The 57,671-nt window shown below is 49.6% G+C and carries 40 protein-coding genes and 1 pseudogene (1 of these 41 running past the window's edge); 33 read left to right on the forward strand and 8 right to left on the reverse strand.

What is annotated here, in order from left to right; translation table 11 throughout:
* Positions 1-348 precede the first annotated feature (348 nt).
* The 8 genes from HFP08_RS09010 to HFP08_RS09045 all read left to right on the forward strand — a co-directional run bounded on the left by HFP08_RS09010 (position 349) and on the right by HFP08_RS09045 (position 11,794).
* Entirely contained in the window at positions 349-792 is a 444-nt protein-coding gene (locus HFP08_RS09010) for a hypothetical protein (RefSeq protein WP_168120270.1), read from the forward strand.
* A gap of 279 nt (positions 793-1,071) precedes the next feature.
* Positions 1,072-2,856: a sensor histidine kinase gene (locus tag HFP08_RS09015; protein WP_168120271.1), complete on the forward strand. Its 1,785-nt coding sequence runs from the start codon at positions 1,072-1,074 to the stop codon at positions 2,854-2,856.
* Positions 2,831-4,459 carry a response regulator gene (locus HFP08_RS09020; protein WP_168120272.1) on the forward strand — a complete coding sequence of 543 codons (1,629 nt, stop codon included), beginning with the start codon at positions 2,831-2,833 and terminating at the stop codon, positions 4,457-4,459. Before HFP08_RS09015 ends, HFP08_RS09020 begins: the two co-directional genes overlap by 26 nt.
* Before the next feature lie 105 nt (positions 4,460-4,564).
* The gene (locus tag HFP08_RS09025; RefSeq protein WP_168120273.1) at positions 4,565-6,298 is read left to right on the forward strand and encodes an extracellular solute-binding protein; all 1,734 of its coding nucleotides are present in this window, start codon (positions 4,565-4,567) and stop codon (positions 6,296-6,298) included.
* Positions 6,299-6,376: 78 nt separating this feature from the next.
* The gene (locus tag HFP08_RS09030; protein WP_168120274.1) at positions 6,377-7,282 is read left to right on the forward strand and encodes an ABC transporter permease; all 906 of its coding nucleotides are present in this window, start codon (positions 6,377-6,379) and stop codon (positions 7,280-7,282) included.
* Positions 7,283-7,297: 15 nt separating this feature from the next.
* On the forward strand, positions 7,298-8,179 hold the full coding sequence (locus HFP08_RS09035) for a carbohydrate ABC transporter permease (RefSeq protein ID WP_168120275.1): 882 nt from the start codon (positions 7,298-7,300) through the stop codon (positions 8,177-8,179).
* 50 nt (positions 8,180-8,229) lie between these two features.
* Entirely contained in the window at positions 8,230-10,509 is a 2,280-nt protein-coding gene (locus HFP08_RS09040) for a hypothetical protein (protein WP_168120276.1), read from the forward strand.
* Positions 10,499-11,794, forward strand: coding sequence for an alpha-amylase family protein (locus HFP08_RS09045; protein WP_168120277.1), 1,296 nt, complete (start codon positions 10,499-10,501; stop codon positions 11,792-11,794). The genes HFP08_RS09040 and HFP08_RS09045 overlap by 11 nt, the downstream gene beginning before the upstream one ends.
* Positions 11,795-11,851: 57 nt before the next feature.
* Here HFP08_RS09045 and HFP08_RS09050 read toward each other — a convergent pair whose 3' ends face one another.
* Positions 11,852-12,655, reverse strand: coding sequence for a helix-turn-helix domain-containing protein (locus tag HFP08_RS09050; RefSeq protein WP_168120278.1), 804 nt, complete (start codon positions 12,653-12,655; stop codon positions 11,852-11,854).
* Positions 12,656-12,799: 144 nt separating this feature from the next.
* Between HFP08_RS09050 and HFP08_RS09055 the strand changes: the two genes are divergently transcribed.
* The 9 genes from HFP08_RS09055 to guaA all read left to right on the forward strand — a co-directional run bounded on the left by HFP08_RS09055 (position 12,800) and on the right by guaA (position 26,923).
* Positions 12,800-14,257, forward strand: a complete 1,458-nt coding sequence (locus tag HFP08_RS09055) for an L-fucose/L-arabinose isomerase family protein (protein WP_206109212.1) — start codon at positions 12,800-12,802, stop codon at positions 14,255-14,257.
* Between the two features lie 23 nt (positions 14,258-14,280).
* Complete coding sequence (locus HFP08_RS09060; RefSeq protein ID WP_168120280.1) at positions 14,281-16,788, forward strand: hypothetical protein; 2,508 nt, start codon at positions 14,281-14,283, stop codon at positions 16,786-16,788.
* Positions 16,785-17,906, forward strand: a complete 1,122-nt coding sequence (locus HFP08_RS09065) for an SGNH/GDSL hydrolase family protein (protein ID WP_168120281.1) — start codon at positions 16,785-16,787, stop codon at positions 17,904-17,906. The genes HFP08_RS09060 and HFP08_RS09065 overlap by 4 nt, the downstream gene beginning before the upstream one ends.
* 99 nt (positions 17,907-18,005) lie before the next feature.
* On the forward strand, positions 18,006-19,739 hold the full coding sequence (locus tag HFP08_RS09070) for an extracellular solute-binding protein (RefSeq protein WP_168120282.1): 1,734 nt from the start codon (positions 18,006-18,008) through the stop codon (positions 19,737-19,739).
* 80 nt (positions 19,740-19,819) lie between these two features.
* Positions 19,820-20,719, forward strand: a complete 900-nt coding sequence (locus HFP08_RS09075; protein ID WP_168120283.1) for an ABC transporter permease — start codon at positions 19,820-19,822, stop codon at positions 20,717-20,719.
* 13 nt (positions 20,720-20,732) lie between these two features.
* Positions 20,733-21,617, forward strand: coding sequence for a carbohydrate ABC transporter permease (locus HFP08_RS09080; RefSeq protein ID WP_168120284.1), 885 nt, complete (start codon positions 20,733-20,735; stop codon positions 21,615-21,617).
* Positions 21,618-21,662: 45 nt separating this feature from the next.
* A complete protein-coding gene (locus HFP08_RS09085; protein WP_168120285.1) occupies positions 21,663-23,465 on the forward strand; it encodes a sensor histidine kinase in 1,803 nt (600 codons plus the stop codon).
* Between the two features lie 36 nt (positions 23,466-23,501).
* The gene (locus HFP08_RS09090; RefSeq protein WP_168120286.1) at positions 23,502-25,178 is read left to right on the forward strand and encodes a response regulator; all 1,677 of its coding nucleotides are present in this window, start codon (positions 23,502-23,504) and stop codon (positions 25,176-25,178) included.
* 206 nt (positions 25,179-25,384) lie between these two features.
* Positions 25,385-26,923, forward strand: coding sequence for a glutamine-hydrolyzing GMP synthase (gene guaA, locus HFP08_RS09095; protein ID WP_168120287.1), 1,539 nt, complete (start codon positions 25,385-25,387; stop codon positions 26,921-26,923).
* Positions 26,924-27,282: 359 nt separating this feature from the next.
* Here guaA and HFP08_RS09100 read toward each other — a convergent pair whose 3' ends face one another.
* Positions 27,283-28,257, reverse strand: coding sequence for a transposase (locus tag HFP08_RS09100; protein ID WP_168120288.1), 975 nt, complete (start codon positions 28,255-28,257; stop codon positions 27,283-27,285).
* Positions 28,211-28,777: a hypothetical protein gene (locus tag HFP08_RS09105; RefSeq protein WP_168120289.1), complete on the reverse strand. Its 567-nt coding sequence runs from the start codon at positions 28,775-28,777 to the stop codon at positions 28,211-28,213. The genes HFP08_RS09100 and HFP08_RS09105 overlap by 47 nt, the downstream gene beginning before the upstream one ends.
* A 520-nt stretch (positions 28,778-29,297) precedes the next feature.
* On the opposite strand from HFP08_RS09105, the gene HFP08_RS09110 reads away from it, so the two are divergent.
* From HFP08_RS09110 to HFP08_RS09150, 9 genes and pseudogenes are all read left to right on the forward strand, one after another.
* Positions 29,298-30,365, forward strand: coding sequence for an ATP-binding protein (locus HFP08_RS09110; protein ID WP_168120290.1), 1,068 nt, complete (start codon positions 29,298-29,300; stop codon positions 30,363-30,365).
* Positions 30,358-32,595, forward strand: a complete 2,238-nt coding sequence (locus tag HFP08_RS09115) for a S8 family peptidase (RefSeq protein ID WP_168120291.1) — start codon at positions 30,358-30,360, stop codon at positions 32,593-32,595. Before HFP08_RS09110 ends, HFP08_RS09115 begins: the two co-directional genes overlap by 8 nt.
* Positions 32,596-32,610: 15 nt before the next feature.
* Positions 32,611-32,835, forward strand: a pseudogene (locus HFP08_RS09120) (GMP synthase (glutamine-hydrolyzing)); the annotation flags it as partial.
* A 627-nt stretch (positions 32,836-33,462) separates the two neighbouring features.
* The gene (locus HFP08_RS09125; RefSeq protein ID WP_481856556.1) at positions 33,463-34,371 is read left to right on the forward strand and encodes an ABC transporter permease; all 909 of its coding nucleotides are present in this window, start codon (positions 33,463-33,465) and stop codon (positions 34,369-34,371) included.
* Positions 34,372-34,389: 18 nt separating this feature from the next.
* Positions 34,390-35,268, forward strand: a complete 879-nt coding sequence (locus tag HFP08_RS09130; RefSeq protein ID WP_168120293.1) for a carbohydrate ABC transporter permease — start codon at positions 34,390-34,392, stop codon at positions 35,266-35,268.
* 50 nt (positions 35,269-35,318) lie between these two features.
* Positions 35,319-36,941, forward strand: a complete 1,623-nt coding sequence (locus tag HFP08_RS09135; RefSeq protein ID WP_240941230.1) for an extracellular solute-binding protein — start codon at positions 35,319-35,321, stop codon at positions 36,939-36,941.
* A gap of 58 nt (positions 36,942-36,999) precedes the next feature.
* A complete protein-coding gene (locus HFP08_RS09140; RefSeq protein ID WP_168120294.1) occupies positions 37,000-39,222 on the forward strand; it encodes a helix-turn-helix domain-containing protein in 2,223 nt (740 codons plus the stop codon).
* A complete protein-coding gene (locus tag HFP08_RS09145; RefSeq protein WP_168120295.1) occupies positions 39,219-41,864 on the forward strand; it encodes a glycoside hydrolase family 38 N-terminal domain-containing protein in 2,646 nt (881 codons plus the stop codon). The genes HFP08_RS09140 and HFP08_RS09145 overlap by 4 nt, the downstream gene beginning before the upstream one ends.
* Positions 41,865-41,895: 31 nt before the next feature.
* Positions 41,896-43,737, forward strand: a complete 1,842-nt coding sequence (locus tag HFP08_RS09150) for a hypothetical protein (RefSeq protein ID WP_168120296.1) — start codon at positions 41,896-41,898, stop codon at positions 43,735-43,737.
* Positions 43,738-43,860: 123 nt separating this feature from the next.
* On the opposite strand, the gene HFP08_RS09155 is transcribed toward HFP08_RS09150, so the two are convergent.
* Together HFP08_RS09155 and HFP08_RS09160 are read right to left on the reverse strand one after the other, a co-directional pair.
* On the reverse strand, positions 43,861-45,573 hold the full coding sequence (locus HFP08_RS09155) for an alpha/beta fold hydrolase (protein WP_168120297.1): 1,713 nt from the start codon (positions 45,571-45,573) through the stop codon (positions 43,861-43,863).
* Between the two features lie 144 nt (positions 45,574-45,717).
* Positions 45,718-47,082, reverse strand: a complete 1,365-nt coding sequence (locus HFP08_RS09160; protein WP_168120298.1) for a sulfatase family protein — start codon at positions 47,080-47,082, stop codon at positions 45,718-45,720.
* A gap of 120 nt (positions 47,083-47,202) precedes the next feature.
* On the opposite strand from HFP08_RS09160, the gene HFP08_RS09165 reads away from it, so the two are divergent.
* The 3 genes from HFP08_RS09165 to HFP08_RS09175 all read left to right on the forward strand — a co-directional run bounded on the left by HFP08_RS09165 (position 47,203) and on the right by HFP08_RS09175 (position 50,221).
* Positions 47,203-48,108 (forward strand): AraC family transcriptional regulator, encoded by a 906-nt coding sequence (locus HFP08_RS09165; RefSeq protein WP_168120299.1) that lies wholly within the window; start codon positions 47,203-47,205, stop codon positions 48,106-48,108.
* Between the two features lie 85 nt (positions 48,109-48,193).
* Positions 48,194-49,240 carry a YbjQ family protein gene (locus tag HFP08_RS09170; protein WP_168120300.1) on the forward strand — a complete coding sequence of 349 codons (1,047 nt, stop codon included), beginning with the start codon at positions 48,194-48,196 and terminating at the stop codon, positions 49,238-49,240.
* Positions 49,241-49,267: 27 nt separating this feature from the next.
* Positions 49,268-50,221, forward strand: coding sequence for a D-2-hydroxyacid dehydrogenase (locus HFP08_RS09175; RefSeq protein WP_168120301.1), 954 nt, complete (start codon positions 49,268-49,270; stop codon positions 50,219-50,221).
* Here the strand turns inward: HFP08_RS09175 and HFP08_RS09180 are convergent.
* Together HFP08_RS09180 and HFP08_RS09185 are read right to left on the reverse strand one after the other, a co-directional pair.
* Complete coding sequence (locus tag HFP08_RS09180; protein ID WP_168120302.1) at positions 50,218-50,901, reverse strand: response regulator transcription factor; 684 nt, start codon at positions 50,899-50,901, stop codon at positions 50,218-50,220. The genes HFP08_RS09175 and HFP08_RS09180 overlap by 4 nt on opposite strands.
* Before the next feature lie 28 nt (positions 50,902-50,929).
* On the reverse strand, positions 50,930-52,429 hold the full coding sequence (locus HFP08_RS09185) for a sensor histidine kinase (RefSeq protein WP_168120303.1): 1,500 nt from the start codon (positions 52,427-52,429) through the stop codon (positions 50,930-50,932).
* Positions 52,430-52,574: 145 nt separating this feature from the next.
* Here HFP08_RS09185 and HFP08_RS09190 point away from each other — a divergent pair, with 145 nt between their 5' ends.
* The 4 genes from HFP08_RS09190 (at position 52,575) to HFP08_RS09205 (ending at position 57,273) form a co-directional block, all read left to right on the forward strand.
* On the forward strand, positions 52,575-53,918 hold the full coding sequence (locus tag HFP08_RS09190) for an ABC transporter substrate-binding protein (protein ID WP_168120304.1): 1,344 nt from the start codon (positions 52,575-52,577) through the stop codon (positions 53,916-53,918).
* Between the two features lie 108 nt (positions 53,919-54,026).
* Entirely contained in the window at positions 54,027-54,920 is an 894-nt protein-coding gene (locus HFP08_RS09195; protein WP_240941231.1) for a carbohydrate ABC transporter permease, read from the forward strand.
* Positions 54,921-54,985: 65 nt separating this feature from the next.
* Positions 54,986-55,813 (forward strand): carbohydrate ABC transporter permease, encoded by an 828-nt coding sequence (locus HFP08_RS09200; RefSeq protein WP_240941232.1) that lies wholly within the window; start codon positions 54,986-54,988, stop codon positions 55,811-55,813.
* A gap of 17 nt (positions 55,814-55,830) precedes the next feature.
* Positions 55,831-57,273 (forward strand): sulfatase family protein, encoded by a 1,443-nt coding sequence (locus HFP08_RS09205; protein ID WP_168120305.1) that lies wholly within the window; start codon positions 55,831-55,833, stop codon positions 57,271-57,273.
* 345 nt (positions 57,274-57,618) lie between these two features.
* Here the strand turns inward: HFP08_RS09205 and HFP08_RS09210 are convergent, their stop codons facing one another.
* Positions 57,619-57,671, reverse strand: partial view of an AraC family transcriptional regulator gene (locus tag HFP08_RS09210; protein ID WP_168120306.1) — the final stretch only. The gene runs 814 nt beyond the window's last position; 53 of the gene's 867 nt are visible here — the last part of the coding sequence; its start codon lies off the right edge, out of view — the gene reads right to left on this strand; it ends in the stop codon at positions 57,619-57,621.

Here is a 57,671-nt window from a genome sequence, read left to right on the forward strand (position 1 = left end):
CTGGCGCTGGCGGGCGCGGCCGCGCTTGCGGCGCAGCGGCGGCAGCTGCGCCTGCGGCTGGCGCTGCGGCGCTACGGCGCGGCCGCGGCGGGGCGCGACGCGCTAGCGGCTCGCGCAGGCCGCGCGGCGGCTCCCGCCGACGCAGCCCGCGCTGCCGGCCTCGGCGCGAGCTATGCGCGCAGCAGCGCAGCAGACGCCGTACGCACCGACGCCGTACGCACCGACGCCGCACGCACCGACGTCGCACGCACCGACGCCATACGCACCGACGCCGTACGCACCGACGCCGTACGCACCGACGCCGTACGCGCCGACGCCGCAAGAGCTGTCGGCCTCAGCGCAAGCTATGTGCGCAGCGGCACAACAGCCGCGCTTATCCGCGCGGAGGAGCTGCAGCGCAGCAGCTTGATCGCAGCGGCTTACGCGCTGATCGATCTGCTGCAGCATCGCGCGGACAAAGCCGCCGCCCGCGCCGGAGCGGGACCCGCTATGCGGCGGAGCTCCTCGGCGACGCCAATATACTCGGCCGATTCTCCGCTTGACAGCTCAGCCGTGCATTCGCTTACAGTGCGCGAGCAATGCGAGGCGCTCGGTCAATGGCTCGACGACGCTCAGCGAGCGGAGCTTCGCCGTCTGATCCAATGGCTGGAGGAAGCGCGATTCGGTCCAATCGGCAAATGGCTTAACGCGCCGACAGCTGCGGAACTTACGACTGCCTGCAAGAAGCTGACGGCTCGCTCTTCCAACTCGCGGCGTGGTTTGTCCAGGCGTTCATCCTTCAGCAGCGAATAGTCCTTTCTTGGAAGTCAATAGCTTTAGAATGAAGAGCAATCGCGATTATGCGATTGCTCTTCAGCCATTTATCGCGATAGCACGAGTTCTCGCTTTTGCGTCGACTGACGAGACTTCAAGGCTGCTCGGCGAGGGAGACCCAGGTCATGAGGTCGCCCAAGCATAGACGATATTGATTCTCAAAGCGCCTGATTCGTCAATCCTGTACATGTCCATTCTGCAACATATGCGGTACACTGAATTCGCGTTATTCAAATGAGGAAAGGAGGAATAACAGGTATGCGGTTCGCAAAGCTCTTCGAAAATCGAACGATTTTTCCCAAGCTGGTCTCAACCTTCTTGCTGGCTATTGTGCCTATTTATTTAATTGGATTTATGATTAATCAGATTGGCGCTACGATTATTCGCAAGGAAATTATGTCTTCCATTGATACGCGCACGCATTATTATTTGACATCGTTTGAAACGGAAATTCAACGAATTGTTACCTTGCAAAGGCAATATATGATCGATGCCGATATTCAAAGATTAAGCACAACAGCACAGGTGCTTTCCACGTATGACAAGATGGTCATGGAGCAGAGCATTCAGAGCAAATTGCAAATTATGAACAATAGCAGCCCATTTATCGAAGACGCCCGGTTGTATGTGCCTCTAATCGGAAAGACGATTTTTCCATTCACAGATGAGGCTGGATTTCTTGATATGGATGCGGATGAGCTTGGGGAGCTGATTCGCAAGCAAGCCTCTCCTATCATTTATTACAAGGATAGGCTGACAGTGAATGTCGTATTTCCGGATCCCTCATTGCTGCAGAGCGACACGGCTTATGTTCTGCAAGTGGAATTGGATCAGCAGGCGCTAAGACGCTTCTTGGTTCAGATGACGGACTCGGCCAAGGAAAATGCCGTTTTGCTAAGCGACAATAGCTCCTGGGTTATTGACGCGACCGCCGAGAACAGCCAAATGGATGATTCGATAAGAGCTCTGTTGTCGCAGGCGACTCATCAAACTCAAACAATTGGTCAGGAGAAAATAAAGATCGGAAGCGAGGAATATTGGGTCTACTACCAGCATTCCCCGAATTTGGACGCGAACCTGGTTGTATATGTGTCGGAAAAACAAATAATGGGCTCGCTTCACGGTTATCGCAATTGGCTAGTATGGCTCTCTGCCATCTCAATGCTTGTTGTATTGCTGTTTTCTTTTTGGATTTACCGTCTTATTCGTCAGCCGCTGCGAACAATGGTTGCCGCCTTCTCCCAAGTCGAGCGCGGCGATATGAATGTTTCCATTCATCATCATCATAACGATGAATTTCAATATTTGTACAGGCAATTTAATTCGATGATTGAGCATTTGAAGTTATCCATTACGGAAGTCTATGAAACGCGCATACGCGCGCAACGCTCCGAATTGAAGCAGCTGCAATCGCAAATCAATCCCCATTTTCTGTACAATACCTACTTTATGGTTCACAGAATGGCGGGAGATCACGATTTTGACAATGTGACCAAGGCGACTCAATATCTGGGGGAATACTTTATGAACATTACCAGGAACATGCAAGATGAATGTACGCTGGAAATGGAATGGAAGCATATGACGGCTTACATTGAAATTCAAACCTTGCGTTTTTCTCCTCGCATTGATACCAGGGTCGATAAGCTGCCCGATGACTATTCGGATTTGCTGGTGCCTCGTCTCCTATTGCAACCGATTGTCGAGAATGCCTTCGAGCATGGATTGAAAAACAAAATGTACGAAGGACATATTTATATTTCGCTGCAAAGGAGAGAGAATCAGGTCATCATTGCGGTCGAGGATAACGGGGATGAGTTTACGGACGAAAAAAGGAATGATCTCGAAGAACTGCTACAAGCTGCTGACGATCATTTCGAAACAACCGGGCTGATTAATGTTCATCGACGCCTGCAAATAAAATTCGGGGAGCAATCAGGGCTTCGCCTCTCCCGAGGCAGCAAGAACGGTCTTCGAGTGGAGCTGTTGCTTCCGGCAGAAAGAAAGGAGAGCGGAAATGTATCGAATCATGGTGGTGGATGACGAGCTTTATGTTGTAAACAGTCTGGTGGGACTTTTGAAGGAAGCTGCAGAGCTGGATTTGGAGGTGTACAAGGCGAACTCGGCTTTGGAGGCGCTGGACTGGCTGCGAAGAACGAAAATCGATATGGTGTTGACCGATATTTCCATGCCGGGTATGGACGGTCATGAGCTGCAGAAGCAAATTATTCAATATTGGCCTCGCTGCAAGGTCATATTCCTGACCGGGTACAACGACGCTTCATTTATTAAAAGCGCATTCCGGCATCAAGCGGTGGATTACGTGTTAAAGACCGACGGGGACAAAGCTATACTGGCTGCAGTCGAGAAAGCGATTCAAGCTATTGAAGGGGAAATGGAAGTGAGCGGCTTGCTCATGAAAGCGGAGGAGCAAATAAACGCCATGCACGCTTTGATGCAAAGGGATTTCATAACCGAATTGCTGCTGGGCGACCGCCGGATATTGAATGGGCTTGGTACCTATTTGTCAGATTTGAACATTCCGTTGATTGCGGAAAAGCCCGTTCTTCCTTTCATCGGAAGAGTGGATGCCTGGAAGAAGGACTTTAATGCTTCGGATAAAGCGCTAATGCTGTATGCGATTCAAAATATTGCGTTGGAAACCTTCGCCGATTCGATTATTTGTTTCTCGGCGATGCTGGATCATTCTCATGTGATTTGGTTCGTACAGCCGCAAGCAAAGGAATCTGTGTTATCCGTTAACGACGACATCGAGTTGCAAAAACGTCTTTCCAGTTTTGTGCATGGTTCGTTGGATACGATACAAACGAGAAGCAATCTTTTTTTAAAGCTCCGGGTTTCCTTTGTGTCTGCTCAATCCCTCGTAGCATGGTCCGACATTCCGCCAAAAGTCGAAGCGTTGAAAAAATTATTTCATCGGGGCTTTGGCTTCGACCATGAATTGCTGCTGGTTGAGGGGGAAGCGCTCGATAATCCGTCGATCGGAGACAACCCCGAAATTCAGATGCAATTGAAAAAGATGGATACGCTCTCATTATGTCTGGAAAGCGGCAATGAACCGGACTTTTTTAGCGTGTTCGATGAAATGATGATGCTCGGCGACCCTTCCCGAGAGGAAACGCCGATTCGCATGGCCATTTATTTCCGCTTGTCTTCCTTGTTTGCTCCTTATTTAACCTGGGAGGAGCTCGCTGGAATTGTCCAGTTCGAGCGGTTTGGTTCATGGGAAGAAGTGTCCGCCCGGTTTAGAAATTTGGCAAAGTTGATTTTCGAAAAGCGGCAATTGGAGGCTGAGCATCAGAGCAGCTCCCTGGTGACAAGAATTCAAAGATTTATTCAAACGAATTTGGACTGCGATTTGTCGCTCACCCGAATTGGAGAGGAAGTGGCCTTGAACCCGTTCTACTTATCGCGTATATACAAGCAAATTACCGGTCACACCTTATCCGAGAGGATTATGGCTGCCCGATTGGAGAAGGCCAAGGCTTATTTAGGCGAGACGAATCTGAAGATTCAAGAAATTGCCTCAAAGGTTGGTTTTGAATCTCCTGCCTATTTCACCAGATTTTTCAAAAGAACAACAGGCGTAACTCCGCAAGAATACAGACAAATGTTCAAGAAGTAATAAGAAGTCAAGCAAAGTTAAAAATGTCTGATTTCACCGCGCTCTTCCATTCTGTACAATTTGAAATGAAAGCGATTTAACAAAAAAAGAGAAGGTGGACGAAGCATGAAAAGATTTTATTTCAAGAGGGCAGCATGCTCCAGCTTGCTTCTGGCGGTTATAGCGCTTGCGGCATGCACCAATCAATCGCCGCCCGAAAGCGCGACAAGCGATCCGGGACAAAACGCTTCTTCGGGGAGCGAATCGGGAGCATCGCCGTCACAGCAGAGCTCGGGGGAGCAAAGCGTGGAAGACCCGCTGGGAAAATACGATACGCCGGTTATTGTCAATGCGGCGCGCTATATCGATCCTGCGGCGCGATTTGGCAAGGATGACACGATTGACGACAATGTCTGGACACAGGAATATCTGAACACGTTAGGCATTCAGTTGAAAAGCGCGTGGACGGTTCAGGGAGCTGCGGATCAATACAATCAGAAGCTGAACCTCTCTATCGCTTCCGGAACGTTGCCCGACATGTTCGCCGCGCCGACGACGCAATTCCAACAACTTGCGCAATCCGGACAGCTTGCCGACTTGACGGACGCCTATAACCGGTATGCGTCTCCGCTCTTGAAGGAAGTGATGGATCAGGACGGGCCTGACGGCTTGGGCTCGGCTATGGTGGATGGCAAGCTGATGGGCTTGCCCCGCACGGTCCCTATGGAACACAGTGTTACTGTTCTCTATATCCGAGCGGATTGGTTGGAGAAGGTGAAGCTGGATCCGCCGCAAACGATGGATGATGTCTTCAAAATCTCGGAGGCCTTTACCAATCAGGACCCTGACGGCAACGGCAAGAAGGATACTTACGGAATGGCGCTGGATAACAGCTTGAACGATGCGTTGTTCATGTCTGGATTTTATAATGCGTTCAACAGCTATCCCGACATCTGGATCAAGGATGCGGACGGTAATCTCGTCAACGGCTCCATTCTGCCGGAAACCAAGACGGCCTTGGGTAAGCTGCAGGAGATGTACAAGGCTGGGGAAATAGATCCCGAATTCGGAACTAAAAACATGTCGAAGGCCTCCGAAGCGATTGTCTCCGGGCAAATCGGTATGATGTTTGGTCCCGACTTTGGTCCAAGCTTTCCGTTGCTGACAGCGAAAAATCAGGACCCGAACGCAGACTGGGAAGCTTATCCGATGCCGTTGACGGTCGACGCCGCTCCGGTTAAATTCAGCGCAGCCTTTCCAGTTACCAATTATTATGTTGTTCGCAAGGGATTTTCTAATCCCGAAGCTTTAATCAAAATGGCCAATTTGCAGTTGGAGAAGCATTATGGAGAAAGCACGGATCTGGATAAGTACTATCAAACACCCGCGCCGGAGTCCGTGCCTGTTTTTAAATTCTCATTCACGCAGCTGCAAAAGCTGACTCAGGTGGATACGTATAAAAACATAATGAAGGTTACGGACGGACAAATGTCAGAAGCGGAGCTGCCGCCAAGAGATCAGGTTACGTACAACCAACTGCAGGATTATAGGGAAACAGGCGATATGAATGTCTGGAATGTATACGCTTTGTTCAAACAAGACGGCGTCTGGTCGATTGTGGACCAATACTTGCAAGCTAAAGACTATCTTATGCAAAGCGCCTTCTATGGAGCGCCGACACCGACCATGATCAAAAATCAGGATACCTTGACGAAGCTGCAGAAGGATACCTTCACTAAAATTATTATGGGAGCCGCTTCGCTTGACGAATTCGACAAGTTTGTCTCCGATTGGAAGAAGCTGGGCGGCGAGCAGATTACGCAGGAAGTCAACGATTGGTATTCAGCGAATCAAAACTAGAGAAAGCATAAACATCGGGAGGGAATGCAAGAGCATCTCCCCTCCGATGCTTGCGGGATACCTTTGGAGGGAGCGGTTATGAAACACAGAACTGTAAGAAGCAATCGGGAACTCCCGATGCATTTGATGCTACTCCCGGGAGTCATTCTTGTGCTCATTTTTTCGTACTTTCCGATGGCCGGGATCGTTATCGCGTTTCAAAACTTCATTCCGTCGCTTGGCTTCTCCAGGTCGGAATGGGTCGGATTAGACAATTTTCGCTATGTATTGAGCTTGCCGGACACGCTGCAGGTGTTCTGGAATACGATTTATATTTCCGCATTGAAGATTGCCGCGGGATTGGCTGTGCCGGTTACGGTTGCATTGCTTCTGAATGAATTGGGGAAGAAATGGTTCAAGGGATTGATGCAGACGCTCATTTATGTCCCGCATTTTTTATCCTGGGTCATCCTGGGCGGTATCCTGATTGATGTTCTATCTCCGAGTCAAGGTCTTGTCAATCAGGTTTTATCCCTGTTTGGGTTCGATCCGATTTACTTTCTTGGGGATAACAGCTGGTTTCCCAATACGCTGATTGTGACGAACACGTGGAAGGAATTCGGGTTCGGTACGATTGTGTATCTGGCTGCTTTGACCGGTTTGAATCCCAATCTGTACGAAGCGGCGATGATTGACGGGGCGGGCCGCTGGAAGCAGACGCTGCACATTACATTGCCGGGAATCATCCCCGTTGTTGTGTTGATGGCCACGTTAAGCTTGGGACATGTTCTGAACGCCGGATTCGATCAAGTTTTCAATTTGTACAGTCCTGTTGTTTACCAAAGCGGAGATATCATTGATACAATGGTCTATCGCATCGGTTTGGTACAGGCGCAATTCGGTGTGGCAACAGCCGTGGGATTATTGAAATCGGTTGTTTCGTTTCTCCTAATCTCCGTTTGCTACTGGCTTGCATACCGATTTGCAAATTATCAAATCTTTTGAGAGTAGGGACTTCAGATGATTGGAAATTCATTGAGCAGGAAGCTGTTTATTACCTTCAATTATATATTTCTTGCTCTTCTGGCATTGCTTTGCATCGTTCCGATCATTAACGTGCTTGCCGTATCCTTCAGCTCCAGCGCTGCGGCGAGTGCGGGACTTGTGAAGCTGTGGCCTGTCGATTTTACGCTTAGATCTTATCAATATATTTTAACAAAGCCTGATTTCTTTCAAGCGCTGGTCATTAGCCTGGAACGAGTGGCGCTGGGAACGCCGCTCAATCTTTTTTTGGGCTTGATTATTGCTTATCCCTTGTCCCAAAAAAAAGAGAAGTTCAGATACAGAACAGTATATGTCTGGTTTTTCGTCATCACAATGCTGTTCGGAGGCGGATTAATTCCGGAATATATTGTTGTCAAAAATACCGGCATTATGGATACGCTTTGGGCTTTAATTCTTCCTCATGCCGTCGATGTATTTAACGTCGTATTGATTCTTAATTTTTTTCGAACCATTCCCGCGGAATTGGAAGAGTCTGCATTCATCGACGGAGCAAGTCATTGGACGACGCTATGGCGCATTTATGTCCCGCTTTCCTTGGCGGTTATCGCTACGATTACGATTTTCTCCGTAGTCAGCCACTGGAATGCCTGGTTTGACGGGTTGATTTATATGAACAATCCCGAGCATTATCCGGTATCCACCTATCTGCAAAATATGCTTGCTTCTATTAATCTCAGCTCGGTGGATTTTACGCAAGCGCAGGATTTGACGGAGGTGTCGGACCGCACAGCCAAATCCGCACAAATTTTTGTCGCGGCGTTTCCCATTTTGCTGCTATATCCTTTCCTGCAAAGGCATTTCGTCAAAGGGATGCTGCTTGGCAGCGTGAAAGGATAGAGAAGGCAACAAGCGGGATAACGAACCGAAATTGAGGAGGTTGATGATATATGAAATTTTTTAAGAAGGGAACCAAGCCTTATCTTCTTCGCATCGTCGTTTCCCCTGTCCTTGCTTTGATCGTTTCCATTAGCTGTTTCAGCTTGCCGACTAGCTACGCCTACTATCAGGATGAGCTTGGAGACAATGTGTTCGGAATTACGTCCATAGGTCAGCCGCAATCGATTGTATTGCAATCGCCCGGATTTGAAGACGGCTCCAGTGCGACGGCATGGACGACGGGCGGCGGTTCTCAGTACAATTTCGCGCTGGACAATATGGCGGGGCGCAATGGAGGCACAGCCGCAACCATTGAGTCTCCCGCGGGCACTGCGCCGGGCTTTCCCTTCTACTCGCAGGATTTAACCGGGTGGTCGGTTGGCATGCCGATTGAATTCGGAGCCTGGATTCGTACGGAGGTCGAGGATACCAGTCCGGCAGGCGCTTATCTTGCGGTCAGCTATTATGACAGCAGCGGCAGTCGAATCGCGTTCGACCAGTCCTCGGCGCTCAAGGGCTCGATGGATTGGACGTATGTGAAGGCCGTTGGGATTGTTCCGCAAGGGGCGGTTACGGTAAAGGTCAGATTTCTGTTGAATGGCACAGGAAAAGCGTATTACGACGATGCCAACGTATCCGTCTATCCTCAAGCGGATGTGCCTCAGGCTGTCTACGCGAGTCAAGTGCAGCTGAACGTAGCGGGCAGTCCATCCAACTCCGATTTGCTGGGATTTGGCACGGAGATCAATCCCTTTACATTTGCCTATGACGGATTAACCGCTGCGGACAAGCAGATGATTTTCGATCGGCTTTCGGAGATCCGCCCGGCTTGGGTACGCGTTTTTGTCGATACGAGTTGGTGGGTGACCGATACTGGATATGATTTCACCTCGACGATGGCCAGCGCATTGCTGGAGGATTTGCAGATGTGCAACGACCTGGGGGCAAAAGTGAATTTGGTTATGTGGGAGCCAACCGAGCTGAGAACGAGCGCCATCATTGCCGATCAAATGTCAGCGCTGCTTCTCTGGCTGCAATCACAAGCTGTGAACGTGGCCGCTTTGACGCTTTATAATGAGCCGGATCATGTCTATCCGGGAACGTCCACAGAGTATGTCGATATGTACGATGTGATGAAGCAATCCCTTCAAACGAACAATCTGACTCAGATCGAGCTGATAGGCGGCGATGTCGGGGCGAACGACGGCTACTTGGATATGGTTGCGCCGCAATTGAACACAAATGTAGAGATGTTGTCGTATCATCAGTATGTTCCTTATAAAAAATCATTGCTCAAGCCTGTTTTTCGTGCCGCGCTGGCGGCCAAAACCGCGGCAGACAATGGCATTCCGGATATGTACGGCTGGGAATCGAATTTGACGGGCGGACAAGGCGCCGGCGGTGGCTTCTCGCCGGGGGTTGATTCTGTGGACGGCAAGCTGTTGCCGGATCGCTTCTCCTCCGTATTGAAGTTATCATCTTATATGCTGCAGGCTTTGGCATCCGGCGTTAAAGGCTTATCGTATTGGGAGGCTTTCGAAATGAGCTATTCGCCCGATCCCAATGATCTGAATTGGATTATGCATTTTGGAATGTGGTCGCACAAGACCGACGACTTCACGCTTCGTCCGGCTTATTACGGCTTTCAACTGCTGTCCGGCTTTATCGATCCGGGTGCAAGCATTACGAGTCTGACGGATGCATCGGCCAATCATACGCTATTGTCCTATATGGTGGATAATCCGGACGGTACGCATGTTGTTTATTTGGTCAATCCATGGGATCAGCCTGTTGAGGCAACGGTAGATTTCGGTAATGCATGTTACAGCAGCGCAAATGCCAAACAATATGTGTTCGAAGCATCCGCTGTCGCAGATGCCATCGGGGCAGAACAATTGAGTCTGGACGAATCTGCCGTGACCTTTGACAACGGCCTATTGATTGACACATTGCCGGCGGAAAGTATGGCGGTTATCCTCCTTGATGATCAGCCGCCGGTAACGACGGCGACGGCCGCGAGAAAGGAAGGGGCGCATGAAGGTGAAAGCAAGACAGTAAAGGTTGAGTTTCATGCCGATGACGGTGCGCACGGATTTGGCGTTAAGCAGATCCAGTACAGCTTGGGCCATGGCTGGACGACTGTTGCAGACGAGGAAGACACAGTGTACGTGAAAACTCGAAAAAATGTCTTGAACATCCGTTACCGTTCCATTGACCATGCAGGAAACGTGGAGAACGTCAAGCGCCTGATCGTCAAAGTCGATAAGCTTCCCTCTGCCTATGAGGATTGACTCTTTTGAAGTAAAGGGCAAACCGGTTCTTCCTTTCCTTAGCAAATGGAATCGGCACAGCTATGTGGCCGAGCGGTCCTTCGATCTGGAGCCCTTCGAGCTTCCTGCCTCTGCTACAAGCGGCTCGCCGGTACTCTTTACCGATGATCTGTTCATCGGGTTTATGAATGACGAGTTCGGCGGACGGTTCCATTATGACGGCGAGCGTACGGTCAAGGCAACGTACGGCGAGAATCAACAGCTTTTTGTGCTGGAGGGTAAAGCTCCGTACGAGGCCTGGAGCTTGTACAATGAAGCAGTCTTGTCGAGACAAGGGGTGAGTCCGGGGAAGAGAAGCGTGCCATTGTATCGAACCATGGAATATTGTACCTGGGTAGAGCAAAAGGCGATGGCGACTGAGGGCGGGGATTACACGTCGATTTTGTCGGAGAGCTTCGTGGAGTCTTATCTGGAGCGATTGGAGCTATTGCATTTGCCCAAAGGGAAATTCACGATCGATGACGGCTGGTATACACGGCATAGTGCCGGCGGCAGCGGCACGATTAGACCCAATGAACGATTTCCCGATTTGAGGCGCATGGCGGGAACGATCCGTCAAGCGGGGTATGAACCGGGGATTTGGCTTGATCTGGGCTGCGTGTCTCCGCTTTCCGATTACTACCGGGCGAACCGGAATCAGGTGAAGCCGCATACCTACTGGGGGCAAACGGAAACGGGTCAGTCGCAGCCGTTCTGTCAGGCTATACCCGGCACGGCGTTTCGAGAACAGGTATATGATGTTTTTGTCAGATTGATTGATGCCGGGTTTGTCAAGTTTAAAATCGACATGCTGTACGGCAACAAACGCGAGATGAAGGAATTAATGCGAATCGTATACGAAACGGCGCATGGCATTCGTGACGATATCGAAATTGAGGCTCATATTCCCGACCTGTTTGTTTCCAGATACGCTGACGTTGTGAGAACCAATGATGTCCTCATTGCAGAAGGAAGGGACTGGATGCGGCAAACCTTGGCTTATTGGACCGTATGCTGTCACTCTGCGCCGAACAAGTGGTTGAATCTCGATCACATCGGAGGGAATGATCCTAAGATCGGAGAACGGGAATTTCTGACTCATTTGAATATGTTTCGGCAAAGGCCGGGTTATCCCGTGCTCAGCCTGCTGCCGGATCGGTTCTCGCGACAGGCGCAAGAGCAGGTTCGGGACATCTTGAAGGAATACGACAAGCATAAAATGGATGAAGGCTGGTTTTCGCGAATTCCGGAGGAAATCGGAAATTAGCAATACCGCGTTTGCAAGGCGCCCGCAGGCATTTCGCTCGGGCGCTTTTCTTCTTATCTAAAGCCAAATTTTCACCTTCTCCTTGACATAGATGGAAGGGGAGAGACCTGTCACTTTTTTGAACACTTTATTGAAATAAGACTGCTCGCAATAACCGAGGAAATCGGATATTTCGCCTATGCTCATCTGCGATCCGGCGAGCAGGTCGCAGGCGACTGAAATACGAACCTGATGCGCATATTCCATGACCGTCTGCCCGGTTGCTTGTTTGAATATGGCACTTACATAATTCGGCGTCTTGCCGACATAACGTGACAGCTCGTCCATCGTCAGCGTACCTCGGTAATGCTGGAGAATATACTCTTGAAGCTGAACGACGATTCCGTAAGCTTTGCCGGGTATCGACATGCGATCGGCTTCCTCTGCAAGCGTAGCCAGCAGCTCCAGCAGTATACTGTGACAGAAGGCTCGAGTGTGCGTCGATTTGCGTATCCAATGCTGCGTTAACAGGGAGAAGCGATGCCTGATATAATCGAAATTCGTCAGCCTGGCCATATGGAAGGTTCCTTCCGATAACAGGGGCGTTTCGTCCTCCAGGCCTTCGTTTTGGAAATGGGCGACATACATTTCATGCGGCTCCCGGGAAGGATTGACGGCATGCCGAATGACGCCCTGAGGAACGAAGAGCATGTCTCCCTTGGACAAGAAGCAGGTCCTGTTCATGATCGTATATTCAAGCGATCCTCGTGTCATGAGCAGCAGAATATGATTGGTTGTCAGCGCTTCGGGGACTCTCCAGACCTGCTGGCTTTGCGGGTCCGTTTCGCAGTGTTCGAAATAAATGGCAATCGGTTTGATCATTTTCCGAGGTCTCCCTTCCGTTCTCCGTATTGTAGCATAATCGTAGAATGACTCCAATAATGATTGCTCTGTTCATTGAATATAATGCTATATTTATCTACCATATAGAGAGAATTATTATAAAAAATGCGGAGGGATATGAACATGCTTCAAAGACTAAAAGCAAGAACGGCGAATATCGGTTTTTTTGCTGTGGGTCACGCTGTTTATTGGGATCAGTTCGAAGGGCTGCTTGAGCAATTGATGGGTTATCATTCTGAGTTGAGGGAGCTGCTGGAGAATAATGAGGTCGTGGTGAAGGACTACGGAATGATTGATACAAGCGAAGGAGGATATGCTGCGCTCGAGCAGATGAGAGGGGATGGTCTGGACCTGTTGTTCTGCAATATGATCACCTACGCCACCTCCTCGACCTTTGCCCCGATTCTCAGAGGAATGGATGTTCCGATCGTTCTGCTCGCGCTCCAGCCGCTCGAGGCGATGGATTACACGAAGGCGAGCACGTACATGCAGCTGGCGAACGACAATATTTGCTCCGTGCCGGAATTTACGAACGTGGCAGTACGAATGGGGAAAAAGGTTGACGACATTATCATCGGTACGCTTTATAACGATACTGAGGCACAGGAAGAGATCAAGTCGTGGTGTGATATCGCCAAGGTGCTCCATGACTTGAAAGGGGCGCGTCTGGCTCTGATGGGCCATGTGCTTGAGGCGATGTATGATATGCATGCCGATCCGACCGCTATCTCGGCCGCATTCGGCGTTCATGTTCCATTGCTGGAGATTGACGATGTCGTCCGTCTGTACGAGACCGTGACGGAATCGGAAATTGCGGTCATGAAGGAGAAGATCGTTCAAGAGTTCGATATGCCGAATCCGGTCAGCGATCCCGTGACGATGAAGCTGTCGGAAGCCGATTTGCAGCAGGCTGCTCATTCGGCAGTAGCGCTGAACAAGCTGGTGGAAGCGTATAATCTGACAGGACTGGCTTACTATTACGAAGGACTGGAGGGTTCATTGCAGAGAAGGATTGCCAGCTCATTTATTGTAGGCAATTCCATGTTGAACGCGCAAGGCGTGCCTATGTGCGGCGAATACGACATCAAGACGCTGCTGGCCATGCTGATTATGGATCGACTGGATATCGGCGGCAGCTTTGCGGAGTTTCACCCCTTTGATTTCAAGGAAAACTTTATTCTTGTCGGACATGACGGCCCCCATCATATCGCGATTGCGGACAGCAAGCCGATTTTGAGGAGTTTGGTCAAGTATCACGGAAAGCCGGGCAGCGGCGCCTCTGTGGAGTTCAAGATTAAGGAGGGGCCGATTACGATGCTGGGTATTACGCAGACGGAGAAGGGATTCAAGTTCGTCATCGGAGAGGGGATGTCGCGCAAGGGAGCAATTCCGCCGACTGGAAATACGAATACGCGCGGATTTTTCGAACCGAATGCGAAGGCGTTCGTGAAGGCATGGGCGATGGAGGGACCGACCCATCATTTCGCGCTCGGAATCGGGCATCATGCGCAGACGCTGCACAAGATCGCCGGCGTTCTCGGAATCGAAAGCGTGATCGTGAAGCCGTCCGGACGAGAGTAAAGAAAAGGAGGATGTCCGCAGAGATGAAAGCTATGAAGAGTATTACACTGGAGATGAGCCTGAAGCCTTTCAAAAGCATGGAAGCGCCGGATGTGGAGGCGGTATGCCAAGCCTTGTTCAGTCAATGGCGCCCGTTGCTCAAGCACGCCGACACGGTCAAAGTGATGCTATGGGCTTCCGACGGATCGGAAATTTTGGAATACGATCGCAACCTGGACAAGGAAATGGAATGGGCGAAATACATTGGCGGCGCCAACCCGCGGGACAAGCGGGCGCTGAAAAACGATCCGGACGGCGTCGGGCTTCATGCCCGAAGCTATTTGTACATGGCAGAACCGCCGTTTCTGACTTACCGCATTTTTCGGAAGATCGTGGAGACGATTAAGCGGATTGGCAAAGAGACGCTCTCGAAGAAGATTTTAGTAGGAGCGACCTTCGACCCCGGTCCCGAATTTGCCAAATCTCCGTTTAAATATGAGCGGCATGCCGAGATTTTGAGAGGCGTTTCAATGGGGCCGAACAGCTTTGTTTGCTGCTACAGCGTGCTTCACGCCGATTCGAGAAGCTACGCCGGATTCCCTGACGGCATTCCGGAGGGAACGCCGTTTGGGACCTTCTTCGGAAGACAGTCTCAACTGTTTTTGCAGGATATGGGCTTCGATTATTTGTGGCTGTCCAACGGCTTCGGCTTTGGCACGGAAACCTGGGGAACGACCGGTGCGATTTACGATGGGGAGAGCTTTTATCCGGAGAAAGTGAAGAGCGTGAAGAACGACATTCTGATGTTTTGGCGGCTGTTTCGCAAGGAATGTCCCGATATGCCGCTCGAAACGCGAGGGACAAATTTAACCGCCGGCATTGATCTGTCCACGGACGGAGTGCCGCTGCGGGATATTTATGAAGGGAAATTCGGAATCTTGCCCCCGCCGAACTCGCCATGGGCTGCGCTCGACGGCGATTTCGGACTGGAGTTGACGGGCTATATGTCCAGAATTGCGGAGCTTCCGGAGGGCGACGATTATTTGTTCCGCTTCTATCCCCATGATCCGTGGTGGATGAACAGTCCGTGGCTCGACCGATATGAAGGCCAACCGCATGATATTTATTTGCCGCTCGCAGTATCGAGAATGAACGGCAACGGTGAGGTAATCAATCCGAATCATCTGAATCTGCTGTCGATCGATAATAGCCTGGGCGATTTGCCGGATCAGGTTGCGAACGAGGTCATGCCTCATTTGCTCAAGGCAACCTTGCAACAACCCGACGCGCCATCGCCGTTGGTGTGGGTATACCCGTTCCGGGAGTACCACGAGGCGGCGGCAGCCGATGAACCTGATGTAGCTCGTCCGTTTTTCCAGGATTGGTTCATCCGCGGCGCAATTAATCAGGGGCTTCCTCTAAGCACAGTCGTATCAACCGATAATTTTGCGGCTTCGGTGAGCCGCTTTCCAGAGCTGTATAATGGCTCCATTCTGGTGTCGCCGGTTCCCGACCGGGACAGTGAATGGGAAGCCGCGCTGCTCGGATGGATGGCCAAAGGAAATAAGGCGGTGCTCTACGGATCCGTCCGGCATGCCGGAAATAAGCTCCTGAAAGCGCTCAATTTAACTTCGACTTCACCGCTTGACGGGGAGTTGGATGTCCAGAATCGCCTCTCCCTTGACGAACTGCGAGGCGGGGCATGGCCGAAGCGGATTCTGCATCGTCCGGAGCTGTCCGATGGAGGCATTGATACGGTTCTACAGGATGAGAACGATGGTCATACGGAGGTTGCGGCAATAGTCGGTCGAGGCAGCAACCGTAGAATTGCCGCGCTGATCCGGCGTCTTCCCGAATGGCAGGGAGGCGGGCTGGCATGGGTGCGCGGGACCAATGGCAACCGCTACGAGGAAGGAAGGCACTTGCTGGTCCCGGACGACGCTGCGCAATATTTCCCTGCAGAAAGTCTGCTGCGGCTGATCCTGACGCAATTCGGCATCGTTGTCCGTACGGTAAAAGAGGAACCGGGTACGAAGGATCCGGTTGTGATGGTGCATCGAAATAAAGGCGGTTTTTATTTCTCCGGTTACTCGCCGGATACGACAGCGGATCTGAAGCTGCAGTTTCCGATGGGAGCCCCCCTGTTGATGGGCTGGGAAACCAGGCTCGAGGAAGGCTGCTCCGTTTATCGTCTGCCGCGCGCCTGGGAGGCTGAATGCCGCGTGTTCGTCGGGCAGGAGGAGCGTTCATTGCTAAGCTGCAGGATGATTCCGCCCGCCGGGCATGATGTGAAAAGACGCATTCAAGTTTCGGGACTCAAGGATGCGGATGTGGTCTTGTTCCCGGAAACCGGATTCGAAGAGGATACGAGAGTGACATTGAACGCTCAGCCTCCTTTCGTTACAGGCGAGCCATTTGATTGCAGATTGACTGATACCCCATGGGGGAAAGCGTTCGTTATACACGGCGTCACCGGAAATTTAGTATTCGCCACTCCACTTCCGGAGCAACCGCCGGTTGAAGCTGAGAAGAAAGGCGGGCGGATGCAATGAGCGGACAAGAGGACTTGCAGGTGCTCGAGACTCGGTTATGCGAGCTGATGCAGCCGTTTTGGAAATCAAGGGTTATGCATGATGAGTCCGTGATAGCCGTTGCAGAGAAGGGAAAGCCGGGCAGCGCCCGGCTCTTGTTCCGTCCAGAGCGTATTCTGTCTGTGCGAAGCTATGCCCGGGATGTCGAATATCGAGAAGGTGTGGATTGGGTAGCAGAAGACGGTATGCTCCTGTTTCCGACAGGTTCGCGAATAGAGCGATTGACTCGGAATGGTCTGTATCCGCCGGAAGAAATGGAGAAGGCAACCGTTCCGAAAGCAGGGGGAGGATACTTGTTAAGCAATAAACAGTCGATCCATCAGCACCAATTGGCGGTAAGCTACGTTCATTCGGGCACGGAGTGGAGGGGGCCGGTTCCCGGATTTGCCGGCAACCGTCTTCGCAACACAGTGGAGAAGCTGAGGACGGGCCGTCCGGTTACGATCTGTTTGTATGGAGACAGCATATCGGCCGGATACGATTCGAGCGGAATATTGAATCTGCCGCCGTATCTGCCGAATTGGGGGCGAATGCTCGCCGGGGAGTTGCGGCGGGTTTACCGTACGGACGTAGAGTTGCACAACCCTTCTGTCGGCGGCAAATCGGCGGACTGGGGGCTGGCGAATGCACGCGAGCTTGTCGCTGTTCATCAGCCGGATCTGACCATTCTGGCGTTCGGGATGAACGATGGAACCGGGAGGGTGCCGCCAGTAGATTTCCGGCAACGAATAGAGGGGATAATGAAGCTGATCCGGGTCGAGCATCCGCTAGCTGAGTTTATACTTGCGGCTCCAATGCTGCCCAATCCGCTAGCCATGCTGCCCAAGGATCCGTCGATAAGCTTCCTTGGCGAACAAAGAAGCTATCGGGCAGAGCTGGAACGGCTGGGCACCCAACAAGACGCCGTTATGATGGACATGACCTCTGTACACGAAGAATTGCTGAGACACAAGCCGTATTGGGATATGACCGGGAACCATATCAATCACCCGAACGACTTCCTGAGTCGTTGGTATGCACAGACGGCTGCCGGTTTACTGATAGAGGATGCAAGCGTGTGTGCCAATCAAATTGATTAATATCGGGCAAGAACCATAAAAACATCCTGTTTCGAAGGGACATTCCCCCCCTCTATAATATAGATGAAGCAATACAATTGAGAGAAATGAGGGGAAGCAATGAGAGTCAGAAGAACGGGTTTGATGTTGTTAATCATGCTGATGGCGTCCATGTTTGCGCTTAGCGCTTGCAGCAATTCGAACGAAAACGGAGCGAATTCTATCTCATCGGACAACGCAACCGGTCAGACAGGTAATCAGACAAACAGTCAGTCAAACACCAATGAACAAGATCAGTCAGGCCAATCAGGAGAGGCCGCGGCGTCCGACCCGCTCGGGAAATACGACCCGCCAATCGAGGTGTCGACGGTCCGTGCCGTGAACCAAACGTTCAAATACGATCCCGGCAAATCGCTCGACAATAATATTTGGACGGATATTTTCAAGAATCAATACGGGATCACGGTCAAGAATGATTGGGTTGTGGATGCGTCGCAGTATGATCAGAAGCTAAACATCGCGATTGCATCCGGGCAAATTCCCGATTTTCTGCTTGTCAACCGGGAACAGATGATGAGGCTGTATGAATCCGATCAGTTGGAGGATTTGAGCGATATCCTGAAAACTTATGGTAGCGATTACATGAAGGAGCTTTTGAATCAGGATCAAGGCACCGCGTTGAATGCGGCTACCTTCGACGGCAAGCTGGTCGGCATTCCGCAGTTGCCGGTGAACGGCGGCGTTTCCTCGGGAGAGATGATCTATCTTCGATACGACTGGTTGCAAAAGCTGAACCTGCCGGAGCCGAAGACGATCGACGACGTGGTCAAGATTGCGACTGCTTTTGCAAAGGACGATCCGGACGGAAACGACAAAAATGATACGAACGGTCTCGGTGTCAACAAGGATCTATTCAGCCAGCACGGTTCACTTAAAGGATTCTTCAATGGCTTCAATGCTTACCCGCAAATTTGGGTGAAGGAAGACAGCGGCAAGCTGGTGTACGGTTCAATTCAGCCGGAAATGAAAACGGCATTGGAAAAGCTTCATGCGATGTACGCCGATGGCGTGATTGATCAGGAGTTTGCGGTCAAGGACTGGAATAAAATTAAAGAAGAAGTCGGGTCGGGCAAGGTGGGACTCGCTTACGGAACGGTAGCCGATGGCGGGTATATCGAAAAGGTGAACAAGGATAACGACCCGAATGCCGATTGGCGGGTGTATCCGATCGCTTCCCTGGACGGCAGCTCGGCAAATCCGCAGCTTAATGACACCGCCAACCAGTTCTACATCGTGCGCAAAGGAGCCGAGCACCCTGAAGCGGTCGTGAAATTAGGCAATATTTATTTGCAGCACTATTACTTGACCAACTATGCACCGGATCCAAATCCGTTCATAAACCGGGAAGGCATCTTCCCGGCCAAGTACGTTCCGGTTATCATCGATCCGATGAGCGTGAACCTCGATGCCTTCCGACAGGTGCAGGACGCGCTAGCCAAGGGAGACGGCAGTCAACTCGGTTTCCCGGCAAACGTCCACTACGACCGGTTGACCAAATACGCCGCAGGGGATCAAAGCATGTGGTTCTCTAATATGGTGTTCGGCGAGTTGGGCTCGTTCAGTGTCATCGATTACTATGACAAGAACGGAATGGGCGTCTATAATCAATATCAGAAAGCCGCTACGCCCACCATGTCGGATAAACAATCGTCGCTGGAAAAGCTGGAGCTTGAAACATACACCAAGATAATCATGGGTCAATCGCCGATCAGTGAATTCGATAACTTCGTCAAGCAATGGAAGAAGCTTGGCGGAGACAAGATAACGGAGGAGGTCAACGCGGACGCTTCCTAATCGTATACCGTCATTTTTCGGCCAGAGAAGGCGGGGAGACTCGCCTTCTTCAATCTTTTTTAAGGAAGGATAAACCTCAGATGCTGCGCAAAATAAAGCGAGTCGAATTCCCCTTGCACCTCATGCTGATTCCGGGGCTGCTGGCGATATTGCTGTTTAATTACATTCCGATGGTTGGCATGACGATTGCCTTTCAGGATTTTATGCCAGCTAAAGGCTTGTTTGGATCGAAGTGGATTGGCTTGGAAAATTTCAGATACATGATGGAGTTGCCCGATTTCTACCAAATCCTCTGGAATACTGCTTTTATCGCCCTTATGAAGATTATCGCCGGTTTGGTTGTCCCGGTCACGATCGCTATTCTACTGAATGAAGTTCGAAAAGAGTTTTTCAAGCGTTCCATTCAGACGCTGGTTTATTTGCCTCACTTCCTGTCCTGGGTCATATTGAGCGGCATACTGATCGATATTTTGTCTCCTGGTCAAGGTGTAGTCAATCTGTTTATTCGTTGGCTGGGCTTTCATCCAATCTTTTTCCTTGGGGATAACCGCTGGTTTCCCTTTACGCTGGTCATCTCCAATGAATGGAAGGAGTTCGGCTTTAGCACGATTGTCTATTTGGCGGCAATCGCCGGGATCAGTCCCTCCCTGTATGAAGCGGCGATCGTGGACGGAGCCGGTCGCTGGAAGCAAACGCTGCATATCACACTGCCTGGAATGGCGCCGATTATCGTGTTGATGTGCACACTCAGCATCGGCAATATCCTGAACGCAGGGTTTGAGCAAATATTCAATCTGTACAGTCCGGTCGTCTATGAAAGCGGCGACATTATCGATACGTTCGTTTACCGCACCGGTTTGATCGATGCGCAGTACGGACTAGCCACAGCGGTTGGTTTAATGAAATCGGCCGTATCTTTCATTTTGATCTCAATATCCTATTTCATGGCGTATCGATTTGCCAACTATCGGATTTTTTAAGGGGGAGTTCCATGTGATTGGGCAATCATCCAGAGCTTATCGGTTGTTCCAAATCTTCAACTGTGTATTTCTGATCTTCCTATCCGTCATCTGCGTGCTGCCGCTTATCCATTTGTTTGCCGTTTCGCTAAGCTCCACTGCAGCTGCCGAAGCGAACAAAGTATTCCTCTGGCCGGTGGATTTCACGATGAAATCGTATGAGTTCGTGCTGGGACAATCGGCCTTCGTCAAGGCACTGCTAATCTCCTTGGAGCGTGTACTGCTGGGAGTGCCGATTAACATGCTGCTGACGATTCTTGTCGCCTATCCGTTATCCAAAGAATCCTCGGAGTTGACCGGCCGCACATGGTATGTCTGGCTATTCGTGTTCACCATGCTGTTTCAAGGCGGGATCATTCCGCAGTACATGACGATGCGCATGCTCGGTTTGCTCGATACGATCTGGGTACTGGTGCTGCACGCTGCCGTTCCGGTTTTTAATGTCGTTATTCTATTGAATTTTTTTCGAAATTTGCCGAAGGAGCTTCAAGAAGCGGCGCTAATCGACGGAGCGGGCCATTGGCGGATCATGTGGCGAATCTATGTACCCTTGTCAGCGCCTTCAATCGCAACAGTAACGTTATTCACCATCGTGATGCATTGGAACGCTTGGTTCGACGGCATACTGTTCATGAATTCTCCGGATCATTATCCTTTGCAAAGCTATCTGTATACGGTGGTAGAGAGCATGGAGACGCTGGTCCAGAGCTCCACTGACCTCGATGCTTTGCTGGAGGTTTCTGATCGTACCGCTAAGGCGGCGCAGCTTTTTGTCGGGACGTTGCCGGTTCTGCTCGTCTATCCGTTCCTGCAGCGGCACTTCACGAAAGGGATTGTCCTGGGCAGTGTAAAGGAGTAGCATGTTAGAACAGCAAGGACTTTCAGCCCGGGGAGGAGAATGACGATGCGCCCGATTTGGAAACGCAAGCGTTTTTCCATTTTCAGCAAGCTGGTTCTGACTTTTCTGATTGTGATGGTTCCGTTTTATTTGCTGGGGATTTCGATGACGGATAAGGGCAAACATCTTGTTGGCATGGAGCTATCCAAGTCGCTTGAGCAGCAGATGCAATTTTATCTGGTGTCGCTGGAGACTGAAATCGAGCGCATGACCGCTCTGCAGCGGGAGTTTATCAATGACGAAGATTTGGACACGCTGGCCATGCTTCCGGAGAAGCTGACGACTTACGAGCGTCTGACAGCCGTCAACCGTCTTCAAGCAAGGTTGAATCTGATCAAGGAATCGAGTGCGTATATTGTGAATGTCAATGCGTACATCCCTTCCATTTCCAAAGTCGTCTCTTCCAACGCATCTGTGAACCCGTTAGACTCCGACAAGCTCGAAGAACTGAAGGCAGCTACTTTTCAATCGATTCCTCCCTTGTACAATGAGGGTAACGATTTATTTATTCGCGAATATTACCCCAGTCCGTACAACCTGGATTTGAAAAATCCCAGCTTCGTTCTGGAACTGCAAATTTCAACCCTGACGCTTGACCGCTTTCTTGAACAGTTGCCGGGGAACAAGGATGGCGGTGCGGTATTCATGCACGGGAATGCCTTGATTGTAAGCGATAAGCACAAGGCCGTGTTCGACAAAGTGATGGAGGACTTGAATCAATATTTTGCTTCTCCCGCAATCATATCGCAAGACCCGTATGGGGAGAACAGGCAACCACAGATTCAAACCCGAACCTTGATTTTGAATCATGAATCCTATTTGACCGTGCACTTGTATTCGCCGGAGTTGGACTCGCATTTGATCGTCTACGTGCCGGAGAACAAGGTCATGGGACCGCTGCAAAAGTACCGGACATATATGTGGCTCATTTCGGTTCTCTCGCTTCTGATCATTCTGTTGTTCGCTTATTGGATCTACAGAATTATTCACCGGCCGTTGCGCAAGCTGGTCCGCGCATTCCGTAAAGTGGAATCCGGCGTTATGCAAGCTGGTATCCAGCACAACAGCAATGATGAATTTCATTATTTGTACGAAAGATTTAACGCTATGGTAGACCATCTAAACAAGCTGGTATTCGAAGTGTACGAGCACAAAATTAACTTGCAGCAGTCCGAGCTAAAGCAACTGCAATCGCAAATCAATCCACATTTTCTCTATAACAGCTTTTATTTGCTGTACCGCATGACTCGGGCGCAAGATATCGAGACGGCGACACGTTTTACCCGTTTTTTGGGCGACTATTATCAGTATATAACGAGAAATGGCAGCGACGAGGTGGTGTTGGAGGAAGAGATCCGTCATGTCCGAGCGTACACGGAAATTCAATCGATTCGTTTCGGCGGACGGATTCAGGTTGCCATTGAGCCAATTCCCGAAGATTGCAGTACGATCATTGTACCGCGGCTTGTGCTGCAACCCATTGTAGAGAATGCTTACCAGCATGGATTTGACGGGGAGTTGTCGGAATACAGGCTGGAGATTCATTTTGTTATGGAACGGTCGTCCGCAGGCGAACCGCTGCTGGTCCTTCAAGTGAAGGATAACGGCATCGGCCTATCAGAAGCCGAATTACAGGAGTGGCGCGGTAAGCTGGACAACGCTCTTCCCGTCTATGAAGTTACGGGGATTTTGAACGTGCATCGCCGTCTTCGGATGAAATACGGTGGGGCGGGGGGTATTCGTCTGAATCGGGCGGATATAGGGCTTGAGGTTGCGTTGCTGATCCCTTGCAGCAATCGAACAGCTTGACGCAGGCCGAGAATACGTCGAAGGAGGAGAAGAAGCATGCTGCAATTGCTTATCGTGGATGACGAACAGCTCGCGGTCGACTATTTAATAGAAGCGCTGGAAGATTGGCCGGATTTCCCGATGACGATTACCAAAGCGTATTCCGGCAAAGAGGCCTTGGAAAAGATCGAACACGCGAAGGTGGACGTACTGTTGACCGATATCCACATGCCGGGCATGAACGGTATGGAACTGGCAGAAGAAATCAAGCGGCGATGGCCGAGATGCCGCGTCATCTTTCTGACGGGTTACAATGACTTCGATTACGTCCAGTCAGCGCTGCGCAAGGGTGGGGTCGATTACGTGCTGAAGACGGAAGGGGACGAGATGATTGTACGAGCGCTGAAAAAGGCGGTTGCCTCGATCGAGACGGAGCTGGGCAAGGAAGAGATTTTGCAAAAGGCAAGGCAGCAGGTGCATCTGGCTCTTCCTTTTCTCAGGCGGGAGTACTTGACCGAATTTCTATTGGGAGGAGAAGTGGAGATTCAAGCGGCGCGACGGAACCGGTTCAAGGAGTTGGCAATTGATCTGGAACCAGAGCATTCGGTGTTTGCCGTTCTTGGAAGAATCGATGATTGGGGGAGCTTCTCCTCTCCGTCGGATCACCTGCTTCTCTCCTATTCCATTCATAATATTGCGGAAGAGTACTTCCGCGAGGCGTTTCGCTGTGTCTCCTTCTCGTATGATCAAACCCGATTGGTCTGGTTGCTTCAGCCGCCGAAGGAACTGCAGCAGGAGGAAAGGGTACAGGATATGCTGGAGAGATGTACGGAGCGTATTCAGTCGGCTTGCGGCAGCTTGTTGAAAATCCCCGTTTCCATTGCGTGGTCTTCGCAGCCGTCGGAATGGGAAGGGGTGGCCAATCGGCTGGAGAATTTGAAAATGCAGCTTGCCTTTCGTATGGGCTCGGGCGAGGCCATGCTTGTAAGCGATGAGATGAATGAGTCGGCTAAGCTGCGTTCGAGTCGGTCAGCAATGGAAATCGGCCGATTGCGATCAGCCGTTCATAAACTCGATCTGCTTGAATCGGTTTTGGACGACGGCAATAGAGATAAGTTCGTCGGACTGTATGACGAATGGTTTGAAGTCGATCTGGCGGTTATTTCCGATCAGGGAGACAAGTGGTTCGGTCTCGAAATTTTTTCCCGCATCTCGGCATTTTTCCTGACTTATATGAATAAACGCGGATTGTTCGCGAATGTTGGCATTGGCACGGAGTTTTCAACGGACAAAATTTACAACCCCGACCGGCATGCGAATTTGCAGGAAATGATTCGGTTTTTCTCTGACATGGGGATTCGGATTGCCGAATATACCGATCGCAGCCGGATTGAACGGAGCCATGATGTGATCCGACGCGTTCACGAATACATCCATCAGTTCTTGCACGAAGAGCTATCCTTGACGAAGCTGGCGGATTTGGTCTATCTGAGTCCGCCCTATTTCTCCAGATTGTACAAGCAGGTTACGGGGAAAGGGTTATTGGAGTATATCAACGAAACAAGAATTCAAAAAGCCAAGCTGCTGCTGAAGACAACGGATAAGAAAATCAATGAAATCAGCGTGGAGATTGGATTGGAGTCGGCTTCGTACTTCACCCGTCTGTTTCGAAAGAAGAACGGGGTTACACCGCAGGAATACCGGGATAGCAGCAAGGGGATGGAAACGTTCTAAGAAAGGACGGTTTCCTTCGAAGGGCTCTTTTACAGTAGAAGGATTATCAAGTCAAATTCAAAGCGGTAGAATCGACACAGAAGCAGAATAAAGCGAATAGTCATTCCTCATAAAGCAGAATGGATCTATTAGAATGACCCTGTTTCCGCTTGACCCCTCGAAGCGCCTTATATATAATTATCACATTAATCGAGGGAGGCTCGGACATGACGAAGCAGAATGAAATTATTGTTGTCCTAGATTTCGGAGGACAATACAACCAGCTGATTGCGCGCCGCATCAGGGATTTGGGCGTATACAGCGAGCTGTTGCCTTATAATACGCCGGTAGAGCGGATCCGTGAATTGCAACCGAAGGGCATCGTATTCTCGGGAGGACCGGCTAGCGTTTATGAAGAAAATTCACCGCGCGTAGATCCAGCGATCTACGATTTGAATATTCCGATTTTCGGTATTTGCTACGGCATGCAATTGATGTCCTATCAATTGAACGGCAAGGTTGAGCGCGCGGGCAAGCGCGAATACGGCAAAGCCGAGGTGGAGTTCGCCGAAGGTAACGAAATCACATTCGGACTAGACAAGGTGCAGACCGTCTGGATGAGCCATGGCGACCATGTTGTCGAACTGCCCGAAGGTTTCAAAGTGGACGCTTATACGGAGCATGCTCCAATCGCGGGCATTAGCAACAAGGAGCGTCAATTGTACGGCGTGCAATTCCACCCGGAGGTTCGGCACTCGGAATTCGGCAATGAAATGATCCGCAACTTCCTGTACAATATTTGCGATTGCGACGGCACATGGACGATGGAATCGTTCATCGAGGATATGATTGTTGAGATTCGTAACGAAGTAGGCGACAAAAAGGTGCTTTGCGCGCTTTCGGGCGGCGTGGATTCCTCCGTAGTTGCCATCCTGCTCCATAAGGCGATCGGCGATCAACTGACTTGCATGTTCATCGATCATGGCTTGCTGCGCAAGGGCGAGGCCGAGAGCGTGATGGAAACCTTCGTCGGCAAATTCGATATGAAGGTATTGAAGATTGATGCGCGCGACCGTTTCCTCGGCAAGCTTGCAGGCGTAGACGATCCCGAGAAAAAGCGCAAAATTATCGGTAACGAGTTCATCTACTGCTTCCAGGAAGAATCGGACAAGCTGGAAAACTTTGAGTTCCTGGCACAGGGAACCTTGTATACGGATATCGTTGAGAGCGGCACGGCGACCGCGCAAACGATCAAGTCGCATCATAATGTAGGCGGCTTGCCGGAGGATATCAAATTCAAGCTGATCGAGCCGCTTAAAGCGCTGTTCAAGGACGAGGTTCGCAAGGTCGGCGAGGAATGCGGCTTGCCGGAAGCGATTGTATGGCGTCAGCCGTTCCCGGGCCCGGGACTTGCGATTCGCGTGCTTGGCGAAGTAACCGAAGAGAAGCTTCATATCGTGCGCGAATCCGATGCGATTCTGCGTGACGAAATCGCCAAAGCCGGTCTTGATCGTGAAATTTGGCAATATTTCACCGCGCTGCCGAATATGAAGAGCGTAGGCGTCATGGGCGATGCCCGCACCTACTCCTATACGGTTGGCATCCGCGCCGTAACGTCCATCGACGGCATGACCGCCGACTGGGCGCGCATCCCTTGGGATGTGCTGGAGAAGATCTCCGTACGTATCGTCAACGAGGTCGACAATGTCAACCGCATCGTCTATGACGTAACCTCGAAGCCGCCTGCGACGATTGAGTGGGAGTAAGTTGGATTGAAATGATGTAGTCAAATGCCGGAAGCCTTGATACATAAGGGTTCTCGGCATCGCGTGAAAGTTAATTTCCATCGCACCAGCAACTATTGAGTTCAAAAAATTACTCTCTTTTATCTGCGTTGTTTAGCAAATAGAAGGGAGTTTTTTTATGACCAAAATTAACGAGTTGATTAAGGATTTCAAACTTAACCACTAAATCTTAAAAAATGTATGTTGAACTTTGTATGTTTTTATACAGGTAGGAAAAGTTCATGATTAAAACATTAAGTGTCTATGAAGCCAAGGAAGTGACATAGGTTCATTACAAGAAATATATACCATAACGATCAATAACACATGACTTATGCAGTTCACGAGATTAACTGGTAATGATGAGAATCTATGCTTGTATAAACCGGCCACCACGTCATAAGCAGAAACGGCGGCCAGTAGGTGGAAATAAAGCTTGCAAAGCGGCGTACATCTGTGTCAAAATCGATGTAGATTCGCTGAGATCCCTTTTGGTTTCTCATGTGAACCTGGCAACGAGTTTTGAAGAGTCCGCGAACCATTTCGCCGTGGGTGCAGCTCTCATCACTCGTTTTTTCTTTGTTTACTTTCCATAAGGCATAAGCGAGAAGCGTTTCTGTGGCGAATAGTAGCTCCATGTGAGCGTGTTGGTGTGCCTCTGATGTCGAATGGCACTTTCCAAAGGCAAGATCTTGCTTAGCCATACGAAAGAAAACCTCGATGCGCCAACGTTTTCCATAGACTTCAAGCGCTCTCTCAGGGACATCATGACGATTGCTTATGATGAGATAGGCTCCTCTATAAACAGCTGGGCTCTCTTCCTTTTCTTCGAGAAGAGCATCGCCATCTTCATCTTCCTTCAATCGAATAGCTGCAACGGCAGCAATAGGCATAAACTTGGTTTTCGTTGTCGCTTGCCCTTTTCTACCTACTGCAGGATAAGGGAATTTCATATAGATATCGGGAATAGATGCTGCTGAAAGTCCGGATTTTCCTGTGGCTATCAGTGTCGCATACGCCTCCTTAATCAATTGACTCGCAGAAATAGGGACGTATCGATCTTTTCGCCCGGCATGCGAGATCTTTCGGTATAAAGCTGTATTGCGTTTGGCTTTCGTCACCCAATCAAAGCCGTTTGCCTCCAGAAACATCATGAATTCCTTCTTCAAATACCAGCGATCCATGGCTACCCAAAGACGGCAAGTGACCGATTCACGAAGCATGAGAAGGAGCTGCTGAGCTAATGCATATTTAGTCAAACCGGAATCATCATCGGTTTCGCCAGTAGCTGTACAGCAGCGGGTACTCCAATCCATTTTGTAGGACAGCCTGAATGACGACGGCGTTCATGCACCAGCTATACACTTTGGAAGAGGAATCGAACAGCCAGCATAGGAAAGGAAGCCTCTTCGCATAAGGATGGGCAACATGCGTGTCATCCAAATTGACGGTATCTCCTTCTTGTAGTTTCATGTCGTCATCGGCTTGCAGTCTTTCGACACGTTTAAGCCCAAAAGTACGCCAAGCGTAAGGGGTGGTTAAGAATCGACTCATTGTGTATTGTGCTAACTTGTAAAGCTTAAACATCATCGAGAGTAGTTTATCTTTCGCTGCTAGCGTAGACATTTGGTTCACAGAAGGGCAGTTCGAAACCAGTCCAATCACATACATAAAGCAGAGCATCCAGAAAGGTACGCCGCGCCGTTTCACAATACCGGATTGTGTTAATAGTAAAGAAAAATCGAAACGATCCCAAAGCGTGCGAAGTACCGGAGCTCCGGCACATTCTCCTTGATTAAGATTACGGTAACGTGGCTGTTCGAGTGTTTCACTCACAAAAAATCACCTGAAATTCTCTAAGATATACCGGTTAGAATGGTATTCTTCGTGATTATTGTGGTGATTTCAGAAAGTCAAGAGGTTTCTCGGATATTCGATAACATCTTTATGACTCTTGCCCGATTACCTGGTTTTGGGTTGAAGTGCATAAGTCATGAATAACAATATAGTCGAGTTAAATGTTTTTCCAATATCTAGTGAGCCAAGAGCTTATTAATGAGCAAAATAACCTTATGTAGAGGATTAAGAGTCTTTAAGTAGGCAAGACTATCAATGTGATATCTAATGATGACGAAATATCACGGATATCCAATGACTTGAAACCAAAAGTATAATTCAATGTTTGATACAAACTCATTGAGATGTCATAGATTTTGAAGAGGTTTTTTTCAACAGGCTCAAAAATTCAGACGTAATTCCATTGAGAAATAATTAATATGAATTTTTGTCCCTTATACGTATAATTTTGTCCCGTATTATGTTATTGTGATTTGTAAGGAAGGAAGAGGTGTTTCTTATGAAAAAACAAAATGTATTAAATCTAATCAAGTATCATGTGGAGCGAAACGAGAATGCTTTTAGAAATGAATCCATAAACATAGCAAGGTACTTCGACAGCATTGGTGATAATCAGTTGGCAGAATATATTATGGGCTTAATGGCAGAAGTCAATTTATACACGCCACAAGCAAATGATTTTGTAAGTGAATTTTTAAAGCAATTAGACATTCGAGAAGTGGGGTCGTTAAGTTTACCCATAGAGATAGCGGATGATATAAAAGGTATTATTAATGCGGTTAATCACAATATAGGAATAAATAAATTTTTGTTTGAAGGATTTCCAGGTAGCGGAAAAACAGAGGGGGCTAAACATGTAGCCCGTTTGCTTGATCGAACATTGTATTATGTTGATTTTGACAACTTAATTGATAGTAAATTAGGTCAAACAAATAAGAATATTATAAGCGTATTTACTGAAATAAATACAATTCCGCACCCGAACAAAGTTGTTATTTTATTTGATGAAATCGATATTATTGCATTAGATCGGGTAAATAGAAATGATGTACGTGAGATGGGGCGAGTGACATCAACGATATTGAGAGAATTCGATAGATTAACTGATTTAAACAAAGAAATCATTATTATTGCCACGACCAATTTATATTCAAATTTCGACAAAGCTTTAATGAGACGCTTTGATGCAGTGATCAATTTTAGTCGGTATAGCAAAGAGGATTTGATGGATGTTGCTGAGCATTACTTCACATCCTTTGTTAAGAATTTTAGAAATGTTTCCAAAGACACAAGGTTATTTAGGAAAATATTGAAAACAGCGATGAACCTTCCTTATCCGGGTGAGTTAAGAAATATCATAAAAGCATCTTTAGCTTTTAGTGATGTAACTATGGAACATGATTATTTAAGAAGGTTGTACAATCAATTAGTTGGTCATCTAGAACAAACTGATATTGCAGAACTTCATACTCAGGGTTTTACAGTGCGAGAAATAGAAAAACTGAAGGGCGAATCTAAAAGTACTGTTTCTAGGAAATTGAATACGGGGGAGATCGAAGATGAATAATGTGCTAGCACTTAAAGGGAAGCGATTTGTGCAAGCATCAAAAGAAGGTCCTCCTGGCGGAGGGGCTAACATGAACAGTCAAAAAGTAGTGACAAGTGATCATCTACTTAGTATGCAATCTAAAATAGCCCGAATTAGAGCATTCTGGCAACAAGAAAAAAAACCTTTTGAAGGCATTTTAATAAGTGTACACTACAATAAAATTGTTGCCAAAAGTAATCGTATTGCTGGCTTGTTTAAAGGGAAAGATTCTAACTATGCTATTGTCGGGGCAAAATTTAATGAAGAAAAGAGCAGGCATATTATCACTTATTTTCTTGATATTGAGGATTTAGATAGAAGTATTGATTTGCTCTCGAAGGCAAGGGATATTTTAACGGCTAAATTTCAACATGGTATGGATAAAACCACTCTTGAAAACAGAAAGATAATAGATGTTCTTCCGTATGAACAATTTTCAATCAGTAAATCGGCATTTAAGCAAGTGATTGCTGATGTTTCATATATTGATGATTTTGAAGTGGAGGCTGCAACACCACAATTCAAACAAAGTATTATTACATTATACGATACGCATACAGATGCAAAAACATTACTTAAACTTATTGGTATCGATATATTATCGAGTAGAATATTGGATAATCAGACCGTATTTTTAGATGAATATCAAATGAAACTCTTATGCGAAAAAGCACCCTACCTTGTATCGATGGCAACAGTAGATTTAAAAGAACTATCTGCAGAAAATTTTATGCAAGAATATCAGCAAAGTTCTATGTATGTACCATCTCCAAGTATTGAACCGACGATTGGCGTAATTGATACGTTGTTTGATAGACGTGTTTATTTCAATGAATGGGTTGATTACTATGATATGATTGATGATAATCTTCCCAAAAGCACAGATGATTATCGACACGGTACAGCAGTTTCTTCTATTATTGTGGATGGTCCAAGATTAAATCCGTGGTTGGATGATGGGTGTGGTCGATTTAAAGTGCGTCATTTTGGTGTGGCAATAGGTTCAAAATTCTCTTCATTTACAATTATAAAGCAAATAAAAAAAATTATTACGAATAATCAAGATATAAAAGTGTGGAATATATCTCTTGGCAGTAATCAAGAAATTAACGATAATTTTATTTCAACAGAAGCTGCAATTTTAGATCAAATTCAGTTTGAGAATGATGTAATTTTTGTCGTTGCAGGGACAAATAAACCGAATGATGCAATTGTGAAAATAGGTTCACCTGCAGATTCTATTAATAGTATGGTCGTAAATGCTGTCACTAAAAATGGTCTATCTACAAAATACGCAAGGAAGGGACTAGCATTATCTTTTTTTGCAAAACCAGATATTAGTTATTATGGTGGCAGTGAGGAGCAATACATGAAAGTTTGTGAACCACTAGGGGAAGCAAATGTTGCAGGAACTTCATATGCTGCACCTTGGATTGCACGGAAACTAGCCTATTTGATAGATGTTTTAGGTTTGAATAGAGAAGTGGCGAAGGCAATGATTATTGATGCAGCAAGAGACTGGAACGAAAAACCCACACCAGAGGAAGTTGCCCTTTATGGACACGGTGTTGTACCCATTAAAATCGACGATATCGTTCAAACAAAAAAAGATGAGATTAAATTTTTAGTGTCGGATGTCAGTGAAAAATGGAACACATATAATTACCATTTTCCGATCCCCTTGAAGGATGACAAATACCCTTATATTGCGAGAGCGACGATGTGCTATTTTCCTATGTGCGATAGAACTCAAGGCGTTGATTATACGAATACGGAACTCAATCTTCATTTTGGTAGAATCAATAATGATGGGAAAATAAAAGATATTACAGGGGATAAGCAAAATCAAGAGGACACATTGAATACCGAGAAGAATTATCTCTTGGAGGGGGAAGCGAGGGCTAGATTTAGGAAATGGGACAATGTAAAATATGTAGCTGAGCGACTTAAAGTAGGGATGAGACAAAAGAAATCTTACACTAATAAAAACTGGGGAATGGAAATTAAAACGAATAATAGATTAAACCCTGCTGATGGAATAGGTGTTCGTTTCGGTGTGGTCGTAACGTTGAAGGAGATTAACGGCATAAACAGAATTGATGAATTCATTAGAAATTGTACGTTAAATGGTTGGTTGGTCAATAGTCTTGATGTTCAAACAAGAATTGACATGAATGAGAAAGTAAATGAAGAAATAGAGTTCGAGTGAGGAATTGATAGTGATAAAGACGTTGTTGTAATGGTCGACGAGTGTGCCTTTTCTGCATTCTCCTACATCGTAGGCATCCGCGCTGTAACGTCCATCGACGGCATGATGGTTGACTGGGAGCGTATCCCTTGGGACGTGCTGGAGAAAATCTCTGTTCGTATCGTAAATGAAGTGGACAACGTTAACCGTATCGTCTACGACGTAATATCCAAGCCTCCAGCTACTATTGAGTGGGAATAAGTTAAAGAGATTGATAACCAATTAGATCAAGGGTTCATTCCATTCAAATTTGAATGTGAATGAGCCTTTTTTTGACTTAATGGCATTTATAAAATTTTTAATGGGATGAATGCTTGCAATTTTAACGGACTTTTTCGTGGCTGTCGATTCATTGTGGAGCGCTATCTATACTAAACGTTACTGTTGATTCTTCGTGGATCTGTAGCGTCAAAACAAGGCGGATCGCGCTGCTCGGGGTTGCGCAGTAGCGTTGGCCATCAGCGTTGCAGCTCGCCATGCAGCACGGGGTCGCGCAGTAGCGCTGGTCACCCGCGTTGCAGCTCAGCTTGCGACTCCGCTGAGTCTGATTTCCATCAGAATAATGGCAAGCACAGGCAACGCAGCTTTACTGCGATCCAAGGATGCCGTCAGGTGTTTTTCTCATTAGCAAAGCACTAACAGAATTCAGTGGAGGTCCTAAAAACGCCTTTCACTCGCGCTTAACGGAAACGAGTGTCATTTCAGAATGTTGTTTATTGCGTAGAGCGGCGCCTGAGGCTACAGTGGGAACAGAACGCAACACATCAAGGGGGAGGTGAGAAAATGAACGCAACAACGCAACAACAATCCTCTTCGGGGGAACAACCGATGAAGAGAAAGCGCTTCTCTTATTTCAAAACACATTATCAATATTATCTGCTTCTGCTCTTCCCGCTGGCCTACTTTATCTTGTTCAAGTACGGTCCCATGTATGGTCTCGTAATCGCTTTCAAGGACTACAACATGTTTCAGGGAATGCTTAAGAGTCCGTGGAATGATTTCGATACCTTCCGCCAGCTGTTCCGCATGTCGCTCTTCTATAAGGTCGTGCGCAATACGCTGCTGTTGAACGTGATTGACATCCTGGTCTCATTCCCGGTTCCGATTGTTCTCGCGCTTCTTCTGAACGAGCTTAAGAAGGCGTGGTTCAAGAAAGGCGCGCAAACGATTCTGTATCTGCCGCATTTCATCTCGTGGATTATTATCGGGGGCATGGTGTATCAGTTATTCTCCACGAATACCGGTCTGGTCAACCATTTCTTCCTGCTATTTGGCATCGACCCGGTACCGTTCCTGACGAACAAATACTGGTGGCTGTTCATTTATCTGGCCGCCGGCGTCTGGCAAAGCGCAGGATGGGGCACGATTCTCTATCTCGCAGCGCTGACGGGCATTAATAAGGAGCTTTACGAAGCGGCGGAGGTTGATGGAGCGTCGCGCTTGAAACGAATGTGGCATATTTCGTTGCCAGGCATTCGCTCGACGATCGTAATCCTGCTCATTTTGCAGATTGGACATATTATGACCATAGGCTTCGACCGTCCGTTTGTACTCGGCAACACGATGGTTATGGACTACTCGGAGGTAATCAGCACCTTCGTGTACAAGGTCGGCATTCAATCCGCGCAGTTCTCGCTTGCAACGGCCATTGGCTTCTTCCAGGCGCTGATCGGCTTGATATTGGTGTTCGCGGCCGATCGAATTGCGAAGCGAATGGGCGAGCAAGGCATTTGGTAGAAGGGAGGTGGATATGGAATGAATTCCATTCGTGTATTTCGCGTGTATGACGCTGTTATTGTTGCTATTATTGCGATTGCGGCGATTCTTTGTTTAGTTCCGTTCATGCATTTGATTTCAATTTCTCTCAGCTCAAACAATGCTGTAACATCCGGGAAGGTCGGACTCTTGCCTGTCGAGCTTGATCTGGAATCGTATCGTTTCGTTTTTCAAGATGAAAGCTTGTTTCGTTCGCTGGGCTTTACGGTCGTGCTGACGGCGGTTTATACGCTGATTGCCATGGCACTGACCATTTTCGCGGCCTATCCGCTCACGAAGCGAGGTCTTAAGGGGCGAAATCTGTTCATGTTTTTGATTGTATTCACGATGTTTTTCGGCGGAGGAATGATTCCGGATTACATTCTGGTCAAGGAGCTCGGATTGCTCAACACCATGTGGGCGTTAGTGTTTCCGGGCATGCTGAGCGCGTTCAATCTCATTATTCTGAAGACGTTCTTCTCGTCCATTCCCGAGGGCTTGGAGGAATCGGCCCAGCTCGACGGCTGCACACCGATCGGCGTGCTGTTCCGCATCATTCTGCCGCTGTCGATGCCGGTTTTGGCGACGCTCAGCCTGTTCTATGCGGTTGGCCGCTGGAACGGCTTCATGGATTCGCTCATGTATATTACGAAATCCGAGTTATATCCGCTGCAGCTCATTCTATATCAGATGGTCATGAATTCGCAGCTGACAGAGCTGACGATGATGGAGGGCGGCAATGTTCTGGATGCTTTGCCCGAACCCGAATCGCTCAAGGCGGCTACGATCATGTTCGCGACGCTGCCAATCATCATCGTGTACCCTTGGCTGCAAAAATATTTTGTATCCGGTATCATGATTGGCGCCGTAAAGGGTTGATAATGGTTTCACCGCTATGCGTTAATTATATAATAAAGGGAGAGTTGAACATGAAAAAAAGAAAACTCTGGTTAACCGCAGCATTGCTTGTCACCATCCTGAGCCTGATCGTGGGCTGCAGCAGCAACAATGGGAACAATTCGTCGAGCACGAACAATCAAGCCTCCAGCGAGCCAAGCGGCAACACATCCAGCTCAGACCCGAAGGAAACGCCAAAGGGAGAGCCGGAGAAGCTGAAGGTTGAAGTGTTCGACCGCGGAAAATCGGTGAACGGCGAGACGGCCGACAGCAGCATATGGACCAAATGGATTCATGATCAGGTGCTGGAAGATCTCAACATCGACGTTACCTTCGTAGCGGTACCGCGCAGCCAGGAGGTTGACAAACTGAACGTGCTGATGGCTACGGGCGACGCGCCGGACATCGTGTTCACCTACGATCAGGTCACAACGGCCAACTACGCGAAGAGCGGCGGCTTGACGGACGTGAGCGAACTGCTCGACCAATACGGCTCTGACCTGAAGCAATATTTGGGCGAAGAGGTGCTGAGTTACGGCAAGTTCTTCGGCAAGCAATTCGCGATTGCCGCGAAACGCGCATTCGTCGGAGATCAGTCTTCCCTCATCCGCAAGGACTGGCTGGATAAGCTGGGCCTGCCGGTGCCGACGACAACAGAAGAATTCCTCGAGACCATGCGTGCGTTCAAGGAGAAGGATCCGGGCAATACAGGGGGCAAAGTGGTGCCGTACGGCATTGTCGCTTTCGATGCGAGCTATAACGTGAACAGCCGCGCTCTTCTCTATTCCTTTATTCAAAGGGGGACGGAGGAGGAATTCTACGCCAAATATGACTTTATGATGCCGGGCATTAAAGACGGCGTTCAATTCATGAATCAGATGTATAACGAAGGCTTGATCAGCAAGGACTTCCCGCTTGACAAGGACGGCAAGAAATTCGAGAGCGACTTCACGAATGGATACGTAGGCGCGTTGACGCAGACAGGCACGACCGTGTTCCAGGGTCTGACCAAGACGCTTGAGGCGAACGTGCCGGAGGCCGAGTATGTCGTCATGGACGCGTTCACGGATCAGAATGGCAATCATCCCAAGGAAATGTACTCGCCGATGGATAGATACATTATGATTCCGAAGTCCAGCAAGCATGCGGAGGCCGCCGTCAAATATCTGAACTGGATGGCGAACCCGGATAATCTGAACACGATCGTGAACGGCTTCGAAGGCGAGGACTACAACCTGGTGAACGGGCTTCCGGTTGCCATTAAAAGCGATACGCCGCCGGTGCACTTGAACAATCGAGGCATAGATCTGTCGATCATCTCGAACGGCCTCGACTTCGGAGACGTCGATAAAAACATTCAATTCGTTGTGAACAACTATCCCGATTATGCCGAAGTGATAAGAGAGTCGCTCAAGAGCTCGCTCGTTGACGGCTATTCGCAGCCGCATTTCGACCGCCCGATCGAAGCGCAAATCAAGTACGGAAGCATCTTGAAGGATAAAATGAACGAAATCAAAACCAAGGCCGTCACGGCGAAGCCGTCCGACTTCGACTCCGTCTATGACAGCGGCATGAAAGAGTACATGTCGCTTGGCGGACAGGCGCTTGTCGACGAAAGGACGCAAGTATACAAGGATATGAAGGCGGGCAACTAACCCAGAACATCTAGATGCATCTAAATTAAATTCAGACACGGGAAGGTAGGAGGCTATCATGGGACGTAACTATTATCGCAGGCTGCTGTTCACCTATCTTCCCGTGTTATCTTGCACGGTTGCTATTATTATCTTGATCTTCGTAGCCATCATTAACGGTCTCATGATCGACAACGCGAAGCAAGCCAATCAGGCGACGACGCGGTTCATGAGTCAGGTCGTGGACGATACGCTGAAAAATATCGAGCTTGAGCTATTCAAGGAGCTGCTAAGCAATGAAGGGCTGCGGCCTTTCTTCATCGTTCCTCCGGGCGATTCGGATATTATGCTCAGCTACGACGCTTCCCATGTCATGTCCGCTATGATGGTTCGTTACGACATCATTCAATCGATGGCGTTATATCGCGATTCGGATCATATGGTGCTGGATCAGAGCTCGATTCGCCCGCTGGGCGAGTATCCGGACCGCGCATTGATTGAAGAGGGCATGGGGGACGGCGTTCAGAATTTCTGGACCGCGCCTCGTATGACCGAAACGAGCGGCGTGAATGAAGGTACGCAGGTTGTCACGCTGGTGTATAAGGTGTCGAATCAATTCGGCTTGATTCTTGTGAATGTGCCGGTAAGCGCCATCAAGAACATTCTAAGCGATATGGTGAACACGAGTACCGGAGCGTTCGAACTGATTGACCAGAATAGCCAAGCTTTCTTCGCCAGCGGAGATCGGCTGTCCAACGACGGCGTGCTCGATGCTTCCGTCCGCTCGACCTATACGGGATGGACGCTTCATAGCGGCTTGAACAACGGCAATCGTTTCTCGCTCGTTGTCGACCGCTCCATAGTCTGGATTGTGCTTGGAGCGCTCGTTATTACGATTGGCGTATTCCTGACGATTTATTTCACTCGCCAGCATTATCGTCCGGTGGAACGCATCATCAAACGGGTATCGAGTGCAGCGCGCCTAGCAACGGGTGAGCCGGGCTCGTCGGAGTTCGAATTCATTGATCAAGCGGTTCAGAATCTCATTATGAGCAATATGGCATACGCCACTCAGCATGAGCGAGATCGCACCTACCGGGAACAGCAGCTCATTCACGGGCTGCTGCTCGGCACGCTTAAGCAATCGGAGGAGGAGAGCGAGCGGATGCTGGCGGAGCTGGGTTATGCGATCCCGAAGCAGGCGTTCGTTGCGCTGATGGAGATTGATGAATACGCCGAGTTCTGCGGAGCGTATACTGTCTCCGATCAAGCGTTATTGAAATTCGTCAAGCGAAGTGTGGCAGGGGAAATTCTGCAGAAGAGCGGCCATCCGCATGTAGTCGAATGGATTTCGAAGAATCGAATGGCAATTGTGATGATGAGCTCTGGGAATCAGAAGACGCTGTCCGCGGCTATTAACGATTGTGTGGAGCAAATTCGCAAGTGGATCGACAGTAATCTCAATTATACCGTCACATTCGGAATCGGCTCCGAGGCGACTCGGTTGAACGGGCTTGCTTCCTCTTGCGAGGATGCGGCCATTGCGCTGGGCTATAAGATGTCGGTCGGTCCGAATCGCGTCATTGCCTTCTCCGAGCTCGATCCTATGCGGCGCGGCAATGTGACGCAGGATCTGAAGCTGCTTCAGCAGCTGATTCAAGCGTATCGCCTTGGGAATCGGGAATGGGAGAAGCATGCGGGGGAGTTGTTCCGCCAGTTGAAGCAGAATCTGCAGTCCAGGGACGATACGGTACGGCTCCTGCAGTATTTTCTCTATTTGCTGGGCGCGGAGTTCGAGACGATGGGCAAGGAGACTGCGCGGCAATGGAACGAGACGCAAAGACCCGCGCTTCAGGAGGCGCTTGCCGAGAAGGATACGCTCGAGGAGCTCGAGCCTATCTTCATGCAGACGCTGAGAGAATGGTTCGGACAACTCAGCGAGTTGAATTTGCAGCGCGACCATTTCACCTTGCTGCGGGATATTCGTCAATATATTAGCGATTTCTATTATAATCCGGATTTGTCGCTGATTCATCTGAGCGAGAAGTTCGAGGTAAATGCGAAATATTTGTCCCAATTGTTCAAGGAAGAGACGGGCGTTAATTTCAGCGATTTCCTGATCGAGCTGCGCATTGAAGGCGCCAAACGCCTGCTTGAGGAGACGGATGATTCTCTCCAGAGCATCACCGACCAGGTGGGCTACACGAATGCAATTTCCTTCAGCCGATTGTTCAAGAAGCAGGTCGGCATGACGCCGATACATTATCGAAAGCAGCAACGAAAGGCAGGGAAAACGAAATGAAGGAAAAGGATATCGTTCATGTTATCCCCTTTTTCCATTATGATACCGTCTATCTGAAATCTTATGAAACCTATCTGGAAACCGCGTTGAATCATATACTTGAAGCGCTTCGCCTGATGAACGAGGATTCGAATTACACGTTCATGGTGGAGCAGGCTATCCTGCTCGAGGAATTCTGGGAGCGGTTTCCGGAGAAGCGGGAAGAGCTGAAACGCTTCGCTTCGTCAGGGCGGCTTGAGGTTGGAAGCGGCATGTATTGTATGCCGGATTTGAATTTGCCAAGCGGCGAAGCGCTCATTCGCAATATGGAGATCGGCAAGCGCTGGGTCAAGGAAACGCTGGGGCTTGAACCGAATGTATTCTGGGTGCCGGACTGCTTCGGCCATCATCCGCAGATGCCGCAGATCGCGGCGCATACCGGGTATACGTCCTATATTCTCGGCCGCGTCATGGAGCCGGATATGATGACGCCCTTCTATTGGCGGGGAGCCGACGGCACATCCATGCTGTGCGAGCGAATTCACGGCAATTACGACATTCTTGTATTCGGTAAGAACGGGAGATGGGACAGAGAGATTCAGAGCTGGGGAGACGACGCTTTGAGCGGCAGGATCCGCAGCCGGTACAGCTTCCTGAAGCCGGTTCATCTCAGCCGCAATATTCTGCTGCCCAATGGCGGGGATATGGCGAAACCCGTTCGCTTGTCGATCGAAGCGGTAGAGGCGTTCAATCAGTCGGCAGCGGATTCGAAGACTGGACTGAGCGGAGTGGAAGCGCGCTTCTCCACATTGGCTGAATTTGTCGAGTCGGTGCGGGAGGAAGCGCTGGAGCTGAATACGATCGAACAGGATCTTAATCCGCCAAGGATGGCAGGCGCCAATTCGTCGCGGATGCGCCTCAAGCAGGCGAATGGCCGCTTGTCGAGCCTGCTTCAACAGATGGAGAGGCTGCTTGCCGTTATCGAGTGGCAGGAAGATTCCGAACGGATGGACCGCAGCCGGTGGACAGTGCTTCGCGACCGCTTGGACCGCGCGTGGAAGCTCGTCACCTTCGGCCAATTCCACGATATTATTTGGGGCACCATTCTCGATGAAGGCTATCTGGACATGTTGCGTCGATACCGGGAAGCGGAGGAGCTTCTTCAGCGCGTGGGACGCGAGCTGTCGGCGGAGCTGTCGCAGCCTGCCGCCCAGGCGGGGAATGATGCGGGCGCGATAGGCTTTACGGTGTTCAACCCTTCTGCTTATGACCGCAGTGAAGATTATGCAACGCTGTTTCAATTGACGGAACCGGGGATCCGGGGCGCATCGGTCACGCGCGTAGACGGAACTCCCGTTCCTTTCGAATATGAGGAAATTCGTTCGGAGGACGGAGGCTTGACCGGCGCCCGGATCATCATTCGCGATTGTTTCCCGGCGCTGTCCACCGTGTCCTACCAGCTTCGCTGGAGCAAGGAAGTCCAGCCGGAGCGGGAGCTGAGCCTTGAGCAAGCGGCGGCAATTCCCCTCTGGTCGCTGCAAGCAAGCGGAGACGGGTTCGTCTTCGAGAATGCGCATTATCGCTGCGAGATTCAATCGAGCGGCTGCCTCTCCAGCTATGTCAGCAAGAGCGGCGATACCCGCGAATGGGTGGCGGAAGGACAGGGCTGGAATGATTTGCTACTTCTGCGCGATACGGGGGATTTGTATAATTATTATGTTTATCCGGGCGACAAAGAGGTTATCGACTCCACTGTCGATGCTTGGCGCGTGTATTCGGCCGGTAATACATTCGGCAATTCGGGCGCACTGAGCGTAGAGAACGAGACAGATTCCACCATCACCTTGCTGGCCAGAGGAGAATTGAATTGGTGGAGAGTGGGCGTGGCTTACGAGAAACGGATCACGCTTCACAAGCATGAAGCGAGAGTCAGCTTCGCGACCAGTCTGACCGGGCACGGCATTCAATATAGAGTCGTCGCACTCTTCCCGACAACGCTTGCCGACAGCACATTCATGCAGGAGATTCCATTCGGTCATATCAAGCGGCCGAAGAAGGAGTTCGCCGCCCAGCAATGGAGCATGCTGCAAGAGGGCGGGAAGTCCTTGCTGCTCGTCAATCGCGATATACCTGGCAACGGCTGTCATGAAGGAACGATGTTCCTCGCTTTGACTCGTTCGGTAACGATGGATTACAAATGCGTGTCGGAGACAAGCTACGAGAAGGGCGAAAGATTCGAGTATCATTACGAGATTATGCCGCATTTCTCGAGCGCTGCTCAACCTGTCGAGGAGCTTCAGCCGTGGCGCGCGGGCGACCGGCTGAACCTTCCGCTTGTAAGCTGGATCGATGGAGAAGGACGCGTGTCGCGTCAGGTGCAGGGTCCGCGAATGGATGGAGAATCGATTCAATTGGCGGGCTTCTACAGCCGACCGGAAGGCTGGATGCTGCGCTTCTACGAGGCGTCGGGAAGCCCGAAACGAGAAAGCCTGCGGTTGAATCGAAGTCAGCCTGTGCATGTTCAAGAGAGCAACGGCATCGGGGATACGATCTCGACCGGGCAAGCGCTCCCAATAACCGAAACCGCCAGTCGCCAATCTCTTGAGATGGAATATGGTGGCTTCCAGATCCGCACCCTTCTGCTGGCCGATGCGCGGCAATAGCTTCAAGTTTGGAGGAAGGGGGCCCGCTTCTATGACCATGAATACGAGCCCGAAATGCTTCCCCGGCATTCGAGAGCTGCATGCGGGCATTCCCTGCGATGAAGCGCCGATCCTCGCCATGTGCGAGGACGTGAATTGGCGCTTCGATTGCGCGGACTTCCGCATGGTTTCGCTGATTCGCGCCATATACAGCTATGAGCGCTTATTGTCCGCTCAAGCGTCGGAGACGATAAGGCGAACCATCTTGAACTTCAAATACTGGATGGACGAGCCGGGCGAGGACAGCATGTGCTATTGGTCGGAGAATCATCAGGTTCTGTTCGCGGCGGTCGAATATTTGGCGGGCCAGCGTTATCCGGACGAGCGGTTTTCCAATGCGAATTTGATTGGAAGGGAGCATCTCGAGAAAGCTCGCATACGCTTAATGAATTGGCTGAAAGATCGCTTTGATTACGGGTTCACAGAGTGGCATTCGAATACGTATTATGAAGAAGACATTGCGGCCTTGTCCATTCTGATCGACTTCTGCGAGGACGAAGAGATCGTCTTGAAGGCGAAGATGATTATGGATCTGCTGCTGCTCGATATGGGCATGCATTCGTTCCAGGGCCTGTTCGCCGCGACGAGCGGACGTTGCTATGAAGCACAGAAGAAGAGGCCGAGGCTTCAGAACATACGGGACATCAGCGAGAGCGTCTGGGGCTTCGGCCATGTGAGCGATTTCGATTATTCGCGCATCTCGGCCAATTTCCTGCTGATGGAACGCTATGATCTGCCCGAAGCGATTCGTCTGATTGGCCGCGATTCAGAAGACAGAGTCATCAAGGATTCGATGGGGCTCGATCTATCCGAGCTCGCGACAGCATTCCCCGATTCCAAGGACATGGAGAGGAGAGGACTGTTCCTCTGGGCGATGGAGAGCTTCACGAATCCGGAGTCTGTCGTGATAACGCTCCGGATGTTCAATCGTTGGAGGCTTCACGGCAATGCGTTCCTGGCCGATCTGCGCTTGGTTGATCATGCGCTGCCGCGGAAGCTTGGATTGCTGCCGCTCGTCATTCGTTTGCTCAATCCGGTCACGCAAGGCTTCGCGATTCAGAGAGCCAATTCGTATACGTACAAGACGAAGCATTATATGCTGTCGACCGCGCAGGCTTATCATCCCGGCGAATTCGCTCATCAGCAGCATGTATGGCAGGCGACCTTATCCCCGGAAATTACGGTTTTCACGACGCATCCCGGGGCGTCCGCCTTCGAGGACGACCAGCGCAACGCCTCGCCCGGCTATTGGGTAGGCAGCGGAATTCTGCCGCATGCCGTGCAGGATCGGCATGTTCATATCAGCATATACCGGCTGGACGGACGCAAGGGCTTTATGGAGAAGAAGCGGGCGCGCTTCACCCATGCATACTTTCCGCAGGAGCGCTTCGACGAAGTCGTGCGCGATGGCCGCTATTTGTTCGGAAGAGCGGGGGACGCTTATATCGCCTTGATTGGCAGGTACGAGCTGGAAACAAATCCAGACGATGCTTCGGATTTGATCCAGAAGGGGCTGGAGACGTACTGGATTTGTGAGCTCGGAAGTCGGGAAGCATACGGCGACTTTGGTACATTCGTTGAGACGATCCGCGCTCGAACGATCCGCTTTCACCGTCATACCCTGACCTATCAAGGGGAACGCGAGTATTCGCTGACATATAAGGGCGCGTTCCGCATCGACGGCGTAATGATCGAGACGAATTACGACCGCATTGATACGCCTTACGGCAAGGTCGCAAGGAACCCCCGGGAAATTGAAATTTCATTCGGAGGGCAGTATTTATATTTGAATTTCGAGAGCAGCGAGAGAAGGCATGGGGGTATTAAACGATAAAGGTCTGGAGAGGGCCGTTACAATGGAGGACGAACAAGGTTCGTTAACCAATAGAGGTGCAACAATAGAGCTTCCCGTTGCGGGAAGACTACTGTTGCACCTCTTAAGCGTACAGATAAAGCATTACTGCTCTATCTGTTCCCGAATCCAGTCAGCAATATCCTTGAGCACAGCCTTGTCGACATACCCCGGGATCTGATATTCCGCAGTCGTCCCGACGGCGTCTCCCTGCGAGGCGATAAAGAAATGGTTCAGCCCCGGATAGAGGGCATAGGCGACATCGTCTACCCCTTCAAGACGTTGTTGCCACGAGACATAATCGACATCCGCTTTGACTTGGAAATCCGTTTTGCCCTGGAGGATGAAGATCGGTTTGTGAAGCTTGGCGGCAATATCTGCAGCGTTGTAGCGATCCATTTCCTTGAAATAGTAGGCCGGAATTCCGAAAATAGTCGTCTGCTGAGCTTCCTCATCGGTCATCTCCTGCAATTGCTGCGCCCTCGCGTATTCGTTGCGTACCGCCTCGAGGTTAGACTCGCGCGCAGCCTCGTCCATGTCCATCGCTTCAATCGCTGATACATTTTGATCGTACATGACCTCCCACAGCTTGCGAGGCGTTCCGGCTAGCAGAATCAAACCGGCGAAGTCGCCCCCGGCTGCATCGATACGCGGAGCAAGCATGCCGCCCAGGCTATGTCCGATGATATACACCTGAGAGGCGTTAATACGATCGTCCTGCTTCAACCAGTGAGATGCAAGCACGGCATCATCGACAGTTTCCTGCGCTGCGGTGAATGTTCGCATATCCGATTTTGCCAGCTGCTCGCCATACGTGTAAGTGCGTTTGTCGTAACGAAGGACGGCAATGCCTTCCGCAGCAAGCGCCCAGGCAATGTCGCGAAACGGCTTATAGGCATAGGCGGCTTCATCCCGGTCGCTCGGCCCTGAGCCATGAACCAGCACCACTGCCGGAACCGGGCCGTTCACTTCTTTCGGCAACGTCAGCGTGCCTCCCAATGGATAATCCGTATTTTCCCCGATTACGACGGTTTCTTCCCGAACATTCGTCGGCATTTCTGCTTGGGATTGCTCATAATAGCGGTTGAACGAAAGACTCGCTATACGGCCATCCGAATGAAAGGCGAATTGGATCTTGAGCTGCATCTCCGAGAAAGCGGCAAGCGCTGCGACTGCATCCAACTCGTTGACCTTGGTTTGCTGCATGATTGTAATCGATTCGAAATCGCCGAGAGAAGAAGCGAGGGATTCCCATCCCGCTTCAAGCTGCTCGGGAGTTATTGCGGCCGCCATGTTCTCATCGAATTGGGCGTATACATCGTCGAATTGACCTGCGATCAAGGCATGAATCACACCCTCAACTCTTGGCTGCACTTCATCTTGATTGCCGCCAGCGGATGTGACGAAGGCAAGGGTGCTCTTTGCGGAATCGTAATTTACCTCGCAGCCAAACAGTTCGGCAATGGCGTTATGAGGCAGATAGACGCGGTCCTTCTTCAAAGCAGCGGCGTAAGTCGTTGTGCTGCCTGCCAATTGCACCGTATTGCCTTGCAACTGCAAGACTTGCACGTTGTCATCATTGGACAGCGTCACTTCCTTGGCTGCGCCGTTCCAGGTTATCGATACCAATAAATGCTCCGAGATAAAGCGGATGGGCAGCATGACATGATTGCCGTCAACATAGGGCTGCGCATCGGGGAAACTTACCTTCTTTCCGTCGATGGTGACAGTAAGAGGATGGGACTCCGCCAGCGCCTGCATCGGAAATATCGCAAGCACAAGCAGCAAGGACAGCGTAATAGCGGTTGTTTTTTTCATTGTTCACACTCCTGACTCCTAATAATGGGGTTCTATTCAAGAGCGAAATTGTTTTATTCGCTCTGTTATATTAATAATAGAACAGATATTTTTAATAGGCAAGAGTTTTCTCATGAAAAATCGAATTTACGCGTAAAGGAAACGTCAGCCCCGATCTCCAAGATCGTACATCGCCATGTAATACGGATAATGCTCCTTGTATTGCGTCAACGGCTCCGGATTCGCCGCTCGGCCAATTTCGCGGCAATTCGCTCCCATCCGGTCCGCGGCCGCGTCTCCGAGATCCGCCCGGCAAGCCTCCAACAACAGCTCGAGACGTGCTACCACCTCGGGATGCTCCTCCGCCACATTCCGACTTTCCGAGACATCCTCCTTCAAATGATACAGCTCCCAAACCGTTTCGTCTTTGCGATGGACATGCAACTTCCACTCGCCGCAACGAACCGCCGCAAGCTTGCTCGAATGATAATAGAAGAATGCTTCATGCGGAGACGCCGCGTCTTCCTCTTGCAGCATCAACGGCAGAATATCCTTGCCGTCGATGACGCGGTCATTCGGTAGTGAAGCCCCTGCCAGCGCGCAAAGCGTCGGCAAGAAATCCATCGAAGTCGCGATTTCCCCGCATATGCCGCCTGCCGGAATCGTCCCCGGCCAAGACATTAGGCACGGCAGCCGCATGCCGCCCTCCCAAGTTGTATTCTTCGTACCGCGCAGCCTTCCGTTGCTTGCGCCGTAATCGCAACGCGAGCCGTTGTCAGACGTGAAGATGACCAGTGTATCCTGCTCCAGCCCAAGAAGCTTCAATTCCTCCATCAGCACGCCGGTCGTCCAATCGATGCAAGCGACCGCCGCGCCGTACGGCCCATTCTCGGATTGCTCGAGAAAGCGCTTTGGCACGTATAGCGGCAGATGCACGTACATATGCGCGAAATACAAGAAGAAGGGCTCTTCCTGATGATTGCGAATGAATTTCACCGCTTGCTCCAGATAACGCTCCGTCAGAGACGCCTGATCCGGCTGCGCCTGCAGCACTTGCTCGTCGTCCATCAGGGGAAGCGGCGGCAGCATATGCCTGGAGCCGGTTTGTCTGCCCATATCGTTGCTGTACGGCAGGCCGTAATAATGGTCGAAGCCGTGTCTTGTCGGCAGAAATTCCTTTTGGTCGCCGCAATGCCATTTACCAATCATCATCGTGGCGTAATCGGCTCCTTTGAGCGCTTTCGCGATCGTTATTTCGTCGGGATTCAGTCCTACTCCTTGTCCCGGGAACAGCACATGCCTTCCCTCGAATTGGTCAAAGCCGATGCGCTTCGGATAACAGCCCGTCATCATAGCCCCGCGCGAAGGCGAGCATACCGGCGATGCCATATAGAAATCGGTGAATTGAATTCCGTTCTGCGCCATAAGGTCCAGCGCAGGCGTCTTGTGCGCCTGCGAGCCGTAACAGCCCAGATCCCCATATCCCAAATCATCGCAATTGATTAGAATCACATTCGGTTTTCGTTGCATCGAGTCGTCCTCCCCTGTTCAGATCAAAATAGTTCCTGAACTAAGGATACTATGAAGCATGGGGGGCTAAACGATGGTATAGTGGGAATAAACGCAGATTAAGGACAGGAATGATTCCGCATGGACAAGAGCAATAGTCGCAGGGGCTTGCCCGAAATCAGTATAAACATTCATTTTTTATACGAATGGCGGCGAGAGCCCCTTTGGAATTTCGAATATTTCAGCAATCCGTTCTATACGATCTGGCTGGTCATAAACGGCTGCCGCAGAATCGAAACCCGCACCGGAAGCTTCGACATTCATCCGATGGACTTGCTAATTATCCCGCCCAACACCCTGTTTCGTACGCGTCACTGCCAAGCGTACAAGGATGAAATTCATTATTTGGCGATGGGGGTCGGCATTCATTGCGGAGATATTCCATTCGAATTCGTGTGCAGGCTGCCACTGCAAAGCAGCTTGAGTCTGGATGAATGCCAGTCGTTGTCTCAGCTTTGGAGCCGCTTGCTGCATCAGTGGCAGGGCAGCCAGTCCCGCGATGGCTTTCCATCCAACCGCCAAACAGCGAGGACCTTGTCCCAAGCGGATGACGAACTGGATAATCTGCTCGCAAATCTCGAATTTGCAGCAATGGAGCGCGGGATGATGGCTTCGTTAATCCGCTATTGCGAGGGAGCTTCGCTCGAGCCCTTCGAAGCCATCGACGAGCGTGTTCTGAAAGCGAATCTCATTATGAGGCATAGCGTCGGCAACAAGCTGTCCATGTCCAATCTATGCGAGCAGCTATTCATCAGTGAAGGGCATTTGCGCGCTTTGTTTCAAGCCAATTTGAAGACTTCGCCGATGAAGCACTTCCTGATGCTGAGACTGCAACGCGCCAAAGAACTGCTTCTTACCTCCGGACTGACCATTACCGAGATTGCCGTTCAAACCGGCTTCGATGATCTTCATCATTTCGGCAAGATGTTCCGAAAGTACGAACAGACCAGCCCAAGCCGATATCGCGAGATGGGGAGGGGAGAATAGAATTTTCTTTTATCGCTCACGGAAGGAGGAATAGGTTATAATTGTCAATGGCATAAGCAAAAGCATTTACGATGGGGGAATGGCAATGAACAAAAACAGGGTACTGATTACGACAACAAATGCAATTGAAAATGTTGAGATCAAGCATTATAAAGGGGTGGTCTCTGCCAGAGTCGTTGCGGGCACCGGGTATTTTTCGGATCTTTTTGCCGGCTTTAGCGACATATTCGGCGGACGCTCGGGTACATATCAAAGACAGTTAAAGAGCCTGTATGATGAAGTAATCGAGAATCTATCCAATGAAGCCAGGAAAATCGGCGCCAACGCAATTGTCGGGGTAAATATGGACAATGATGAGATTTCCGGAAAAGGAAAGCAAATGTTTATGGTAACGGCGACCGGCACTGCGGTTACCGTACCCGAGCAAGAGCTGGAAAAGATGCAAGGAGAAGAAGTTGAAGAATTGCTTGAGATATCCAGCGAGAAATTCGATTCCATGTATAATCGTCTTCGCATTATAACCCTCATAAGAAATGATCCATCGGAGATTGAAAATCATTGGGACTATATCGTTAATCATTCTGTATTTGAAGTCATGGAATATGTGTATAAAAGATATAGCAATGAAACGATTTCATTTCAGATATTCAAAGAGCGTACCATAGCTTATTTCTCCCAATTGGAAGAGGGTGTTGCGATTTCGTTCCTGTACAAAAAATTCGATTCATCAACAAGGAATAGCCGATTAATATCGTTGTTGCACGGCGCTAAGCTAGTCCATTATCAATCCATCCTAAATTCCTTTCCGCAATCCTCTGAAAATATGAAAATATGTCTGTTTCATTTGTCCTATGGCGATAAAAGGGTATACAAACGGGAAGATATTCAGAGGTTAGCCAAACTAATCGAGGTATTTGAAAAGGGATTTCCCGAACAGCTTGGGGCTAAGCAGAACGACAATTGGATATGCAGTTGCGGAAATAAGAATAAATCGGGCCAGAATTATTGTAAACGTTGCGAAAAAGATGCGAGAGGCTTTCTGAGCACGGATGTAAATTATGATTATGTCATCAGGCTGCTGAAGGAAAGGGAATACGTTTTGAAGAAAATTTTCAAGGTGTCCGTCGAATAGGGGGGCCAGAAAGGGGAGTAGGCAAGCATGTCCAAAATCGTCTATCTGGGTACATTATCCGCGAAGCATCTGGAAAAAATACATACGACTCTGCCAGAGCGGTGGGAAATCGTTCACGGCAAGGAGGAGCAGTGGCTCCCGCATCTGGAGGGAGCGGAAATTATAATCGGCTGGAACAATAAGGCTGCCGAAGCTTGCTTGAAGCCGAATACGAGGCTGAAATGGATTCAGAATTGGGGAGCGGGCGTTGATAGAATGCCCCTTGCCGATATGGCCGCATATGGCGTCGCGCTCACCAATGCAAGCGGCGTTCACGCTTATCCCATCTCCGAGACGATCTTCTCGATGATGCTGGCCTTCGCGCGGAATCTGCATCAGTCTATCCGCAATCAAGAGAGAAATGATTGGAAATCGACAGGCGCGTTGCGCGAAATTCATGGGGCAACGATGGGCGTTGTTGGAGTCGGAGCCATCGGAGAGGAAACGGCGAGGCTTGGCAAAGCGTTCGGCATGACGGTGCTTGGTGTAAGACGATCGGGCGAGCAAGCCCCCAATGTAGATCGAATGTTCCGTCACGATGGACTGGGGGAAGTGCTTCGCATGAGCGACTTTGTCGTCAACACGCTTCCCCATACGACGGAGACGCATCGCATGTTCGGCAAGCAGCAATTCGCATGGATGAAGCCCTCGGCGTATTACATCAATATTGGCAGAGGCGGCACGACCGATACGGAAGCGATGATTGAAGCCTTGCGCAGCGGAGAAATCGCCGGAGCGGGACTCGATGTCTTCGAACAGGAGCCTTTGCCGAAGGATAGTCCGCTCTGGGGAATGGACAATGTGCTCATAACGCCGCATAATTCAGGCTCGACGGTGCATTATGACGATCGGGCTCTGGATATTTTCCTGGAAAATCTGCAAGCCTATCTCGGAACGGGTCAGCCTTCGCGCAATGTAGTCGATATTCAGAAGCAATATTAGTTCAGATTTCCCGTCATTTCGAAAATGTTCAATTCGTTGACAAGCTTCACCACATCCTTGGTGCGCTGCTTATCGAATTTTTTCAGAATGCCGTTGATTTGTTTTTTTATCGTTTCCATTTCGACGGATCGCATGGTCGCAATTTCCTTGCGGCCGTAGGATTGGCTCAGCAGCTTCAGAATTTCGATTTCGCTGGGCGTGAGCGTCGAGATAATATTGAGCGCGGCCATAAGCTTGGACTCCGTCTTCTTCACCCGCACGAGCTCATTCCGAAGCTTCTTCGCGATCATGGGACGAATCGGGGAGTCGTCGGTATAGGCCGAGCGAATGCCTTCGATAATTTCCTCGCGGGAAGCGGATTTAATCATATAATCCACGATTCCGGTCTGGAAAGCGGCGAATACGATATTATCGTCTTCATGAACGGTAAGCACGATAATCTTCGTATCGGGAAGCTGCTCGTGAATCGCCTTTGCGGCTTCAATGCCGGCGAACTTTGATTCCATCTCAATGTCCATGAGAATGATATCGGGATGGCATTGCTTCGCGCTTGCTACAGTGCTTGCGCCATTGTCCAGGGAGCCCAGCCATTCGAAGTCGGGCTCCATTCGGATCATTCTCTCCAATCTGCGGCGATGAGCCTCCATATCGTCGGCAACAAGAATTTTGATAGTATCCATCGCTTGTTCCTCCTCGAATGTCTTCTTGTTAGGCTAAAGGAATGAAGACTTTAAAGACGGTCCCCGTTTTTTCATTGCTTTCGACCTCGATTTTGCCATTATGTCCCGTAATGATGGTGTGGCAATACGATAAGCCGACTCCCCAATTGGTTGCCGAGGATTTGGTTGAGAAGAACGGAGAGAATACATCGTTGATATGCTCGGGCGGGATGCCGGGACCTGTGTCGTGAATGGAGACGAAGCCCCAATCATCCTGCTCCCTGACCGTAATGGTGATGATTCCCTTCCCTCCTCGCAGCGCTTCAATGGCATTGATAATCATATTGTAGAAAACCTCGGTCATATGCTTCTCGTCCATATAGGCTTTGTAACCGCTTGATTCATTAAGAAACAAAATTTGCTCCTGATTGATCCCCGTCGATAATTTGGCGAGCGCGTTTTCGACAGGCACAAACAGGCGAACCAGATGCATTTTCAGAGATAGGGTATTGAGCTTGCTGGATGCGTTATGAAGCGTTTCGTAGGACATCAGACAAGATTTCATGATCAAATCAAGACTGTAGAGCGTTTCCTTGTCCTCGGGATATTTTTCTTTCAAAAATTCGGCCTCCGACTTGATGGCGAGAACATGGTTTTTGATCGAATGGGTAAAAGCCCGCACGCCTAAGGACGCGGTTTTGATACGTTTGTTGATTTCGGAATTTTTGTCATTGTATTTTCTCTCCATCGCTTGATATCTGGAGAAGGTGAGAATCATAAAGCCGAGTGCGATAAGCGAAATCATGGGAAAGAAATTCAACTCATAGAACAGGTTGTAAATTTTCGGCTTGATATAGTTATGATAATCGGGAATGAACGTGGCTTTCACCAGTATTTCGGGCGCCCATGAGAACATGCCCGTATGAATGATAACGACGGGCGCGAGGCACAAAATGTGATAGAGCGCGTATTGTCGTTGAAAGCTTATTTTCTTGTTTTTCACATAATAGCGTATGAGAATGAAGAAGCTTGCGAGCAAAAACGAATATTTCATCGTCAAGAACAGGATGTCGAGACTGTCCCTGATTTGATTGAATAATTCCATCCGTCTATAGGTCCCGCCATAGAAACGGTTCTGAAGCCATTGATTGAATCGGGGATCGTAATAACAGGCTTGAATAACAGCCGTCAACATGAGCGGCGCGTACCAGCGCCATTTTTTTAAGCCGTTTTTTTTGTAGGAAAAGGAGATTGCGAACAATAAGAAGGAATAGGTGAACAATAGAATGCCGCCGTTGAACAGGCGAATGAACAAATCGGGATCGATATTCTCCAGAACGAGTCTGTTCCAGGAGCCGGGACTGAAATCGTAAATATTGCTGATCAGCTTGAAGTACACATTGAAGTTGCTGAGGTAGAACAAATAAGAGTAAAAAGAAATAATCCATCCCGCAATAATTCCGTAGAGGAACAAGGTGGATGAGTTTTTCGGCTTCTTGTAGGTCAAAGCAACGGTGAAAAGCAGCAGAACAATCGTCAAATAAGTCATGTCAGCACCCTCTTGTCTACATTCATTTTACACGGAGAAGACAAATTCCAAAAGGGGTATAAAATTTTCATCTTATTGGATGGCGGAGCTTTCGTTTACGATAGATCATGTCAGGAAGCATAACATGAGCAAAGGGGAGAGGGCAATGAAAAGAAAGGGATCTATCTTGTTGAGCCTGATTATCGCAATTGCAATGCTGGCGGGATGCTCGTCGAACAATGGAGGGAATGGTTCGAGCGGAGGAGAGTCGACAGGAGAAAACAGCGGGAGCCAGGGAGGCTCGAGCGGTTCCGAGGCCGTTAATTTCACCGTTCCGGTGTTGCCGGATGATCTGGCGGCGTTCCAGGCGGTGTACGAGCAATTCTCGAAGGAAAATCCGAACATCAAGGTGGAATTCATTACATTTCCGGCCAATCAATATTATGAGAAGCTGAGAATACAGCTTTCCGGCGGGGTGCAATACGATTTGTTCGGCGGGGTGCTCGATTCGATGATCGACACGGGCATTATTGAGCCTCTGGATGATCTGATCAAAGCGAATAATGTCGATGTGTCGGGCTTTGGCGAAATGTTCGAGCGGATGAAAATCAATGGACATTACTACGGGATGCCGTATCGCAAATCGAACTGGATGCTCTATTACAACAAGGATTTGTTCGATGAATTCAATGTGCCTTATCCAAGCGACGATATGACATGGGCCGATTTCCGCGAGCTGGCCAAGACCATGACGAAGGGCTCTGGACAGGACAAAACCTACGGGGCATTCCTCCATACCTGGCCTCAAACCTGGTATATGCAAGCCGTTCAGGCGGGAGCTACGATTATCGACAAGGATTTGTCGCCGTTCAAGCAGGCGCTTCAATTCAGATTGGATATGGAAGCGGACGGCTCCATCATGAAATGGTCGGAGCAAATTGCGACGGGCGCTCATTATAACGCGGCGTTCCAGAAGGGCAATATCGCGATGAATCTGATGGGCGATTGGCATGTCGCTCAGCTCAGAAAAGCGGAGGATGAAGGGAAGATCAGCTTCGGTTGGGATGTTGTTCCCATTCCTCATCCGGAGGGTGTAGAGGCTAACACAAGCTTGGCTTTGCCGGTTTCATTAATGATTAACAAAAATTCGAAGCACAAGGAAGAAGCGTTCAAATTTATTGATTATATGACCGGCAGCAAGGGCGCCGAAATCTTCGCTTCGATGGGCTATCTCACCGGATTTACGAACGATGCGGTCAAGGCGGCGTATTTCGGAGACGGAAATCGCAATCCCGAGCATCTGAATTATTTCAACGAAGCCAAGGAATATGCGGAATATCCGATGCTGCCCGGCGTGAAGAACATTGTCGTGAATCAAATTTACAAGCAAGAGGGAGAGCTGGTATTCGTCGGCGAGCAAACGCCGGATGAAGCGATTCAGAACATATCCGATCGCCTGCAGAAGGAATGGGGCGACATCTACGCGGATCAGTTCTCTGTAGGTGAATAAATCATCATTTTCCGATCAATAAAAATTACAAAATAAGCAGATACCGATGCGCGGACCCGGCATTGCAAGTGTCATGGCGTCCGCCCGTCGGTGAAGGAGTGCTCTACCTTGCTGAGAAAGAAACAAAGATCGATGACGCAAAGAAATCGAATATCCGGCTACCTGTTTCTGCTTCCCAATATTATTGGCTTTGCCATCTTTGTTTTTTTGCCCGTCATTGCTTCCTTCTTCCTGAGCTTCATGAATTGGAACGGCTTTGGAGCGATGAAGTTCGTGGGACTGGACAATTACGCAAGATTGCTTAAGGACGAAAACTTCAAAATATCTTTTATGAACAGTATTATTTTTACGCTGGTTTCCGTGCCTTTTACTTTGTTTCTATCTCTTATCGTTGCCGTCTGGCTGAATGCCGGCATCAAATTCGTCAAATGGTTTCGAACGGCGGTCTTTCTCCCGTACATTACGGCTACAATTGCCGTTGCTGTGATTTGGCAATTGCTCTTGAACCCGACGATGGGTCCGATTAACGGAATATTAAGCAGCATCGGCTTCAATCATCCGCCCGGATGGCTGTCTTCGCCGCAATGGGCGCTGCTGTCGGTAGCTCTTGTCTATATATGGAATTCAATCGGCTATTATATGGTTTTGTATTTGGCCGGCTTGCAAGGCGTGCCGGAGCATTTGTATGAAGCGGCGGATATAGACGGCGCCGGTTCGATTTCGAAGTTCTTTCATATTACATTGCCGATGCTTTCGCCCGTTATTTTCTTCACGATCATTATCGGTGTCATCAACTCCTTCAAGGTGTTCGACCTGATCTTCGTATTGACCCAGGGAGGCCCGGGCCGTTCAACGCAGGTTCTGGTCTATACCATCTACAATGTGGCGTTCAAGCAATTCGACTTCGGTTACGCCTCCGCGATGGCCTATATATTGTTCCTGTTAATTCTCGTCTTCAGTTATCTTCAATTCAGAGGACAGAAGAAGTGGGTGAATTATTAATGATGACAGAAGGAGAAAATCGTATGCCGCTCGTTGGAATGAAAGAGCATAAAGAGCATTCGTCCATGAAAAGATCGCGGCTCATCAAGCAGAGCATGCTGTATATCGTGCTTATCGCAACCTCGGCTTGCATGCTGCTGCCCTTTATCTGGATGGTGTCCGCATCCCTGAAGGCCGAGCATGAAATTTTCGGATTTCCGATTCAATGGATTCCCGAGACCTTCTATTGGAGCAATTACGTCGATGTTTGGACGCAGGTTCCCTTTCATCTCTACTATTTGAATACGATCAAGATTGTTATTATTACGGTTGCGATTTTGCTGGTCACCTGTTCCATGGCGGGATACGCGTTCTCCAAAATAAGATTTCCCGAACGTGATTTCCTGTTTTTTGTCTACTTGGCCACGATGATGATTCCGTATCAGGTAATGATGATTCCGCAATTCGTGCTCATGAAAAAATTCAGTCTAATCGACACGCACTGGTCGTTGATTTTGCTCGGGGCGGTCAGTCCGTTCGGCGTATTCCTGTTCCGTCAATTCTTCTCGTCCATACCCGATGAAATTATCGAAGCGGCGAAGATCGACGGCTTGCATGAATTCGGCATCTATCTGCGCATCATTCTGCCGTTAACGAAGCCGGCTATCGCCACGCTCGTTATCTTCTCGTTCATGCATACGTGGAATGATTTTCTGGGCCCGCTTATCTATCTGTCATCCGACCGGCTGTTCACGCTGCAGCTCGGCATGCAGCACTTTATCGGACAATATAATACGGAATACGCCTTGCTGATGGCGGCCGCCGTTTCGTCTGTCGTGCCTACGATTATCGTGTTCGTGGCCGCGCAGGATTATTTCGTGAAGGGCGTTGTCGGATCGGGTGTGAAGGGATGAAGAAGGAAGATGAGGGAATGGAAGAACGTCGGAAGCCGAATATCGTCTATGTGTTTGCGGATCAGTGGCGGCGGCAAGCGGTCGGCATCAGGAACGAGGACCCGGTGATGACGCCGAATATGGACCGCTTCGCAAGCGAGAGCATGGTCTTCGAGCAAGCTGTCAGCTGCACGCCGTTATGCTCACCCCACAGAGCCGCGTTGCTGACGGGAAGGTATGCCTTATCGACGGGCGTATATACGAATTGCAAGACGGGGCTGGATATGCGGCTGTCTCCGGAGGAAACGGCAATCGGCCATGTCTTGAGCGGCGCAGGCTATAGGACGGGCTATATCGGGAAATGGCATCTGGACCTGCCGGAGCAGAACCGGGAGGAGCATCCGCTCTCCGGAGCGAGGGAATGGGACGCCTATACGCCGCCCGGACCGGGCCGATTCGGCTTCGATTATTGGTATTCGTACGGAGCGTACGATCAACATCTCAAGCCGCATTACTGGGAGAATTCCCCCGAGATGGTGAAGGTGGATCAATGGTCCGCGGAGCATGAGACGGACAAGGCGCTTGCCTTCTTGCGGGAGCATGGCGGCAAGCAGGAGCCGTTCGCGCTGTTCGTGTCGTGGAATCCGCCGCATAGCCCATTCGAGCTTGTTCCCGAAGCGTACAGAGACAGCTATGCGGACAAGAAGCTTTCGCCGCATTCGCACAGGGCGAATGTTATCGTTCAGGATCCGTTCCTGATTCATACAGGAGAAGAGGTTGACGGCGGGGCAGAGAGGCTTGATCAGGCTTCCAGGGATTATTTCGCAGCTGTCACCGGCATCGATGAACAATTCGGGCGAATCATGGACGAATTGCGAGAGTTGAATCTTCTGGAGCAAACGATCGTTGTGCTTACGTCCGATCATGGCGAGCTGCTTGGCTCGCATGGCATGATGGCCAAGCATTCCTGGCATGAGGAATCGATTGGCGTTCCCTTCATGATCGGCTGGAAGGGAGCGATTAAGCCGGGAACGACCGATGTTGTGCTGAACACTGTGGACATTATGCCGACGCTGCTGGAGCTTGCGGAATTGCCGTTGCCAGACTCTATTGAAGGAAGCTCGGTCGCAGACTTCTTGAAGAAGGGGGGCTCTTCCGAAGAGGCTGAACTCGCTTCAAGAGCTGCGTATATCAGCGCTTTTCCCGGCAGGATGGAGGCGATAGAGTCGTTCAGGGCAGCCGGCTTGGAGCATCTGCATTACGGCTGGCGCGGCGTGCGAACCTCGAGATATACCTATGTGGTGGACAAGGGCTATTTTGCGGGCTCAGAGACTAGGCGCTTGCTCTATGACTTGGCGGACGATCCCTTTCAGATGAAGCCCGTTTCCTTAAAGAGCGCGACTGAGCATCCTGTCGCACAATTGCTCGAGGTCCGGCTTCGCGAGTTTCTGGATGAGACGCGTGATTCGTTTTCATTGTAATTATAGAATTTATAAAATTAAGTCTATGGTTGCACACGATCGTAGCGGACCGTAGATGCGTTATTTCGGCAAATGGTGCTGTTTTTAAGATTTCGCGGACAGAGATGCACTTATTTGCGAGAAAACAGCGGTTTTTTTGATTTTTTGAGGAAATAGCGTCTCCTGTGTCCACGAAAGTGAGCAATCTCCGTTTTTTTGTTTCAAGAAACGTTGCCGTTCTTTGACAAGGACGCCGTCAGGCGTTTTTCTGAGATGAAACCAGCCCTCGAAGCGGATGGCGTTAAACGATGTCGTAAGGCTGATTGACAGCTTGCGCTCAGCGCTTGGCTGAAGCTGAGGCAGCTCTTACTCATAGTAAATGGCGTCATACGGAAATTCGAGCTTCTTCATTCGGTATT

Origin of the sequence: Paenibacillus sp. HB172176, from assembly GCF_011947265.1 — a bacterium.
In the GTDB taxonomy this organism is placed as follows: Bacteria; Bacillota; Bacilli; order Paenibacillales; family Paenibacillaceae; genus Pristimantibacillus.

What these genes read in the sequence shown, in the direction of transcription:
- HFP08_RS09015 (WP_168120271.1), top strand. Translation starts at nt 1,072, where the DNA reads ATGCGGTTCGCAAAGCTCTTCGAAAATCGAACGATTTTTCCCAAGCTG.
- HFP08_RS09020 (WP_168120272.1), top strand. Translation starts at nt 2,831, where the DNA reads ATGTATCGAATCATGGTGGTGGATGACGAGCTTTATGTTGTAAACAGT.
- HFP08_RS09025 (WP_168120273.1), top strand. Translation starts at nt 4,565, where the DNA reads ATGAAAAGATTTTATTTCAAGAGGGCAGCATGCTCCAGCTTGCTTCTG.
- HFP08_RS09030 (WP_168120274.1), top strand. Translation starts at nt 6,377, where the DNA reads ATGAAACACAGAACTGTAAGAAGCAATCGGGAACTCCCGATGCATTTG.
- HFP08_RS09035 (WP_168120275.1), top strand. Translation starts at nt 7,298, where the DNA reads ATGATTGGAAATTCATTGAGCAGGAAGCTGTTTATTACCTTCAATTAT.
- HFP08_RS09040 (WP_168120276.1), top strand. Translation starts at nt 8,230, where the DNA reads ATGAAATTTTTTAAGAAGGGAACCAAGCCTTATCTTCTTCGCATCGTC.
- HFP08_RS09045 (WP_168120277.1), top strand. Translation starts at nt 10,499, where the DNA reads ATGAGGATTGACTCTTTTGAAGTAAAGGGCAAACCGGTTCTTCCTTTC.
- HFP08_RS09050 (WP_168120278.1), bottom strand. Translation starts at nt 12,655, where the DNA reads ATGATCAAACCGATTGCCATTTATTTCGAACACTGCGAAACGGACCCG.
- HFP08_RS09055 (WP_206109212.1), top strand. Translation starts at nt 12,800, where the DNA reads ATGCTTCAAAGACTAAAAGCAAGAACGGCGAATATCGGTTTTTTTGCT.
- HFP08_RS09060 (WP_168120280.1), top strand. Translation starts at nt 14,281, where the DNA reads ATGAAAGCTATGAAGAGTATTACACTGGAGATGAGCCTGAAGCCTTTC.
- HFP08_RS09065 (WP_168120281.1), top strand. Translation starts at nt 16,785, where the DNA reads ATGAGCGGACAAGAGGACTTGCAGGTGCTCGAGACTCGGTTATGCGAG.
- HFP08_RS09070 (WP_168120282.1), top strand. Translation starts at nt 18,006, where the DNA reads ATGAGAGTCAGAAGAACGGGTTTGATGTTGTTAATCATGCTGATGGCG.
- HFP08_RS09075 (WP_168120283.1), top strand. Translation starts at nt 19,820, where the DNA reads ATGCTGCGCAAAATAAAGCGAGTCGAATTCCCCTTGCACCTCATGCTG.
- HFP08_RS09085 (WP_168120285.1), top strand. Translation starts at nt 21,663, where the DNA reads ATGCGCCCGATTTGGAAACGCAAGCGTTTTTCCATTTTCAGCAAGCTG.
- HFP08_RS09090 (WP_168120286.1), top strand. Translation starts at nt 23,502, where the DNA reads ATGCTGCAATTGCTTATCGTGGATGACGAACAGCTCGCGGTCGACTAT.
- guaA (WP_168120287.1), top strand. Translation starts at nt 25,385, where the DNA reads ATGACGAAGCAGAATGAAATTATTGTTGTCCTAGATTTCGGAGGACAA.
- HFP08_RS09100 (WP_168120288.1), bottom strand. Translation starts at nt 28,257, where the DNA reads ATGGATTGGAGTACCCGCTGCTGTACAGCTACTGGCGAAACCGATGAT.
- HFP08_RS09110 (WP_168120290.1), top strand. Translation starts at nt 29,298, where the DNA reads ATGAAAAAACAAAATGTATTAAATCTAATCAAGTATCATGTGGAGCGA.
- HFP08_RS09115 (WP_168120291.1), top strand. Translation starts at nt 30,358, where the DNA reads ATGAATAATGTGCTAGCACTTAAAGGGAAGCGATTTGTGCAAGCATCA.
- HFP08_RS09125 (WP_481856556.1), top strand. Translation starts at nt 33,463, where the DNA reads ATGAAGAGAAAGCGCTTCTCTTATTTCAAAACACATTATCAATATTAT.
- HFP08_RS09130 (WP_168120293.1), top strand. Translation starts at nt 34,390, where the DNA reads ATGAATTCCATTCGTGTATTTCGCGTGTATGACGCTGTTATTGTTGCT.
- HFP08_RS09135 (WP_240941230.1), top strand. Translation starts at nt 35,319, where the DNA reads ATGAAAAAAAGAAAACTCTGGTTAACCGCAGCATTGCTTGTCACCATC.
- HFP08_RS09140 (WP_168120294.1), top strand. Translation starts at nt 37,000, where the DNA reads ATGGGACGTAACTATTATCGCAGGCTGCTGTTCACCTATCTTCCCGTG.
- HFP08_RS09145 (WP_168120295.1), top strand. Translation starts at nt 39,219, where the DNA reads ATGAAGGAAAAGGATATCGTTCATGTTATCCCCTTTTTCCATTATGAT.
- HFP08_RS09150 (WP_168120296.1), top strand. Translation starts at nt 41,896, where the DNA reads ATGACCATGAATACGAGCCCGAAATGCTTCCCCGGCATTCGAGAGCTG.
- HFP08_RS09155 (WP_168120297.1), bottom strand. Translation starts at nt 45,573, where the DNA reads ATGAAAAAAACAACCGCTATTACGCTGTCCTTGCTGCTTGTGCTTGCG.
- HFP08_RS09160 (WP_168120298.1), bottom strand. Translation starts at nt 47,082, where the DNA reads ATGCAACGAAAACCGAATGTGATTCTAATCAATTGCGATGATTTGGGA.
- HFP08_RS09165 (WP_168120299.1), top strand. Translation starts at nt 47,203, where the DNA reads ATGGACAAGAGCAATAGTCGCAGGGGCTTGCCCGAAATCAGTATAAAC.
- HFP08_RS09170 (WP_168120300.1), top strand. Translation starts at nt 48,194, where the DNA reads ATGAACAAAAACAGGGTACTGATTACGACAACAAATGCAATTGAAAAT.
- HFP08_RS09175 (WP_168120301.1), top strand. Translation starts at nt 49,268, where the DNA reads ATGTCCAAAATCGTCTATCTGGGTACATTATCCGCGAAGCATCTGGAA.
- HFP08_RS09180 (WP_168120302.1), bottom strand. Translation starts at nt 50,901, where the DNA reads ATGGATACTATCAAAATTCTTGTTGCCGACGATATGGAGGCTCATCGC.
- HFP08_RS09185 (WP_168120303.1), bottom strand. Translation starts at nt 52,429, where the DNA reads ATGACTTATTTGACGATTGTTCTGCTGCTTTTCACCGTTGCTTTGACC.
- HFP08_RS09190 (WP_168120304.1), top strand. Translation starts at nt 52,575, where the DNA reads ATGAAAAGAAAGGGATCTATCTTGTTGAGCCTGATTATCGCAATTGCA.
- HFP08_RS09200 (WP_240941232.1), top strand. Translation starts at nt 54,986, where the DNA reads ATGAAAAGATCGCGGCTCATCAAGCAGAGCATGCTGTATATCGTGCTT.
- HFP08_RS09205 (WP_168120305.1), top strand. Translation starts at nt 55,831, where the DNA reads ATGGAAGAACGTCGGAAGCCGAATATCGTCTATGTGTTTGCGGATCAG.